This window comes from Rhodococcus baikonurensis, assembly GCF_040489275.1.
In the GTDB taxonomy this organism is placed as follows: Bacteria; Actinomycetota; Actinomycetes; order Mycobacteriales; family Mycobacteriaceae; genus Rhodococcus_F; species Rhodococcus_F baikonurensis.
In genome coordinates this window covers 57,672-114,251 of record NZ_JBEUOQ010000016.1, presented here as the reverse complement: position 1 = coordinate 114,251, position 56,580 = coordinate 57,672, and the positions used below count along the sequence as shown (strand labels likewise).

Genomic DNA, 56,580 nt, shown 5'->3' with positions numbered 1-56,580 from the left:
TACGAACCTACCCGATTTGGTAGCGGATTGTTAACTGGACGAACGATCAAGACCGTCCGTTAGGCCACGGCGCTGTACTCCGTTCGGGCCCTACGCCGCTGCGAAGTCCACTTCGCAATGACCCCCTGCGACGGGCTGAACAGGTACACCAGGGCGAACACGATGCCCTGCGTCATCACGACCATGCCCCCGGAAGCTGTGTCGAGGTAGTAGCTGACGTAGATACCGGTAATCGCGCAGATTGCGGAGATGACGGGAGCTGTCACCAGCATCCGTGAGAACTTGTCGGTGAGAAGGTAGGCCGTCGCCCCGGGGATGATCAGCATCGCCACCACCAGCACAACTCCGACAGCTTGCAGCGCCACTACCGAGGTGAGTGCGAGAACCCCGAGGAGTAAGGCACCGAGACGTTTGGGCGAGAGACCGATCGCGTTGGCATGGACCGGGTCGAAAGCGAACAACGTCAGATCACGACGCTTGATCAACAGAATGCTCAACGCCAACGCGCCGAGTATCGCGACCTGCAGAAGATCGGACGAACTCACCCCCAGCAGGTTGCCGAAAATGATGTGGTTGAGATCGGTCTGGCTTGGGGTCACCGAGATGAGAACCAAACCGAACGCGAAAAGAGTCGTGAAGACGATACCGATCGCGGCGTCTTCCTTGACGCGGCTGGTGTTACGGATCAGCCCGATCAGTGCGACGGCGATCAACCCGAAGATCAAGGCCCCTATGGCAAATGGAGCGCCGACGACGTAGGCGAGGACAACACCGGGCAGGACGGCGTGCGAGACGGCATCGCCCATCAGTGACCACCCGATGAGCACCAACCAACAACTGAGCACCGCGCAGACAACCGCCGCCACAACGGCAACGGCCAACGCGCGCACCATGAATCCGTACTGGAGAGGGTCGAGGAGCAGTTCTACGATGTTCATCGATCAGGTCCTGTCCATCACGTCGAGGCCGAAAGCCAGGGCGAGGTTTTCCGGTTGAAGCACGGTGTCCGGGTCGGAATGCACCAGAACCTTGCGCATGAGCAGTACCGCCTCGTCGCAGAGTTTCGGCACCGCGTGAAGATCGTGGGTCGAGACCAAGATCGATCGGCCGTCGGCGGCCAACTCTCGTAGCAGCGTCGAAATCGTTGCCTCGGAACGCTTGTCAACGCCCGCGAACGGTTCGTCCAGCAACAGTATCGACGCGTCCTGCGCGATACCGCGTGCCACGAAGGCGCGCTTCTTCTGACCACCCGAGAGCTGTCCGATCTGGCGATCCGCGAACTCCGTGAGCTCCACCCGCTCCAGTGCCGCGGCCACCGCCTCGCGATCTGCACGTCGTGGACGCCGCAAGAACCCGAGATGGCCGTACCTGCCCATCATCACGACGTCACGGACGCTGATCGGGAAGGTCCAGTCGACGTCTTCACTCTGCGGCACGTATCCGACGCGGCCACCCTTGCCCGCAGCGGCTGCGTCGAGACCCGCGATTCTCACAGAGCCGTTGTCCGGCTTGATCATTCCCATGATCACCTTGAACAGGGTCGACTTGCCTGAACCGTTCATTCCGATCAGTCCGCAGACGCTTCCGGAATTCAATGTCAGATCGACATGGTCCAGGGCATGGACCTCGCCGTAGTGAACGCTGACGTTTTCGACGCGAATGGCTTCGTTCATGATTTGCCGCCAGTGAGGCCGCCGAGAATGACGTCGGTGTCGTGGCGAATCATGTCCAGGTAGGTGGGCACGGGACCGTCGGCTTCGGACAGCGAGTCGACGTACAACGTTCCACCGAATTTCGCTCCGGTCGCCCCGACGACCTGCTGCATGGGAGCATCCGAGACCGTCGACTCGCAGAAGACTGCGGGAACGGAATTGGCCCGGACGAAGTCGATAGCCGCGATGATCTGCTGCGGCGTCGCCTGCTGCTCGGCGTTGACCGGCCAGATGTACGCCTCGCCGAGTCCTGCGTCCCTGGCCAGATAGGAGAACGCACCCTCGCAACTGACGAGTGCACGCTGACCTGCAGGCAATACCGCCAGGCCACTGACCAGGCCGTCCTGCACTGCTTGTAGTTCCGCTTTGTACTTCGCGCCGTTCTCCGCAAATGCCGAGGCGTTGTCCGGGTCGAGGTCACTGAAAGCAGTCACCATGTTGTCGACGTAGATCTGCGTATTCAACGGAGACATCCACGCATGCGGATTCGGCTTGCCCGCATAGGCGTCGCCGGCGATCGGAATGCCTTCGACACCATCGCTGACCACGACGTGTGGCACATCCAGTCCGTCGACGAACTTGGCGAACCATGCTTCGAGGTTCATGCCGTTGTCGAGGATCAGATCGGCTTCGTTGGCCCGGCGAATGTCGCCGGGTGTCGGCTCGTAACCGTGAATCTCCGCTCCCGCCTTGGTGATCGACTCGACGCGCAGATGATCGCCCGCGACGTTCTGGGCGATGTCCGAGAGCACGGTGAACGTGGTGAGCACTACCGGGCGGCCGTCGTCGGAAGCGGAATTCATTGCCGAACAGCTGGAAAGAAGCAGGGCGGCGAGGGCAGCAATTCCCAGGCGGCGGAAATTCTTCGCGTCGCGAGTCGTCATGATCGAACTCTAATATGTGGGTAAACAAATACACAAGTTCGTCAGGCCGAACATTCTTCACTCGATAGGCTCGAACCATGCGTCCTACTGCCTTGATCACCGGTTCCAGTCGCGGCCTCGGAGCTGCCATCGCACGCGAGCTGGCACCGACCCACGACCTGCTGCTCGGTGCACGATCCGCGCACGCCCTCGAGCCGATCTGCGCCGAACTGCCCGGGTCGACGCCCTTACCCCTCGACCTCACGGACTACGACGCCGTCGCGGCCGCCGCCTCGTCCATCACGACGCTCGACGTGCTGGTACACAACGCCGGCGTGGCCGACATCGGAACCATCGAGGAATCCTCGGTCGATCAGTGGCGACGCACCCTCGAGGCAAACGTCATCGCCGTCGCCGAACTCACTCGTGTCCTCCTTCCTGCCCTCAGGGCAGCCGGTGGCCACGTCGTACTGATCAATTCCGGTGCCGGACTGCGCGCCAACGCCGGCTGGGGCTCGTACGCGGCCAGCAAGTTCGCCCTGCACGCTTTCGGAGACGCACTGCGCCTGGAAGAGCCGTCCTTGCGGGTCACCTCCATTCACCCCGGTCGGATCGACACCGACATGCAGCGCGACATCGTCGCCGGTGAGGGCGACGAGTACGACCCGGAGCGCTTCCTGAAGGCCTCCACTGTGGCGCGTGCCGTACTCACTGCCGTCGAAACACCGTCCGACGCACACCCCACGGAGATCGTGCTTCGACCTACCGGCCGGTAAATCCCCAGTTCGCCGGTAACGGAATGATGACGATGGGCATCCGGATATCGCTTTTCCGGGCACTGGCCCGATACTGACATCAGTTGTCGGACAAAGAGACTGGACTTGTTCTCAGGAGTTCATCGAGAGGCGGTGTGCGATGCATGATCATACGAATACGTGGGGAATTTCCACCGAGGCTTTCCTCGGGTGCTACGTCGCCGCTGCCACCGGAGCGGTGGTGATCGCGCTTGTGATCCGCGGCGTCGCCCGGCGCAAGCCCACACCGGAATTGCGCACGCTCACACCACCGGAGATGGGTGTACCGACCAGCGACGAGGGTGCAATACGCGCTGCCGTGGCAGAACTCGAGAGTGCTGCACATTCTGCCTGCCAGGGTCGACATGGCAGCGGGTCTTCACCGTCCCGTTGCTCGACCTACGCGAGCACCGTCAGATGTGGGGGGTGAGTGCTGTGAACAACTACTACTCAGCTGACACATGGGGGATCCCCAGCCAGACCTACTTGCAGTGGTATCTGGTGGCCGCAGCCGTCGCGGTCGGACTCTCGCTCTACAGCAGGATGTCCGCGCGCCGCTCACCCGCGATCGTCGACGCGGTTCGTCGGCCGCTCACTCCGCCCGAGATCGGTGCCTTGACCAGTGATTACCAAGCGGTGCTCGCGTCGATGGCCATACTGCGCAGCGCCGAGCTGATCAGCACCGAAGGAAAGACCAAGCTGGCACTCACCGCGGAGGAAAAGAGTCGTCTCGACTGGTTCACCCGCACGGTGCACAAGCGGCTCGGCAACGGAAAGGTCCCGCTGCGACAGGTGCGCCTGATGGGACGACTGAACGTCGCACTCGCACAACTACGTACGACGCTGATCGACGAGGGCTACTTGCAACGCCCGCAGGACGGCCCGGCTGCCGCTCTTCGGACCGTTCCGATCGTGGCGGTAATCGCTCTCGGCGTGATCCGGCTTATCGCGGGGATCATCGGCGGGAAGCCGGTCGGGTTTCTTCTCCTGACCATCATCGTTCTCGCGCTGATGATTCCACTTCTTCGCATCAAGCGTCGTCGGACAGCTTTGGGCGACAGTGAGCTTCGACGTCTCAAGCACGAAAACTCGTACCTCTCACCGAAACTACGGCCCGCCTATACAAGCTACGGTCCCTCACTCGCCGGGCTCTCGGCCGCGCTCTTCGGTTCGGGCGCTCTGGTTCTGATCGATCCGGCGCTGGCAGGAGCGGTGGCTGCGGGCGCCGCGTACAGCCCGGGCGGCGGCAGTTCGAGCTACTACAGTTGTGGCTCCTCTTCCGGATCATCCGGCTCGGACGGCGGTGGCGGCAGTGGTAGCAGTTGCGGCGGCGGGGGGTGTGGGGGATGAGCACTCGTGCCGGCGACACGTGGGGGATCCCCAGCGAGGATTTCCTGTACGGCTACACAGCCGTTTCGGTCACGCTCATGGTTCTCACTCTGGTGTGGCGTCTGATGATTCGAGCACGCCGGTACAGGTACTCAACCGAGCACGGGTATTCCGCCGAGCAACTGACCCCTCCGGAAGTCGGCATGCTGACCGGCGAGTCACGCGCCATCGCAGCATCATTGGCAATCCTGCGTAGCGCTGATCTGATCACCACCGACGGCGCTGTCCTGCGCCCGTTGGGCCCTGCCGACGAGACCCTGGACTGGTACACCCTCACCGTGTACCAGCGCCTGGCCCAGCAGGCCCTGCCCCATCGTCGGCGGCAACTCGCCGAGCGTATGACGGTGGAAACAGCTCGCCTACGAAACTCTTTGGCGGACCGGGGGTACCTGACCTCCGACAGCACCAGGCGTTCGATCTTTCTCTCCACAGTTCCGCTGAAGATCCTGGTGGCCGTGGGTATCGTCCGCATTGCCTTCGGCCTGCACAACGACAAGCCCGTCGAGTTTCTGATTCTCGCCGTACTCGTCACCGGGTTCAGCATCCCGCTGCTCGGGCTCAACTTCGATCGCACTACCTCGGGCAATGCAGCACGGTCGGAACTGACCACAGCACACGCCTACCTGTCCCCGCGCAACAAGCCTGCCTTCTCCGCTTACGGACCGCGCTTGGCGGGGATGTCCGCCGCCCTGTTCGCCGGTTCGGCAATGCTGATGATCAATCCCGCCTTGGCCTCCGCCGCCGGAATCGGTGCCGACGGCAGCGGAGGTAGCGGGGGTTCGGACGGCGGTAGTTCAGACGGGGGAGGCGGCAGCTGCAGCGGGGGCGGCGGATGTGGCGGCGGCGGTGGCGGATGCGGGGGATAACCGCGCCCGGGCGAGCAGAAGCGCTGCCGCCTCGGTAGTGATGCCACGTTCCTCGCTCAAGGAATACACCTCGTCCAGAGTTCGACCGATCCCTCGGGTTCGTTCGACGACGTCGTCTTCGTTCCACCCCAGGACTTCTCGCCCGACGAGGTGAAAGGCTCCGCCTGCGTTCGCGACGAAATCAGGGGCACAGAGAACCCCGCGGCTTCGCAGAACCTCGCCCGCCGCAGGATCGGTCAAGATGTTGTTTGCTGCGCCCGCCACGGCCAGAGTCGGAATCGACGCAGCGGCACCGGAATCGATGATGCCTCCCATCGCGCAGGGAGCGAAGAGATCACACGGTGTTCGGAGTACCTCGCCGGCAGGAACGACCGTGTGCCCCGCGAGAGAAGCAGCCTCGAGGCGCTGCGGGTCCGTATCGGCAACCAGCAGGCGTGCCCCAGCCTGGGCTGCGAGACGTACAACATCCCCGCCGACGGCGCCGAGTCCCTGCACCAGTACCGTTCGGCCGTCGAGTGTTCCGAGTCCACGACGACGCGCCGTGGCCTTCATCGCTTCGAACACGCCCAGAGCCGTTGCGTGCGCGCTGGAACCGGCGCCACCGTTGTCGACCGAACGCCCGAAGACGTACTTGGTGGTTCGACTGAGCTGATCCATGTCCGAGGAGTTGGTGTTGACGTCAGGACCGGTCCAGTAGTTTCCCTCGAGCTTGTCGATGTTCTCCGCGTGAATGTCGAGGATACGAGTCCAAGTCGCCGAGTCGATCCGATTGCGCGGTGCGGGCAGTGCTATCACCGACTTCCCGCCACCCATCGGCAGGTCGGAGACCGCCATTTTCAATGTCATTGCGCCGGCGAGCTTCCCGGCGTCCGCCAGAGCGTGACCGATCGAGGGATAATGCGCGGCCCGCGTGCCACCCGACGCCGGTCCCAGTCGGGTGGAGTCGATTCGGATCACAAAGGTCGTGTCGGTCTCCCGATCATGTCGGGTGACGGTCAGTTCACCGTCCCAGCGCAGTTCGTCGTCGATGCTCATTGCAGATCCTCTCCTGGTTATGGGTCAACCGTGCGCGTGTAGTGGTGTTCCCGCGAGGGCGAGCATGGCCTCACCCAACGCTTCGCTCTGGCTGGGGTGTGCGTGGATGAAACGCCCCACTTCATCGGGAAGTGCTTCCCAGGCAACGGCCAACTGCGCTTCACCGATCAGCTCGCCAACCCGGTCGCCCACCAGGTGGACGCCGACGACGGGACCTCTGGTTCCGCTGCGAATCACTTTGATTCCCCCGGTGGTTCGCAGGATCTGACTCTTGCCGTTACCCGCCAGGTCGTAGACGACGGTGGAGATGTCGCCGTACTGCGTGCGCGCCGCCTCTTCGCCGAGTCCGACTGATGCAACTTCGGGATGTGAGTACGTCACGCGAGGAATCAAGTGTTCGGCGACCGGTAGCGGATCCTTCCCGGCGATCTGTTCTGCCACAAAGATTCCTTGTTGGAAACCTCGGTGCGCCAACGCAAGACCGGGCACGATGTCGCCGACCGCGTGCACACCGTCCATGGATGTACGGAGGCGTTCGTCGGTGACGACAAAACCCTTGTCGAGGCTGATTCCATTCTCTTCGAAGCCGCAACCTTCCGTGCGGGGTCCGCGGCCGACGGCGACCAACAGTAGGTCGGTATCGAATATCGTTCCGTCACCTAGTTCGATGCGGACCGAATCGGCTGCTTCTTTCGCGGAAACGATCTTTGTGTCTGTCTTACAGACGATTCCGCGTTTCCGGTAGGCCCGCTCCAGCTGCTTCGACGACCACGGATCCTCGGCGGCGAGGAGTCGGGGGAGGGCCTCGACGATCGTGACTTCGGCGCCGAAGGAGCGCCACAGGCTCGCGAACTCGACACCGATGACACCGCCACCGAGCACTGTTGCGCTGCTGGGCACCCGGTCGAGTTCGAGCGCCTGGTCGCTGGTGAGGATCCGGCGGCCGAGCTCTATGCCGGGCAGTTCCCGCGGATACGAACCGGTCGCCAGAACGAGTGATGTTCCGGTATAGCGGGTTCCGTCGACGTCGATGCTTCGCCCACCGACGTACGTTCCGTATCCGTTGACAATAGTGATCTTGTGTTGCGCCAACAAACCTTGCAGACCGCTGTACAGCCGCTCGACTGTCCCGTTCTTGTAGTCGTGCACCTGCGCGATGTCGATGCCGTCCAATGTTGCCCGGACTCCGAATTGCTCACTGGTGCGTGCCGAGTCGGCCACCTCGGCGGAATGCAGCAGCGCCTTGGTCGGGATGCATCCGCGGTGCAGGCACGTTCCGCCGACCTTGTCCGCCTCGATCAGCGTGACCGACAATCCGAGTTGGGCGGCGCGGATGGCGCAGGCATAGCCGCCCGATCCGCCACCGAGGATCACGACATCACTGTGCCGTTTGCCAGCCGTCATCGAAGCCTTGGTCATCGGAGCCGTGGTCATCAGAGCCTTCCCAGGATGCGGATCGGGTTCTCGATGTAGTCACCGAACAGCCGTAGGAATCCGCCGGCTTCGCCGCCGTCACAGACGCGGTGGTCGAAGCTCAACGAGATCTGAGTGACCTTACGGACGGTCAACTCGCCGTTCACCACCCACGGCTTGTCGATGATGCGCCCGATCCCCAGAATTGCCGCCTCGGGGTGATTGATGATCGGAGTCGATCCGTCGACCCCGAATACCCCGTAGTTGTTGAGTGTGAAGGTGCCGCCGGTCAAGCGGGCGGGTTCGAGTTTGCCGTCGCGGGCAAGGTCGGTGATCACCCGAAGTGCTTGTGCGAGTTCGAGAGTGTTCAGTGAATCGGCATTGCGAATGACCGGCACCATCAATCCCTTCGGTGTCTGAGCGGCGATTCCGAGGTGGATGCGGGCGTGTCGAACTATCTCGCCTCGAGCCGTGTCGACCGACGAGTTCAGTTCGGGGTACTGCGCCAATGCGGCGGTGGTCAGCCGAGCCAGGAGCGCCATCAGGCTGATCTTGTCGGAATCGGGCAGTGACTTGTTGATCTCGCCTCGCGCCGCCAACAGTTCGGTGGCGTCGACGTCGACCCAGGTTGTCGCGTCGGGAATCTCGCGGCGGCTGGTGGACAGCTTGTCGGCCACCACCTTGCGTAGCCCCTTGATCGGGATGCGTTGGTCGCTCACGTGCGACGTTTCCGTCTCCGTGCCGGTGTTCGAACCTGCCTCGACATCAGCGCGGGTGATGACCCCGCCTGCACCGGATCCGGAGAGGATAGACAGGTCGATATCGTTGTCGGCAGCCAGTTTACGGACGATCGGCGAGATCACGCGTACCGACGAAGAAGTCCGACGTCGGCGTCTCGGTGCATCCTCACTGGTGCCGTAGCCGATCAGGACGTTACCCGAACCGGCACGTTCTTCTTCGCGGTATCGCTCGTGGTTAGCCGAGACGACCGCGTCGACACTGTCGCCCCCACTCACAGTGATCAGCGGCGTACCCACCTTCACGGTGTCACCGTCTTTGCCGTGGAGTTCGATCACGGTCCCGGCGAACGGGATAGGCACATCCACAGCAGCTTTCGCGGTCTCGACCTCGACGACAATCTGATCGATGGTGACCACGTCGCCTACCTTGACGTGCCACTCCGCAATGTCGGCCTCGGCCAATCCTTCACCCAGGTCCGGAAGCATGAATACCTGATTGCTCATGCCGTCACCGCCCAACGGGTGTCGGGAGTGTCGTTCCACTGCAGACGATCGACGGCATCGAGGACACGGTCGACGCTGGGCAGGTGGTGACGCTCGAGCTTCGGCGCGGGGTAGGGGATGTCGAATCCGCTGACCCGGAGCACCGGGGCGTGGAGATGGTGGAAGCACCGCTCCTGCACGCGGGCAGCAATTTCCGCACCCACGCCGGCAAAACCTTGCGCCTCCTGGATGACGATGCAGCGTCCGGTCTTTCGCACCGATGCAGTGACCGTCTCGTCGTCGAACGGCACTATCGAGCGGATGTCGATCACCTCGATGTCGCGGCCGTCGGCTGCAGCGGCCTCGGCCGACTTCAGTGCAACCTCCACGGACGGGCCGTAGGCAATGAGCGTCGCGTCACGACCGGGGCGCCGGACGACCGCGCGACCGATCGGCTCACGTGCGGTCAGTTCGACATCGGCACGGGAGAAATACAGCTTCTTGGGTTCGAGGAAGATCACCGGGTCGGGGTCCTCGATCGCCGAACGTAGCAGCGAGTACGCATCTTCCACCGTGGACGGCGCCACGACCTTCAGGCCGGGCGTGTGTGCGTAGTAGCCCTCGCTGGAATCACAGTGATGCTCCACCCCGCCGATACCGCCGGCAAAAGGAACACGGATGACTATCGGAATCGACAGTGCGCCCTTCGTGCGGTTGCGGATCTTTGCGACGTGGGAGGCGATCTGCTCGAATGCCGGATAGGCAAACGCGTCGAACTGCATTTCCACGACCGGACGAAAACCGGCCATGGCCATGCCGATTGCGAATCCGATAATGCCGGACTCGGCGAGGGGAGTGTCGAAGCACCGGTCGTCGCCGAAGTCGCGGGTGAGGCCGTCGGTGACGCGGAAAACCCCGCCCAGGGTACCGACGTCCTCACCGAAGACGACAACGTTGTCGTCCGCAGCCAGAGAGTCACGTAGCGCGGTGTTGAGGGCTTGAGCCATCGTGAGCATGGGCATGGTCAGTGTCCCCCTGTGTCAGCGGCTTCGGCGGCAAGTTCGGTTTCGAGTTGGGCTTGTTGCTCACGCAATTGCGGTGTCTGCTCGGCGAAGACGTACCGGAACAGATCGAGCGGATCGTGCGGGCGGTCGACGTTCATGCCGGCGCGCAGTGTGGCGGCCTCGGCTTCTGCCTCTGCGGTCAGTGATTCCACGAACGCGTCGTCGATCAGATCGTGTGCGCGCAGATACTTTTCGAGACGCGGCAACGGGTCTCGCCCGAGCCAGCTTTCCACCTCGGCGCTGTCGCGGTAGCGGGTGGCGTCGTCGGCGTTGGTGTGGGCGTCGATGCGATAGGTGTGTGCTTCGACGATCACCGGTCCGTTTCCGCTGCGGACGAAGCGCGCCGCCTCGTCCATGACGGCCATCATCGCAACAGGATCGTTGCCGTCTACCTGCTCGCTGCCGATCCCGTAGCCGACGCCCTTGTGCGCCAACGTCGGTGCTGCACTTTGACGAGACAGTGGCACGCTGATTGCAAATCCGTTGTTCTGCACCAGAAAGATCACCGGCGCCTTGAAGACGGCGGCGAAGTTCAGCGCTTCGTGGAAGTCACCCTCACTGGTGGCCCCGTCACCGCAGAGCGCGAGCGCGACGGTGTTCAGGCCCCGTCGGGACTCCCCGTACGCCACTCCCGCTGCGTGCAGCAACTGCGTCGCCAGTGGGGTGCACTGCGGCGCGCTGCGCAGTGCGACCGGGTCGTACCCGCAATGCCAGTCGCCGGCAAGCATGCTCAGAATCTGCACCGGATCGACGCCTCTGGCGGCCAACGCCATCGAATCCCGGTAGGTGGGGAAGAGCCAGTCACTCGGCTCCAAACTCATCGCTGCCGCGATCTGACATGCCTCCTGCCCCCGCGAGGACGGATACACAGCCAGGCGCCCCTGTTTGGTGAGCGCCGTCGCCTGCTGGTCGAAGCGTCTGCCCAGGAACATCTTTCGATACATGTCGATCAGTCGATCGTCGCTCGGTTTCGCGTAGCGGGCCTCACTGCGCGTCAGTTCTCCCGCGGGGTCGAGGTACTGCACCGCGGAATCGGCCGGCAGGAACTTTTGATACCGCAGTTCCCCCAAGGGCTCGACAAGAGTCACTTCTACCTCCAGAAGACGTTGTGTCCATCAGTATTCGCACTTCGACGACGTAATGGCAGAAGGCGTCGAAGATTCAAGACAAACGGCCTATCATGAGGATTCGGGCAGCAATATGTCCATCAACCGACTCGACTACCGAAGCAGGAATGGACAGATGGCCACCGAACCGCACGCTCTCGATGCGATCGACCGCCGCATCATCGCCGAACTGGTCGCAGACAGTCGCATCTCCATGCGTGCACTGGCCGAGAAGGCGCACATATCTCGCGCTCACGCCTACGTCCGCATCGAAAGGCTCGAGGACGCCGGAATCATCACCGGATTCACGACGCGGATCGCCCATGAGAAGGCCGGACTCGGCTCCTCGGCGTACGTGGCGCTCTCGATCAGGCAGCACTCGTGGCGAGGGCTGGCGGCGTCGTTGAAGGCACTGCCGTTTGTCGAGCATTTCTCCCTCCTCGGCGGCGACTTCGACGTTCTGGTGTTGGTTCGAGCCCCGGACAACCAGGAACTACGCCACACCGTTCTCGAAGAACTCCAGGGACTCGACGGGGTTCTCTCGACCAAAACGTGGCTGATCTTCGAAGAAGGCAACGGTCCGGGACCCAACTGGTTGCCCGGCTGATCCGTCTATAGTCGCCGTTAGCAGTTGCACACGGGAGGTGACTCGAATGACCCTGTACGGCCTGGGAATCGGTTGGCGTCCCGAGGTATCCGGAATCATCGCGCAGCTGGACGGCCTGGCATTCTGCGAAGTCATTGCGGAATCCATCGGAAACGAGGTACAGCCGCACCTCGGTTCGCTGGGAGTTCCGGTGATCCCGCACGGAATCTCGCTCTCCCTTGGCGGGGCCGAGGCGGTAGATCAGGCACGGATCGATCACCTTGCGCATGCAGCCCAGCTACTGGACGCCCCCTTGGCGAGTGAGCACATCGCCTTCGTGCGGGCGGGCGGCATCGAGGCCGGGCACCTGCTCCCACTGCCACGCACCTACGAAGCGATCGATGTCTTGGCACGCAACATCACCCGCACTCAGGACGGTCTACCGGTGCCGTTTGCCGTCGAAAACGTTGCCGCCCTTTTCGACTGGCCCGACGACGAGTTGACCGAAGGGGAGTTTCTCTCGGAGATCGTCGAGCGCACTGGAGCCCTGCTGGTTCTCGACATCGCGAACGTCTACGCCAATGCTCTCAATCGAGGGCGTGATCCGTGGACCGAGCTGAGCCGGTTACCACTCGAGCGAATCGCATACTGCCACATCGCCGGTGGCAGTCTCAGCGACGGTAAATACCACGACACGCACACCGACCCGGTGCCCGAAGCCGTGCTGGAACTCCTTGCGCAGTTCACCGCCGCCGGTCACCATCCCGCGATCATGCTCGAGCGCGACGGAAACTATCCGCCGGCACTGGAATTGCTCGACGAGCTCGATGCCATCGCCGATGCAGCGGGTCTGGATCGCATCACCGCGGGCACCGACTGGTCACGCACATGAGCACGCTCGGTGAGCGTCAAGAGGCGCTGATTCGCGCACTTGTGGCGGGTGGCGAACTACCCGAGGGCTTCGACAAAGACGATGCCGCCGTTGTCTCGGCGGCACTGCTCCGAAAGCGCGCAGGAGAAGTGGCGCACCACCTTCCGGTCGTGCGCCACACTCTCGGCGATCGGTATCTTCAGTTGTTCACAGCGTGGGCGCAGGGACGTCCGAAGACGACTTCACACGCGGACGCCCAGGCTTTTGTCGCCCACCTCCAGGACATCGGCGAACTGCCTCGCCCGCCCTGGTATCAGAGGTTTCGAAAGGTCTTACGCAAATGAGACAACGGCTTCGCTGGTGTACATGAGGAACGTCATCGATTCCTGGAAGTACAGCTCGACGGAGTTCGCATCGTGCGAGAGATAGCCGATGGACAGGTCCTGGCCCAGATGCAGTTCGTAGTCGCCGCCACGGGTCGAGAGCAGGAAAGCGCCGTCGATGGCCGGGGCCCAGATGATCTCGCCGTCGAGGACGCGTCGCAGGTGCTCGCGGATCGGGTAGCCGTGATCGGAGGTCTCGTTGATCGCGGTGAACGCGTCGGCGTTCAGGAGCAGTGAGTACGGTCCGTTGACACCGGCCAGTCGCAGCGACGTGATCGCCTGGCTGATGGCTTCCGGGTAGTCCTTGGCGTCGACGGGGAGCTTCAGTTCCGGGTTGGAACCGCTGGCCCGCACGCCGGTGATGCTGGCTGCGGGGTATCCCTCGAAGATGGCGCGGTCCTCGGCGAACGCGATTTGCTTGGCCGCGTCCTTGACGGGCTGCCAGTCGGAGTCCTTCGCGCCGCGTTCGACGTCGTCGATGGCCTGACGGCTGACGGTGAAGGGGACCCGCAGTTCGATGATCGGCTGCGACTGACGAGCGTGTGCGATGACGCCGTCGGCCAAGGGATTGATCGGCACCTGATGCCCGAGCGGGATGGCCGCGAGATCGTCACCCGACGGTCCCTCCACATCCACGACACGACGACCGGCGACGTGACGCTTGAAGGTGCGGCTGGCCTCTTCTTCGATCTCGGCCCAGGCTGCTGCCGAAATGGGTGCTAGGTCGCGGTGCAGGTTTGTCATTGCTGGGCACTCCTTTTGAGGCTGCCGATTCCGAGAGAACCGTCAGAGATGGGCGCTGTGAACGTCGCTTCGGGAACGAGCCTGGTCGGCAGGTCCGGGGGATCGTCGAGAAAGTCCGCCGTCGGAACGAAGAAATTGATTCCGGTGACGGCCGTCGAGAAATCGAGAATGCGGTCGTAGTTGCCGACGGGATTCCCGATGAACATGTTGGTGAGCATCTGCTCAGTCACCGTCGGCGACGCCGAGTAACCGATGAAGTAGGTTCCCATTTCAGCGGAGCCGACGTGGCCGAACGGCATGTTGTCGCGCAGGATCTGGATCTGCTCACCGGATTCGTCCTCGATGACGGTGAGTGCGGTGTGCGAGTTGGCCGGTTTGGTGTCGTCGTCCATCTCGAGGTCTTCGAGCTTGGAGCGCCCGATCACGTTCTCCTGCTCCTCGACGGGCAGGGAATTCCACTCCGACATGTCGTGGAGGTACTTCTGGACGATGACGTAACTGCTGCCCGCGAAGTCCGGATCCTCGTCACCGACGGTGACCGCGACGTATGCGGCCTGCCCGGAAGGGTTCTCGGTGCCGTCGACAAAACCCATGAGGTCGCGTTGCTCGAAGTACTTGAACCCGTGGACCTCGTCGATCACCGACGCGGCGCCGGCCAACCTGTTGGTCACGACCGTGGCGAACTCGAAGCACAGGTCCATCTGACGTGCCCGGATGTGGAACAACAGATCGCCCGGTGTGCTGGGAGCGTGGTGTTTGTCACCGGTCAACTCGATGAATGGGTGCAATTCCGCCGGGCGCGGTCCGTCGAAAAGCCGGTCCCATGCGTCCGAACCGATGCCGACGACGCCAGCCAAGCCACCTGCGGGAACCCGGAATCCGATCGAGCGCTGCAGCCCGGAAATATCCGCCAGAACGTCGTGAACTGCCTGCTCACCACCCTCGTCGATGGTGAAAACCAGGAAGATCGCAGCTTCCGTGAGCGGGGTCAGCAACGGCTGCGGTATCGCGGGAAGGGCCACCTCGGCCTCGTCGATCTCACTCGTTTCCGCCATGCAGACCAGTATGGACGATTCCGGCAGTCCCGGCATCAGTAGTGGGTAAGTCGCGTCAGGGTGTCGCGTTACGGGGTTGCCGCCTGGGCGCCCGCGTCGAAGCCGGCCGGAATCTCGAAGATCTTTCCGTCGAACCCAGCGCGGTAGAGATGCCCGGCCGCGAAACCGGAATTGCCACGCCCGTAGGTCAACACGCTCGACGCTTGCAGTCCGCTGGTGAGCGAGCAGTACTGGCCGGGTCCGTCGATCCGCCACACCTCACCACTGATGTCCGTGGGGACAATCGCGCGATCGCGCGAGTCAAGGGTCAAACCATCTGGGGCAGAGAAGGTTTCGAAACCGCCGAGATCGACCAACGATTCCGAATATCCCGGATTGTCCACGGAGATTCGGCTGACGCCCGGGTTTGCGAACGTGCGCGACACGTAGAGCCAGCGATTATCGCCACTCAGGGCGGCGCCGTTTGCACTCGGGAAGGTTGCCCACGCCGGGTCGACGGCACCGCCTGGGCTGACCTTTCCGATCAGCGAACCGAAATCGTTGGTGGCATAAATCGTTCCGTCGTGCGCGACGGCGAGGCCGTTTGCAGCGCTCAGACCACCGGCTATGGGCGTCACGGCACCGGAGTTCACGTCCACCCGAGCGACCGACGCAGCCCGCGTCAGATCGCCGATCAGCACGCCGGCGTTTGCTCCGGTTCCCACCAGGAGTGAACCGTCCGGGCTCCACGCCAGCGCGCCCGCACCGCCGGGAACCGTCGCGATCGGAACTGCAGCCTGACCAGGCGCGTCGACGCGGAAGATTCGCCCACTCACCAGGTCTGTCGTGTACAGGCGCCCCTGCCCGTCCACCGTGACACCCTCGAGAGCTGCGCCCGGAATCTGAGCGCTGAGGACGGCGGGGGACGATCCGGGGCAGGGCGCCGCGGCGGCGGCACCGGACACACCCAGAGCCAGAAGCGAACCGGCAACAAGAGCACCGGTGACACCTACCCGAATACTGCGATCGAAGATCCTGGTGCGCATCTGCGCAACGCTAGACCTTCGGCCCGATTTCGCCTAGAGCGACCGAAGGAAAGAGATCAAAAGTTCATTGACCTCGGCAGCACGTTCCTGTTGGACGAAGTGCCCCGCGCCGCTGAGGAGGTGCACACCCCGCAGGTCGGGGACGGTGTCCTTCATGCGGTCCAATGCCTTGGGGCCGCTCATCGCTATGACCGGATCTTCGGCTCCCGCGACGAAGAGCGTCGGGACATCGATGTGCGCGCCGTCCAGATCCGCACTGCGTTCCCAGTTGGCGTCGTACGCCCGGTACCAGTTCAAGCCACCTGTGAAACCTGTTGCCGTAAAGGCCTTTACATAGACGTCCAGATTATCCTCGGTGAGCCACGACCACGGCAATGCAGGCGCCTCGGGAAGTACGTCGAGGTAGCCGTTTCCTTCGGACGGATTCTTCCAGACGTCGAGGTACCGGTAAGCCCCGGACAAGGCATGGAAGAGCCGTTGAAGGAATTCACGTGGACGGGCGTCGAGTTCGCGCTCCGCGACACCCGGTTCCTGGAAATAGTGAATGTGCAGAAAGTGCTTGCGCGCCATGCCGGCGTAGATCGTCGACGGCTTGGCCGGGAACCTGTCGGGCGCATAGGGGACCGCCAACGAGACCAGTCCCGCAACACGATCGGGGTGGCGCAGAGCGGTGGTCCACGCGACCGGCGCGCCGAAATCGTGACCGACGAATACCGCCTTGTCGATTCCGAGAGCGTCGAGTAAATCGATCAACCGGTTCGCGACGGCGTCGTTGGTGTAGTCGTCGACGGTATCCGGGCACGTGGTGCCGCCGTACCCGGGCATGTCGAGCGCAATCGCTCGAAAGCCGGCTTCCGCCAACGCTGCCGACTGATGGCGATAGCTGTATCCGAGGCCGGGAAAGCCGTGGCACATAACCACGGCTGTCCCAGAACCGGAATCGTCGATCTGCCAACGGAATCCGTCGACATCGATCGTCTTCACCGTCATATCAGGCGGTGATCATGTCTTCCTGGTTCCAGAATGCGCGCATCGACAGGATCTTGCCGTCGTCGTCGAAAGTCATGACGTCGATGGGTGCGATGGTCAGCGTCTGCTCGCCGAGCTTGGTGATCAGCGAGAAGTGGAATGCCGCTTCGTTTCCGGCGATGCGGAGGGTGTGAAGGTGAGCTTCCTGGTCGAAGTTCTCGATCACGGAGTAGAACTCGAGAATGGACTCGCGAGTGGTGCGCACGTCGGTGCCAACCGGGTCTTCGACCGTTGCACCCTCGGCGTACAGGGCCACAACCTGGGCGGCAGTGCCCGTGGCAACTGTCTCGATGTAGGCGTCGACGGTCTTGCGGATTACCTCTGCGGACGGTGCCATGGTCTACCCCTCGTAGTTAGAACAGGTTCTAATTCTGAGGATAACCTACGTCTCTGATCCACGGGTCAGGTTTCGAGCACCTTGCGCAGGCGGGCCTTCTTCCCGTTCTCCCGCACGATCCAGACGACATCGGCGTCGTCCGACGCCTCCAGGGAGACGAATGCCGACAGTGCATTCTTCGGGTCCGCTGCGACCGCGACGCTCCAGCAGTATCCGAGCGCCTGCCGGAGAGTGCGTGTGTCGGCTTCACGACGGGCATCAGCCGGTTGCGAGGCAATCCATTCGGTAGCGTCTCGGCACACCTGAACCGCCAGCGCAGCGTTGGTCTTGTCCTTCAGCAACCGCGGCTCGCAGATCCCGGCGGCTGCTGCGCGCAGCGTCAATGGATGGGCGGACCGTGCCCACTGCTCGATGATCGCCCGCAACAATTCCGGATCCGTGTCACCTATCGCCTGAACAGCCATCGCGGCAGCTTCACGTGCACGCCACGACGCACTGGTGGTCGCCGCCGTCAGACTGACCAGAACGGCCTCGTCGCGCGAACGAACAAGAATGAATCCGAGCCCGACGATCCCACAACAGCGGATGTATTCGTCTTCGGACTCCACCGCCCGCAGGATGTCGTCACTGTCGGCGCCGCGCGCGAACTCGAGCATGAGCGCGAGGTTCGCGCGCGGGCCGGGCAATCCTGAACGCTCCTGCAGATAACTCCACAGTTCATCGCCGTCCAGATCCGCGAACGTCATGGGGAGTCCTACTTTCTCGAGTGCGGGCGCACCCATCATTTCACCGAAGCCCACTCACGACGGGAGTTCGAAGCTCACTTGCTTCCGTCGACGCGCATAGAGGAACCCGCCGACAAACGCGAGCATCAGCACCCCGGTCATCACTACTGCCAGTACGTTGCCACCCAGAAGAAGCGGGAGGTTTCCGGCAATGGCGATCGCAAATCCAATGAGTCCGACGAGCCCCAGGCTCGGGGCAAGTTTGGTGTGCCAGAAGCGCTGATCGACCTTCGTACGATGAAAGAAGACGAGAACTGCAAGGCACGTGAGCAACATGAGAGCCACGATCCCCACCGTTGCGACACCGGCGAACCACGCGAAGATCTGTGTCACCGGATCCAGACCGATGGCGATGCAAGCGCCGAGAAGCACCAGAGCACAGCAGGACTGCACCACAGACGCGATGTGCGGCGAACCATGCACGCGGTGCGTACGCCCACCTGCACCTGGCAGAACGCCGGTGTTCGACAGAACAAAGATGTACCTGGCCAAGACATTGTGGAGAGACAAAACTGCGGCAAAGAGACTGGACACCAACAGAATTTGAATCAGATGGGCCGTCACCGATCCGGCAAAGTCGGTGGCAGTGGTGATCAACATGCCGTCGGGGTCGGTGCCCGCAATGTCCACGGCACCCGTATCACCCCAAGCCGTCACGACCGCCCAACTGGAGAGAGCATAGAAGCCTCCGATGAGGATCAAGGCAGCGTACGTCGCTCGTGGGATCGTCCGCGCCGGATCCTTCGCCTCGTCGCGGAAGATCGCCGTCGACTCGAAGCCGATGTAACCGGCAAGCGCGAATACCAATGCGACGCCGGGGGATCCGGAGAAGATTTCCGACGGAGAGAACATTGCCGTCGACGGGCCTTCGGGACCACCGTCGGCGATGATGAAAGCGTCGAGGACGACGACGATCCCAACCTCTGCGATCAACAGGATGCCGAGCACCTTGCCCGACAATTCGATATGACGAAATCCGAGGACTGCGACCAGAGCCAACGAGGCGAGCGAGAAGATCCACCACGGCACCTCCGGACCACCGTACGAGGTGATCAACGAACTCATTGCCGGGCCGAGGTAGCCGTAAACGGCCAATTGCACTGTGCTGTAACTGACAAGCGCCAACATCGCACTGCCAACGCCGGCACCACGGCCGAGACCATGTCCGATGTAGAGATAGAACGCGCCGGTTCCCGGGATGTAACGCGACATCGCGGTGAATCCGACTGCGAAGAGCAGAAGCACACCGGTTGTCACGGCGAAGGTCATCGGGAAGCCTGCACCGTTACCTCCGGAAATGCCCAGCGGCACAAGCCCACTGATCACAGTCAGGGGAGCGGCCGCGGCAACGACCATAAGGACTATCGAACCGGTACCCAGCGAGCCTCGAAGAGTTCGGTCATCGCCGGATGCATCGCGTGAAGCATTGACGGAAGTATGGGTCATACCGGCGATGTTAGAACCATTGAAGTCGATTCGGGACCCAATTCACAAAACTTTTACTTGCGAAAAACGGGACGAACCGTCCGTTCGTCGCGCCCCCGTCAGCCTTCTTCCTGCAGCGCCAAGCGTTTGAGCTCGTCTTTTGCGTGCAGAATGTGACGTTCCATCGCTTCCGCCGCGCGAGCGCTGTCGCCCCGCTTGATCGCCTCGAAGATCTCCTTGTGCTCCACCCTCGAAGCCTCGACCTGGTCTTCGAACACGAGATGATCGACGGGGACGAACATTTCGCCGCGAGCCTCGACCACAGCAGCCTCCAACCTGCTGTTTCCCGCCGCTCTGGCGATACCGCCGTGGAACCTGGCGTCACAAGCCCGGAACGATCCCCGACTTCCGGAAACCCCCAATTGCTCAATGGATTCGAGCAACTCGAGAAGATGACGATCGGTTCGCCGGACCGCCGCGAGGCTAGCCGTGCGCATTTCCAACCCGATACGGAGGTCGACGATCTCGTCGATATCTGCTTCTCGCGCTTTCAACTGGCCAACCCAGTCTTCATAAGGCCTGGTCAACTCCGAAACGAACGATCCGCCGGTGGCTCCTCGCCGAACCTCGATGTATCCCATCGCCTGAAGGATTCGGATCGCTTCTCGCACACTGACTCGACCGACTTCGAGTTGCTGAGACAGTTCACGCTCGGACGGCAGGCGATCACCGGGGCTGAGCGCGCCGCTGTGAATGAGCAGTCGCAAGCGTCGAGCGATATCCTCCCCCAACGTCGGTGCACTGACCATGAATTCAATGGCCGGCAGCTTGTCGATCTGCACGTCTCGTACCCCCTACTCGGTGCCTGGACCGACTCTTACGCTTCGTCTTGACCTACGAAATCGAACGCTCCCATTCGCAGCTGTCCTTGAATAGATACAGCAGCGCGCGGCACTTCGAACCCGTTACCCCAACTTTACAAGCCAAACTCTAGCGAAAAGCCATTCAATAGTTCTATGCTCGCTCCTATGACCCAATTCACGATGACGGCGGAGGCACTCCCCGCCATGCCCCTGATCGGAGTCACCGGCCGCGTCGACCGCGGCGGGCCGTCACTACCCAACGTCGTCGGCGACGCGTTGATGGAAATGTTCTTCACCGATTTTCCCTCGAAAATCCGCGCGGCCGGTGGTCAACCGATCCTGCTGAGTATCCACAGTGATCCGCGCCGAATCGTCGAGCATCTCGACGCCCTCGTACTCAGCGGTGGTTCCGACGTGGACCCCAGGCGTTACGGCCGCACCCCCGGACCAAACTCCTCGATGATCGACCCCGCTCGGGACGAATTCGAGTTCTCCCTGGTCGATGCGGCCTGGGAAATCGGACTGCCGATCCTGGGTGTGTGTCGAGGACACCAGGTCGTCAACGTCGCGCGCGGGGGCACACTGATTGCCGACCTTCCGACCGACGCCGGTGAGGCACACAGTTTCTTCGGTTACCCGCGTTCGTACCGACCGCAACAAGTCGCTCTGGAATCCGGTTCCGTCCCACACAGTCTGTTCGGCAACAGCATTCACGTGAACAGCCTTCACCACCAAGCCGTGGACGCCCCGGGGAACGGCCTTCGGATCGTCGGACGCGCGCTCGACGGCGTCGCCGAAGCCATCCAGGCCGACGATCGCCCCGTGGTGGGCGTGCAGTGGCACCCCGAATTCTTCGTCGACATCGACCCGCTCTTCTCGTGGCTCGTCGACGCTGCAACCTCTCACCAGACCGATCCTTCACGCCAGACCGATCCTTACAGAATGGAAGACGACAATGTCACGTACGCATGAGAACAAGGTCGCCCTCATCACCGGTGCAGGTTCCGGAATCGGCCGCGGTATCGCACTGCGCCTCGCCTCCGATGGTGCCCGCGTCGCGGTCGTTGACCTTCACATCGAAAGTGCAAAAGAGACCGTCGCACTGATCGAATCGCAGTACGGCACACCCGCGCTCGCTCTCGAGGCCGACGTGCGCGACCGCGCCGCCGTGAGCGCCGCTTTCGAGGCCACCGTCGCCGAATGGGGACGCTTCGACTACCTCGTCAACAACGCCGGTCTGATCACGATGAGTTCTCTGGAGAACCTCACCGACGAAGAGTGGGATCTCGTCCTCGACGTCAATCTCAAGGGCATGTTCATCGTCACGCAGATCGCCACCCCGTACTTCCGCGACGGCAACAGCGGCGCTGTGGTGAACTTGTCGACGGTGGAGGCGGACGTCGTCGTGTCCTCTCAGGGCTTCGCCCAGGTCCACTACAACGCGTCGAAGGGTGGAGTGAAGATGTTGACGAAGGCTCTGGCCGTCGAACTCTCGCGGTACAACGTACGGGTCAACGCAATCGCCCCGGGCCCGGTCCCCACCGCCTTCCTACCTGGCATCGACGTCTCCTCCGGCGAAGTTCTCGACTTCATGAAGTCCAGGCTCCTGGTGCCGCGCGTCGGACGCCCCGAGGACATGGGTGCTGCAGTCTCCTTCCTCCTATCCGACGACGCCTCCTACATCAGTGGAGTCCAGTTGCCCGTCGACGGCGGATGGCTCGCCCGATGAAAGGCCGGCTCACCACAGCCGAGCTGGCCGAGTCCGACATCGACACCGTCCTCATCGCCGGTATCGACCTCTACGGACGATTGATCGGCAAGCGGGTCCCGACGCGAATTTTCCTCGGGAACATCGACGAGGGCCTGCATGTGTGCACCTGCGTATATGCCTGGGATGCCAACCAGCGCATGGACAAACTGGTTGTCGACTACGCCGGCGGGCACACCGGCTGGCACGACTTCCGCTTGCGCCCTGATCTGGGAACACTACGACGCGCGTCGTGGCTGGAATCCACTGCCATCGTCATCGCCGACTCGGTAGACGAACACACCGGCGAGCTGGTCCCGATCGCACCGCGCACGATCCTGCGCAAACAGATCGACAAGCTCGAATCCGACGGTCACACCGTCTATGCGGCAACGGAACTCGAGTTCCACCTCTATCGGGGTACCCCCGACGCGTTGAGGCGAAGCGGCTATCGGGATCTCGAACCCACCACCCTGGTGCCCTCGGACTACACCATCACCGCCGGCAATGCGATGGAACCCTTCTTCCGCAAGGTACGAACCGCCCTGGAGGAGAGCGCAATTCCCGTCGAGGTCTCTCAGGTCGAGTACGGGCTGGGCCAGTGGGAGATCAACCTCGAATACGGAACGGCTCTCGAGATGGCCGACCGCCATGTGCTCTTCAAGCAGGTGGTCCACGATGTCGCGGCGGCGGAAGGGCTCACTGCGACCTTCATGGCACGCCCGAGCACCGACGGCATGGGCTCGTCGTGTCATATTCACGCGTCCATGCGTAGCGACGACACCTTCCCGTTCCACGACGAAAACGCAGAAAACACGGCGAGTACCGAACTGCTGCACGCGGTCGGCGGCGTTCTCGAACATTGCCCGGAACTCATGCTGTTCTACACGCCGACCATCAACTCGATGCGCCGGACCAGAGCCAGCCACGACTTCTCAGGGAACGGCTTGACCTGGGGTTTCGACAACAGGACGACTACCTGCCGACTCATTACCGGGGCGCCGTCCGCCAACCGTCTCGAAATGAGGCTGCCAGGGGCGGACGCAAATCCGTATCTCGCACTCGCCGCCGTTCTGGCGTCGATGAACGACGGCCTGAGCCGAAAGCTCGATCCCGGCGCACCGGTACGACGCGACGGGTACAGCGACACGGACACACTCGAGAAGGTGAAGCAGCAACCGCTGCCCGGCACACTCGACGAGGCGGCGCGTGCGCTCGAAGCCAGTGAGTTCGCACTCGCGGCGTTCGGCGCCGAGGTCGTGTCGCACTACGCGGCTGTCGCCAAGGACGAATGGGATTCCTTCATGTCCGCGGTCACCGACTGGGAACGCGAACGCTACCTCGACAACATCTGACCTACACACGATTTCGCCACGAAGGACAGTCATGACCACTTCATGCTCACTCGTGCCCCAGAACAACACGATCGACGGAAACGTCGAACCACCAGCTGTCGAACTCGGCGAATTTCTCACCGATCCCGACACCGGAGAGAAACTGCAAGCCCAACTCTCGTCTTCCGCCGATCAGGTGGAGAGGGCAATCACCGCCGCGACAGAACTCCATCGATCGGGTGTCTGGACCCGTCGATCGGTAGCCGACCGAGTGCTCTTACTCGAGAGAACTGCCGAACTTGTCGAGGAACGAACAACGGCGATCGCTCGTGAGGACTCAAAGAACAACGGTCTCCCCCTATCGATCAGCACGCTGTTCGCGGGCGGACTTCCCGATCTGTTCCGTAGTGCTGCAAAGCATCTGGAAGACTCCTCGGGGTTCGAGCAGTTGGCGTCGGGCGCACAATTACATCGTCTGGCTTGGGGCCCGACCGCTGTGATCGCACCGTGGAATGCACCGAGCTTCATCACCGCGAAGAAGACCGCATTCGCATTGGCCGCGGGCGCTCCTGTCATCGCCAAGCCCTCCAACTGGGCTCCGTCAGGCCCCAATGTGCTCGCCGAGGCGATCTCGCGTGCCATTGCCGAACTCGACGCACCGAAAGCTCTGTTTCAACTCGTTCACGGCGGCGGGGACGTCGGGCATCTACTGGCCGCCGATCGACGAATCCGAGCACTGGCGTTCACCGGCGGCCGAGCATCCGGCAGTTCCATCGCCGCTGCGGCCTCGGCCGACTTCAAGGCGCTTCAACTCGAACTCGGCAGCAACAATCCCGTGATCGTCCGCGCCGACGCCGACATCGATCTGACTGCGACCGCACTCGTCGGCGGGTTCAACAAACTCAACGGGCAATGGTGTGAGAGTCCGGGAAGCGTCTTCGTGCCACCGCACCTTCACGACCGTCTTGTCGACGCAATACTCGACCGCACGGCCGAAATCGTGCTCGGGCGAACCGGTGACGACAACACTACGATGGGGCCGCAGGCGAACGAGCCTCAACTGCAACGAATGCGCGCGACTGTCGACTTCCTCCACGGCGTGGGCGGCACAGCTGTCTCGAGCACTCCTGTGCCGGACCTTTCCGGATGGTTCTTCCCTCCGACAGTGGTGCACGGGATCTCGTCGGAGCACACCAAATCGGAGACCTTCGGACCGATCCTGACCGTGCACCGCGCGTCAACCGACGAGCAGGCACTGCTCGAGGCGAACGCTCTCGATACCGGCCTGGCCGGTTACGTGTTCGGTGCGGACGTCGACGCCGCTCGTGAACTTGCGACCCGGATCGAGTGCGGCGAGAACAAGATCAACAGCACCAGTCTCCTGGACCTCGACGACCACTCGACCCAGAGTTTCTGGGGCGGAAGCGGTATCGGCGCACACGGCGACAAAGAGCTTCTCGACTTTTTCCGGGGATCGCGAATCGTCGGTGTCGATGCGCCCGGACTGCCTCTCTGAGCCGAAAGAGGTCGTGGGAATGGGTGAACCGACACGGGTTGGCACCATGGTCGTCGAATGCGATGACACCGCAGCAGTTCTCGCCCGTATTTCTTCGCTGGGGTGGAAGCTCGGCGTCGAGGTCGTCAGTCTGTCGACGTGGGTGTCCGTGACATCGCCGGGAGTCAGCGGGATGTCGATCGCATACAGTTGCCCGGCAACGATTTCCGACGCCATGTTGATCAAGCGTCTCAACAAGATCGTCGGGATAGTTCGAATCAAGACGGACCACGGTCCGTTCGTTCCGGTGACGCCACAGGTCGGCCTACACGTCACCGCGACTTTCCAACGCGTCGATCCAGTCGCGCTCGTGGCGTACCGGCACGGCGCAACCGTGTGCAGTCAGGCGAACAACGTTCTGTCGGTTCAACTCACCACTACCCGATCGATCGCGGACACATTCGTCTCTGATCTGGCACAAGTTGCAGAGCGTCCGCTGCGGGGTGAGATCTCGCTGCAGAAGATTCATCTTGCATGACGTCGAGGTGCGACCATGGAGACGTGCGGCTACGGGCGTTGGCTCGTAGCCGCAGGTCATCGCATGATCAGTGAGCCGGAAGGAGGGACGTCTCCTGCGCCGCGCCGTCCTCCGCGCCGATCTGGACGATGTTTCGCGGCAGGAACACAGCTGCGATCGCGCCGAGAACCGCTGCAGCAGCACCGATCAGGAACGCGATACGCATGCCCTCGTCGGTGTAGAACACAGCGCCCTCCATCGCCATCGCGATGTGCGAGTTCAAGACCGTGAAAGCGATGACAGGAAGCACCGCGGGGAAGATGCTCTGGAAGACCGCAACCATGCTCGCCGTGGTTGCCTGCAACTGCGGCGGCACCGCCTCGATGAGCAGGTTCGGGATGGAGGCGTAGCCCATACCCATACCGACGCCGAAGATTCCGGCAAAGATGATGAGCAGCGGCTTGTTGTCGTGAATGGTGGCCGTCAAGGTGAACCCTACTGCCATGAGGATCATTCCGATGATCATCAGCAGGCGGGGTCGAATGTTGCGGCCCACGAGGAAGCCCACGATCAAACCACCGACCACCACCATGCCACCCAGCGGCGCCTGGAAGATCGCGAATCCTTCTGCCGTGACACCGAATCCGTATCCCAGGCCGAGAACTGCGGGGGTCATCACCATCATCGGCAGCAGAATCGTGAAGACTCCCGACGCGCCGTAGCAGAACCCGGCTCCGACGGCGGTGAGCATCACCGAACGCTTGCCGAAGTAGCGCAGGTCGATCAAGGGTTCACGGATGGCCCGGGCAGAGGCAACCCACGCCACCAGCAGTGCAACGCCGCCGATCAGATAGGCCAGTGTCGAGCCGTTCTTCCAGCCCCAGGTCGGTCCGAAGCTGACGCCGATGAGAATTCCGGCGATGCCTGATCCGAGCAGTACCGCACCGATCAGATCCAGCGAAGAGCGCAGTCGCACAGCTGATTCCGCCGTCGAAGCGAAAATCATTCCACCGAGCAGAACCAAACCGATGACGAAGAACCAGAAGATGCTCCGGAACCCGTGGTTGTCGATCAACCAACCGGTGAGGAACGGCGCCGGAATAGCGATCAGGCCCATGCCGGAGGTCGCGATACTGACCGCCAGAGCAACGGTTTTCGGCGGAAACACGTCGCGGATGAGGGAGTAGCTCAAGAACAGGCAGGGGACGAGTAGGCCCGTCAGCGACCGGCCCAGAATCAGGACGGCATAACTGGGCGCAACCGCCGAAATGAAGGATCCGACCGCCGCGCCGGCGACCGCCAGGAGCAGGACTTTTCGTTTGCCGTACATATCGGCGAGCTTGCCGAGCAGTGGAGACGCTACCGCGCCGAGCAGCAGGAACGACGTGAGCAGCCAGGCTCCCTGCGTCGTTTGATAATGCACCGAGATGGCGGGCAGCGCAGTGGAAATCATCATGTAGCTCACCGCGAGCATTTCGAGAAGTAGAACGATCGACGCCAGCGAGAACACCAGTCGCGGAGTCCACCGCTCCGGCATCGACGTCGATTCGGGCAGACTGGGAGACGAACCGTCGCTGTGGACATGAGACGCCATGGCTGGAGAATCCTTTCGGGACACCTGCGAATTCGATTGACCCCCTGCCGAATACCGTCGGCCGGGGCCTTGCGGGGAAGTGCAGTGGAACGACAGCTACCGTTCTCGGCAACGTGTTACCTGCATCACAGCCCTCGCGTCGAACACGCGCTACAGAATGTTCCGCGGAGCGGGACAATCAGGACAAGGTCTGATTGGCGCCCCAGATGCAGCCCCAGATACGACTGTGCGCCGTTTCGGTAGCGGTAACTACCAAAACGGCGCACAGAGGCCGAAGGCCTTAGAGAACTATGTTCACCATCTTGCCCGGCACAACGATCACCTTGCGCGGTGCGTTGCCCTCGAGCAGCGCGACGATCTTCTCGTCGGCCAGGGCGATCTCCTCGACAGCCTTGCGATCGGCATCCGCCGGGACGCTGATGCGGCTACGGACCTTGCCGTTGACCTGGATCGGGTACTCGACGGTGTCCTCGACGAGCCACTTCTCCTCGACAGCGGGGAAGGGGCCGTGCGCAAGAGATTCCGTGTGTCCCAGACGCGACCACAGCTCTTCCGCGAGGTGCGGCGCCAGGGGAGCGAGCATCAGCACCAACGGCTCGACGGCAGCACGGGGCGCGCCACCCGGGAACGCCTTGGTGAGGTGGTTGTTGTACTCGATCAGCTTCGCAGCGGCCGTGTTGTCGCGCAGCGCCGTGTAATCCTCGATGACACCGGAAATCGCCTTGTTGAGCGCACGCAGCGTCTCCTCACCGGGTGCTTCGTCGGTGACACGGGGCTTGCCGGTCTCCTCGTCGATGACGACGCGCCACACTCGCTGCAGGAATCGAGCAGCACCGACGACATCCTTGGTCGCCCACGGACGCGAGGTGTCCAGCGGACCCATCGACATCTCGTACACACGCAGGGTGTCTGCACCGAACTCGGCGCAGATCTCGTCCGGCGCAACGGCATTCTTCAGGCTCTTGCCCATCTTGCCGTACTCGCGGTTGACCTCGGCGCCCTCGTAGAAGAACTTGCCGTCACGCTCGACGACGTCTTCTGCGGGCACGTAGACGCCGCGGGCATCGGTGTACGCGAATGCCTGGATGTAGCCCTGGTTGTAGAGGCGGCGGTACGGCTCGCTCGAGGACACGTAGCCCAGGTCGAACAGGACCTTGTGCCAGAAGCGCGAGTACAGCAGGTGCAGCACCGCATGCTCGACGCCGCCGACGTACAGGTCGACTCCACCGGGATCGTTGGGGCCGTGCAGTTCCGGACGGGGACCCGTCCAGTACGCCTCGTTCTGCGGGTCGCAGAAGGCGTCCTGGTTGGTGGGGTCGATGTAACGCAGCTGGTACCACGAGCTGCCCGCCCACTGCGGCATGACATTGGTGTCGCGGTGGTAGGTCTGCAGTCCGTCGCCGAGATCGAGCTCGACGTTGACCCAGTCGGTCGCCTTGTTCAGCGGGGGAGAGGGCTCGGAGTTGGCGTCATCCGGATCGAAGGACACGGGTGCGTAGTCCTCGACCTCCGGAAGCACCACGGGCAGAGCCGAATCCGGCAGGGCGTGCGCGTTGCCGTCCGCGTCGTAGACGATCGGGAAAGGCTCACCCCAGTAACGCTGACGCGCGAAGAGCCAGTCGCGCAGCTTGTACTGGATGGTGCCCTTGCCCTGGCCACTCTCCTCGAGGCGGCTGATGACGGTCGCCTTGGCCTCGGCCACGTCCAGACCGTCGAGGTAGTCGGAGTTCACCAGCGCGCCGTCGCCCGAATACGGCGCCTCCGAAACATCGCCACCGGCAATAACTTCGAGAATCTCCAGACCGAACGCGTTCGCGAACTCCCAGTCACGGTGATCGTGTCCCGGAACTGCCATGATCGCGCCGGTGCCGTAGCCGGTCAGCACGTAGTCGGCGATGAAGATCGGGACCTTGTGGCCGTTGACCGGATTGACGGCGTAGGAACCGAGGAAGACGCCCGTCTTCTCCTTGTTTTCCTGACGCTCCAGGTCGGTCTTGGCGGCAATCGACTTACGGTATGCAGCAACAGCTTCCGCCGGCGTCGTAGCGCCGCCGGTCCAGCGTGCGTCGACACCTTCGGGCCACTCGTCCGCAACGAGCTTGTCGACCAGAGCATGCTCGGGAGCCAACGTCACGTAGGTGGCACCGAACAGCGTGTCGGGGCGCGTCGTAAATACATCGATGCCGTATTCGCCTGCGGCGAAAGTAACCTCGGCGCCGTAGGAGCGTCCGATCCAGTTGCGCTGCATGGCCTTGACCTTGTCCGGCCAATCCAGGTACTCGAGGTCGTCGACCAGGCGGTCGGAGTACGCGGTGATGCGCATCATCCACTGCTGGAGGTGCTTACGGAAGACCGGGAAGTTTCCGCGGTCACTACGACCGTCGGCGGTAACTTCCTCGTTGGCCAGCACGGTACCCAAACCGGGGCACCAGTTGACCATCGAATCCGACTGGTAGACAAGGCGGTACGAATCCAGAACCTTGGCCTTTTCGGCCACTGTCAGCGACGTCCACTCGCGTCCGTCTTCCAGAGCGCGCTCACCGGAATCGAATTCGGCTTCCAGCTCGGAGATACGACGCGCCTTACCGGCAGCCTTGTCGTACCAGGCGCCGTGGATCTGCAGGAAGATCCACTGCGTCCAGTGGTAGAAGTCGACGTCGGTCGTCGCGAGGCTACGACGCTCGTCGTGTCCCAGACCCAGGCGTCGCAGCTGGCGCTTCATGTTGGCGATGTTGGACTCGGTGGTGGTCCGCGGGTGGGTACCCGTCTGCACGGCGTACTGCTCGGCCGGGAGCCCGAAGGCGTCGTAGCCGAGGGTGTGCAGGACATTGCGGCCCTGCATGCGATGGAAGCGCGCGAAGACGTCCGTGGCGATGTATCCGAGTGGGTGACCGACGTGCAGGCCCGAACCCGAGGGGTACGGGAACATGTCCTGAACGAAGAGCTTGTCGGCAGGAACACCGTCGGGCGAGGAGAGCGGACCGACCGGATTGGGCGCGTTGAACGTGCCTTCCTCACTCCAGCGGTCCTGCCAGTGCTGCTCGATCTGGCCGGCGAGCTCCGCGGTGTAGCGGTGCTGCGGAGTTGCGTCGGCTGGTGAATCGGGGGACTGCGGAGACTCGGTCACTGTGGTCGCTATCTACTTGGCTGACGGAAATACCGATAACCAGGGTAGAGCCTGCGCGACCCGGGCATACCATCAACTCCACTCGCGCCTATCCTGTATGGGTGATCGTTGTCGCTGTGGTGCTATTCGTGCTCGCTGTCGCCGTCGGTGGAGTTGCTGTCGCCGGACTGATCGGCAAACTCCCGCGCAACCGCTGGGCCGGTGTCCGCACCGACGATTCCCTGCGGAGCGAGGAGTCGTTCGCCCTCGCCAACAAGGTGGCCGGTCCGACCATGCTCGCGGCCGCCGGAATGTTGGTCATCGGCGGAGTCGCAGCATTGACCATCGGCGGAGTCTTCGGCGTCGCGGTCGCGATCATCGCCGTCGTCGTCGCCGTCCTCACTGCCGGTCTCGGTGGAGGCATCGGTGCCCGCGCTGCCGCCGCACTCCCGCAGCAGAGCGGATGCGGTAACGACTGCAACTGCGGCGGACACTCCGAGCCTGCCGCAGACGAGCCGGTGGCGGAGACCCCCGAGGCCAAGGCGAACGCTGCCGCTTGCGGCACCGCTTCCTGCGGTGCCTGCGCGCTCAAGGATGCTTGCCAGCCGGCTCATTGATTCACGTGAAACATCGCGTGGTCGACCCGGCCGGGGTCGTATTCGGGCTAGTCGTTCCGCTGTTGTGTGCGGTCTTCGGCTTCGTCCTGACAAAAATGTGGGAGCCTCGCCTCCCGGAGCAGATCGCGACTCACTGGACCACTACCTCGCCGGACGGCTTCTCCACCCCGTCTTCCAACGCGTGGACCATCGCACTTCTGACGCTGCTCTTCGGTGGCGGTCTCAGCGCAATTGCCGCTCTTGCTCCCGCGATGTTGATGATGCGTCGATTCATGTTGGTTGTCGGACTGAGCGTGGTCGGGCTCATCACGACAGTGAACTTCGCTCTGCTCTACACCCAACTCGATGTCACCGATCCGACTACGACGTCACTCCCGCTGTGGTCTCTCGGTGTCGGCTTTGTCGTCGGCGCGGTGCTGGGTTGGATCGGTGCCTCATTCCTGCGCGACTACCGCGGCCGCACGCTTGCCGCGACCAAACCATCGGCCGGGTTGCCTCGAAGCAGCTGCCCTCTGCCCATCTCCGACGACGTCGGATTCAGCACCAAAGGCTCGGCGATCCTCACTGCGATCACTCTGGCACCCGGAGTCGTCATGGCGTTGTCGATGCGGTCACTCTGGCCGCTGTTCATCTTCGGTGCACTCGGACTGCTCGTCGTCAGCCTGGTTCGCTTCCGGGTGATCGTCGACGAACGGGAAATTCGGGTGATCAACATGGGGATGGCTGCGATGACCTACGGCATCGACGAAGTTGTCGAAGCCGACGTCGCGGAGATCAAACCGTTCGCGGACTTCGGCGGCTGGGGACTCAAGACCAAGGGTCGTCGCAACTACGGCGTGGTCACCCGCACCGGGCCGGCGGTGGTCGTCACCTTCGCCGGTGGCGACCGGCTCACGATCACGACACCGAAGGCCGAAGACATCGCCGGGTCCCTCAACCGAGTGGCCGACGCCCGGACTCGGTAACCGCCGAGCCTGAACCGATCGCTTCCTGAGTCTTTTCCAGGTACCCACACGCCGCCGCCCTGGCTTTGCTGACATCTCGTTCGGCAATTGCTTCGGCGACTCCCCGGTGATGCGAGGACGTCAGCGACGGCGGATGCACCCCTTCGGTCACCTCGTAGGTGGCGCGAACGGTTTCGAGGATCCCGGCAAACAGATCTTTCAGAACCGGATTGTGAGCGGCATCGACGACGGCAATGTGAAATGCGAGATCCACGTCGACGAAGTTCTCCGCTGGGACATCACGCTTGGCGGCCAGCTCACGAATTGTCCGAACATCGTCGGCGCTGCGACGCTCACACGCCAAGCGGACTGCTTCCATCTCGAGCGCACGACGCACTTCGAAGACGTATTTCATCTCGTCGACGGACGCGTGTTTGCCGAGCAGGCCGCCGATGTCGGTCCGAGCACGCACGAAGGTCCCTGATCCGCGACGGATCTCGAGGACTCCCGTCGACGTCAGTGTCTTGATCGCTTCGCGCACGGTGTTCCGGCCGACGCCGAGAACACTCATCAACTCCGGCTCGGTCGGAACCCGGTTGCCGACGGTCCAGGCGCCGTCGGAGATCTGCGCGCGCATCCAGTCGAGGGATTGCTCGTACGCGGACTCCTTGCGAACAACGGTCATCTACTCATCCTCACAGCATTCGCGGCGATCATTCCACTCACCTACGATACGTAGGACGACCCACGTATTTTCGAACTCAGTCTTCAGGAGGGCCTTCCCACGTCCGCCACCGCTGTCGCCACCGAACAACGCACACGCCGCACCAACCGACACTTCTACGGCGTGGGCTACGTCCTCACCGTGATCCTTCTGGGCGCGAACATGCCCACCTCCGTCTACGGGCTGTACCGGACCGAGTTCGGGTTCACGCCCACCGTCCAGACGCTCATCTACGGCGTCTACGTCGCCGGGCTCGTTCCGGCATTGCTCTTCTTCGGACCGCTGTCCGACGCCCTCGGTCGACGCACCGTGCTTCTGGCTGCGCTCGCACTGAGCGTCGTCGGCACGCTCGTCCTGGCATTCGCCGACGCGACGGTGTGGTTGTTCGTCGGACGCGTCGCTCAGGGCATCGCGGTTGGCGCGGCCAGTGCGGCGGGTAGCGCCGCACTGGTGGAGCAGGAACCGAAGTTCGATCACCGACGGGCAGCGCTCGTCTCGACGGTGACGGGTGCGTTGGGCGGTGCACTCGGACCACTCGTGTCCGGCGCGATCGCCCAGTACCTTCCGCAACCACTGCGGTTGCCGTATCTGATCTTCCTTGTTGCGTTCATCCCGGCACTGATCGTGTTGCTGCTACTGCCGCGGATCGGGGACGTCACACGCCCGAAGCGGTTCTTCCAGATGCCACATGTTCCCGCCACCATTCGAGAGACGTTCTGGCTCAGCTCGCTCGCCGTCGCGCTGTCGTGGGGCGCAGTCGGGCTCTTCCAGTCGGTGGTCCCGTCGTGGATGACCAGCCTGCTGAACATCGACAACCTTCTGCTCGGCGGTGGGGCAGCCGCACTGGTCATGATCTGCTCGGTGATCGCTCAACTCGGCGGAAGCCGCATGGACCCGAGGGCGTCCGTCACCGTCGGCCTGGGAATCCTCGCCCTCGGAATGATCGGGTTGCTCGTGGTCGATCTCGTACCCAGCCTCGCGCTGCTGGGCGCCATCACCGTCGTGGTCGGCGCCGGGCACGGTCTGGCGTTTGCCGGCGGCATGAAGCGCGTCAACGCCGCCGCCCGGACCCACGCACGCGAGAGCCACGGCGGAGTTCTGGCCGCGTTCTTCACCGTCAGCTACGCGGGACTGGCGATCCCGTCGATCATCGCGGGTATCGCCATCACCATCCAGGGAATGCAGACGGCCATCATCGAGCTGTCGATCGTCGGGACGCTGCTGTGCCTGGCCGTGATGGGCTTCAACCTTCGTGGGGCTCGAGAGCCCGTCGACGCACGCCGTTATCCTTAGCCAGGTGAAGTTTCTCAGTAGGTTCTACATCGACGGGTTCATCCTCGGCATCATCATCGCCGGCGTGCTCGGAAGTGTGTTCCCGGTATCGGGTACCGCGGAGAGCATTCTGAACTGGGCCACCAAGATCGCCATCGGCTTCCTGTTCCTGCTCTACGGCGCACGACTCTCGCCGCAGGAAGCCTGGAAGGGCGTCAAGCACTGGCGACTGCACACCGTCGTCCTTGCCGCGACATTTGTGCTCTTCCCGTTGATCGGCCTAGCTCTGCGATTCCTGTCGCCGACCCTGATCAGCGACGACCTCTACACCGGCCTCCTCTACATGTGCCTCGTTCCGTCGACGGTTCAGTCGTCGATCGCGTTCACTTCGATCGCCAAGGGAAACGTCGCCGGCGCGATCGTCAGTGCGTCGTTCTCCAACCTGATCGGCGTCTTCGTCACGCCGCTGCTGGTGGTTCTGCTGATGAACACCACCGGCCAGGCGACCGTCGACTTCTCGTCGATCCTCGACATCGTCGTGCAGCTGCTGATCCCGTTCATCGTCGGTCAGCTGATCCGCCCGCTGGTGATCGGATGGCTGCAGAAGTACGCCGAACCCACCAAGTACGTCGATCGTGGATCGATCATCCTTGTTGTCTTCGCCGCCTTCAGTGAAAGCATGAAAGAGGGGATCTGGAGCACCGTCACGATCTGGCAGATCGTGATCCTCACAATCGTGTGCTGCCTGATCCTCGCGCTGGTTCTCGGCGTCACTGCCTTCGCGGGGCGCAAACTCGGCTTCGATCTTCCCGATCAGATCGTCATCATCTTCTGCGGGTCGAAGAAGTCCTTGGCAACGGGCCTACCGATGGCGGCCGTGCTGTTCGCGGGCCAGCCCGTCGGCCTGATCGTGTTGCCGCTGATGATCTTCCATCAGATCCAACTGATCGTCTGTGCTGCCATGGCGCAACGCTTCGCGAATCGGGATCCGGTGAGCGTCAGCTAGCGAGCAACGCGTCCCGGGTCGCGTCGACGCAGCCACAACCGCCCTGCAGTTCAGCACAATCGATGGACAACGCATGGCGACTCGATGCCAGGTCGACACAGTTCACCCCGGTGCATTCGAGCGATCCGTCGACATGTCGCAGCAGAGAATCGTGGCAGTGATCGACATCCGAAACACAATCCGCGCACTGGATCTGACGCTCAGCGATCATTACTGCCACCTCTCTCGAAAACGATGACACAGGAATATCATCGACCTCCGACAGATCAGTTCCGTTCGACCTCGATGGGGTGACTGGCCAGCATCGCTACGGGCAGCGGCTGGCGTCGTAGCACCCGTGCCCAGACATCGACTCGGGGCGGCGTCAGCACATCCGACGGCAGTGAGCTGATCACCATCCAGTCTTCACGCTCGAGCTCCGAATCCAGCTGCCCCAGAGTCCAACCCGAGTACCCGGCAAAAATGCGGATCCCTTCGACCAGAGGAGCGATCACCTCCGGGTCCGAGTCCAGATCCACCATGACTACCTTGCCGTCCACCCGCCGCAGGCCGGCGACGCCGTCGATCCGTGCACCGTTTCGAGCGATTCCCAGGCAAAGCGCCGAGTCACGCTTGACTGGTCCACCGATGTACAGCGCCGAAGGATGCGCGGTCAACGGCGCCCACTGCGGCAACACGTTCTGCACGGCCGTCTCACTCGGCCGATTGACGACGACGCCCAAGCTCCCGGCGTCGTTGTGCTCGATCATGTAGATGACGGTGCGGCGAAATGCAGGTTCCGTGAGATCGGTCGACGACACCAACAAACTGCCCGGACGAACCTCCGGTTCTATCCAGGCCATTCGATCCTCGGGTTCTTCTGCGTGCGCCACAAAGACATCATCTCACCGACAACTGCGTGCGGAGGAACGAGACACAGGCGTGTTCAGGTCAGACCCGCCACATCGGCAAGTAGTGCCAGATGCCGCTCGAAAATCTCGCTCGCGTCGCTGAACGTATCGCTTCCGTACTGCCCGAACACCTCGAAGTTCACCGAGCCGAACAGCGATACCCAGACGAGAGTTGCGCGCACTGCGGCATCCGGCGGCAGGTCGGTGCCCAGTTCTTTCCGCACTCCCTCGAGGTCCATTGCCAGCGTGTCACTCAGGTCCGGACCCTCTCGCACCGTGAGTGCGCCCGCTCGATGTGCGGCGTCGATGATCCCGATCAGCCGGGTCACGACGAGAGTGCCAGGACCGGTGGTCTGCTCGCCCGGAGCGTCGTAACCGGGGACGGGGCTGCCGAACAGCAGACCGTAGCGGGCCGGTTCCCGGATCGCCCAACTCCGGACGGCACGTCCGAGAGCAACGAACTGCCCGCGAAAATCTTCTGCTGCAACGGCATTCACGGCAGCGTCCACTTCCGAGCCCAGTTCCGTGTACCCGTCCACCACCAGCAAGGTCAGCAGTTCGTCGCGACTGGCGACGTAGCGGTACACCGCTGAGGACACGACTCCCAGGTCACGTGCGACGGCCCGCAGAGACAAAGCTGCGGCGCCGACGGCAGCAAGATGCTCGCGTCCGATCCGGGTGATGTCCTGCAGCGTCTGTTCGCGCGCCCGCTCACGGGGAGTCCCAACCATGAGTCCATCTTGCCCCATGATCGAGAGCAGTATCAACAAAAGAGAGCACTGCTCTTGACAGCGCTGAGGCGCGGGTGCATTCTTGAAAACGAGAGCAGTGCTCTCAGTTCACCCGAAACGAGAAGGAGCACACCATGTCGAACCTCGAAATCGTCACCGGAGCAGGACCCGTCGGATCCGCCGTCGCGCTACAGCTCGCCGAGCAGGGCATCAATGTCCGCCTCCTGACCAGGTCCGGCAGCGGGCCGGAGCACCCGTTGATCGACCGTCGACGCGTCGACGTCTCGGATTCCGAGGCCCTGCGCTCGGTCAGCGAAGGCGCCACGGCCATCTACCACTGCATCCACGCCGCCTACAACGCAGCCGATTGGGAGCGGGAACTCCCGGCGGCCGAGAAGGTCGTGCTCGACGCGGCCGCATCCATCGGCGCCGTCGTGGTCTTCCCCGAAAGCCTCTACGCCTACAACTCCGACACCTTGATGACCGAATCCGATCCACGCAACGCCACCGGCGGCAAGCGTGGCGTGCGAACCGCGCTGCTGCGTGCTCGCGAGGCTTCGGCAACACCTACCGTCAGCGTCGTCGCCTCGGACTTCTTCGGCCCCCGCGTCCGCACCGCCCACGCCGGCGAGCGCATGGTTCCGAAGGTCATGGCAGGTAAGAAGATTCGTGTCATCGGTTCCGCAGACCAGCCGCACTCCTTCACCTACATTCCCGATCTCGCCGCAGCGATGATCGCCGCAGCACACAACCCCGAACTCTGGAACTCCGTCATCCACGCACCCACCGGCCCCGCGCTCACTCAGCGCAAGATCGCCGAAGCCTTCGCCCGAGCCGCCGGGACATCCCCCGCCAAGGTGGGCGTCCTGCCCGCCTGGGTGCTCGACGCAGTCGGCAAGGTCAACACCGACACCCGCGAGCTCGCGGAGATGAACTACCAGTTCACCAAGCCGTTTGTCATGGACTCGAGTGCCAGCGAAGTGCTGCTCGGCCTCTCACCGACACCGCTCGATCAGGCCGCCGAGGAGACCGTCGCGTGGTGGCGCGCGGAACAGGCTCGCACCGCTGCTGCCTGAACCTGCAGGCAGGGGCTCTTGACGCAAGAACGGAACGGGTGTTCACTTCTTCACATGGCCTATCGCCGCACTCCGGCAGTACAGGAACGATTGGACGCCCAACGCGCCCGACTGCTCGAGGCCGCCACGACGGCAGTGGCAACCCACGGCTATGCGGGGTGTTCCATCGCCGCGGTGGCCAAGAACGCCGGCGTCGGCACCGGGACGCTGTATCGACATTTCGACGGCAAGGGCGAACTGTTCGCCGAAGTATTCCAATCAGTCTGCAGCCGTGAGGTATCCGCGGTTCGGGACGCCGGAGACAGCGCCCGAATCCTGGAAGGCAACCATCGCTCCGCCGTATCAGCGTCGGTTCGCACGTTCGCCGAACGCGCCATGCGTGCACCGGTTCTCGCCTATGCACTGCTGGTGGAACCGGTGGATCCACTCGTCGACGAACAGCGACTCATGTTTCGCGAATCGTTCCGCGATTGCCTGGCCACCGCAATCCGCTCGGCCGTAGACACCGGTGAGATACCTCCGCAGGACGCCACTCTGACGGCAGCGTGCATCGTCGGGGCAATCGGTGAGGCCCTGATCCTTCCGTTGCGCGGCGGCACCACGGATCCCGCTGCGATCGATGCCATCCTCGCCTTCACCCTTCGATCGTTAGGGAGTTTCGATGACACCCACGCATGAAGTCACCAATCAGGTGCCGCCCCTGATCGATTACGACGCAGCCGAATACGCGCCGATCCTCGAGGCACTGCACCGTGAGGGAGCATCGGACGCGCTCGAAGAGGTTCATCGCGTCGGGGTCCGCGCCGGAAGCGCGCAAGCCCAGGAGTGGGGCGATCTGGCCGAGGAGCACCCGCCCGTCCTGCGAACCCACGACCGCTACGGCAACCGTATCGACGAGGTCCGCTACGACCCCGCCTATCACCAACTCATGAGCACCGCAGTCGAATTGGGACTGCACGGTGCTCCGTGGGCTGACCCGGACCCACACGCACACCTCGTCCGAGCCGCGAAGATGGCCGTGTGGGGTCAAACCGACGCCGGCCACGGCTGCCCCATCTCGATGACGTACGCGGTGGTGCCCGCGCTGCGGCACAACACCGAGCTGGCAGAGCAGTACGAACCACTCCTGACCGCCCGGCACTACGATCCAGAGCTGAAAGCTCCCCTCACCAAGCCCGGATTGATCGCCGGTATGTCGATGACGGAAAAGCAGGGCGGTTCGGACGTTCGTGCCGGAACCACAAGAGCGGTACCACAATCCGACGGCAGCTACCTGCTGACGGGTCACAAGTGGTTCACCTCCGCGCCGATGTCGGACGTGTTCCTCGTCCTCGCCCAGGCACCGGGTGGCCTGTCGTGCTTCTTCCTTCCGCGGATCCTGCCGGACGGCTCGCTCAACAACATGTACCTACAGCGCCTGAAGGACAAGTTGGGGAATCATTCCAACGCGAGCAGCGAGGTCGAGTACCGCGACACTCTCGCGTGGATGGTCGGCGAGGAAGGCCGGGGCGTGCGCACCATCATCGAGATGGTCAACATGACCAGGCTGGACTGCACGATCGGCACGGCCACCGGCATGCGCGTCGGCACTCTGCAGGCAGTTCACCATGCGAATCACCGAAGTGCGTTCGGCGCCAACCTGATCGACCAACCTTTGATGCGCAATGTTCTGGCTGATCTGGCGGTGGAATCGGAGGCGTCGACTACCGTCGCGATGTGGCTGGCCGCTCTGACCGATCGCGCAACCGCAGGCGATCCCCACGCCACCGCACTACGACGCATTTCGTTGGCCGTGAGCAAGTACTTCGTCTGCAAGCGCGGACCGATCCACGCTGCCGAGGCACTCGAATGTCTGGGCGGAAACGGATACGTGGAGGAATCCCGGATGCCGCGCCTCTATCGCGAGGCTCCGCTGCTCTCGGTGTGGGAGGGGTCGGGCAACGTCGCGGCGCTCGACACACTCCGGGCGATGGCGAAGCAACCCGAAACGCTGCAGGTGTTCTTCGAGGAACTGAAAGAAGCGAGTGGCGTGGATGCCCACTTCGATCAGGCCGTGCGGGATCTCGAGGCGACATTCGGCGATTTCGGGGACATCGAATACCGGGCGCGAAAGATCGTCGGTGACATGGCACTCGCACTGCAAGCCTCGCTGCTGCTCCGCTACGGGCACCCCGCGGTGGCCGACGCGTTCTGTGCGAGTCGACTCGGAAGCGACTGGGGGAGCGTGTTCGGAACGCTGCCGAGGGGAATCGACATCGCGCCGATCCTCGAGCGGGCGACCGTCAAGATCGGCGCCTGACCCACCCACTACAGTTTCCGCTTATGAACCGAGCCTCGAACCGCCGCGAGGCCTGGCAGCGCGTACTGCACACCCTGCGTGAATCACCCGGCCTCGGAAGGCTGGCGCTCGTCCGCTTTTCCAGCCAGTTCGGCGACGGAATGTTCCAGGCCGCGCTCGGCGGCGCAATCCTCTTCAATCCGGAACGCGAAACCGATCCGGTGGCGATAGCGGCCGGCTTTGCCGTACTGCTCCTTCCCTATTCGGTGATCGGCCCCTTTGCCGGGGCTCTGCTGGATCGTTGGGACCGCCGCCTGGTGCTCCTGTGGGCGAGCGTGCTCCGCGGGCTCTTCATTCTGACCACCGCGGTGTTGTTGGTGGCCGGCGGCGGTGACACTCTGCTGTTGACGTGTGCGCTTGCTGCCATCGGAGTCAGCCGCTTCGTCGGGGCAGGAGTATCCGCAGCCCTGCCGAAGGTCGTCCGACAATCGTGGCTGGTGGCAACCAATTCCGTTCTCACAACGGCTGGTTCGGTGGTCGCTGCTCTGGGCGCTTCGGCTGCGGTGGCGATCATCGGTGTGATCGGCGCCGGGGATCGAGCGTCGGGCGCAGCCGTGGCGATCGCAGCGCTGGGGTCGGTGATTGCTGCCCTCGCCGCGGCCAGGTTCACGGCCCGCTCGCTTGGTCCGGTGGCCGACGAGGTGGTCCGCGCCAGCGCCGTCCGTTCGGTAACAGCCGGACTGCGCACCGGTGCAACCGCTGCCTGGGAGGCGCCCGGCGTCACCACGGCAATGATCGGAATCGGCGCACACCGCATCTGCTTCGGCATCAACACCCTCATCATGGTGCTGGTCCTACGCGACACTTCGAACGGCTCCCAATTACCTGGAGGGATGGCCGGATTCGGCGTCGCCGTCGGTGCAACGGCCATCGGAATGCTGATCGCGGCCTTGATCACACCGTTCCTCATTCCTCGGATCGGTCGCTCACGGACGATCACGTACGCCCTGGTGTGCGCGGTTCTCGTCCAGCTCGTCTTCGTGACCACCCTGACGCAAGGCTCGCTGCTGATCGCCGCATTCCTGCTCGGCATCGCCGGTCAGTCCGTGAAACTCAGCGGCGACGCGGCCATGCAGATCGACATCGACGACGACCGTCGTGGCCAGGTATTCGCCTTGCAGGACACCGTGTTCAACGTCGCGTTCATCGGTGCGATCGCGGCGGCGTCGACGGTGATCGCGCCCGACGGCAAGAGCGTCGGCCTTGCCCTTGCCGGCGCGGGCGTCTACGCCGCGGGATTGTCGGCAGTACTGATCAACCGCAAGAAACGAGAAACCAGCCCTACTGGGTAGCCCACCACTTCAGAAGTTCGGCTTCGGCCTCGTCACGTTCGAGCGGCCCGCGATCCAGACGTAGTTCCTTGAGGAACGTCCATGCCTTGCCCACCTGCGGGCCGGCCGGGATGCCGAGCAGTTCCATGATGGCGTTGCCATCGAGATCCGGACGCACCCGAGCGAGGTCTTCCTGCTCCGCAATGCGCGCGATCCGCTCTTCGATGTCGTCGTACGTGGCCTGCAGCTGCGCGGCGCGACGCTTGTTGCGCGTGGTGCAGTCGGCCCGCACGAGCTTGTGCAAGCGGGGGAGCAGCTCGCCCGCGTCGGTGACGTACCGCCGCACCGCCGAATCGGTCCACTGTCCCTTGCCGTAGCCGTGAAAACGCAAGTGCAGGAACACGAGCTGCGAAACGTCGTCGACCATCTGCTTCGAGAACTTCAGTGCCCGCATGCGCTTGCGCACCAGCTTGGCACCGACCACCTCGTGGTGGTGGAAGCTGACGCCGCCGCCCGGCTCGTTGCGCTTGGTGTCCGGCTTTCCGATGTCGTGGAGCAGTGCAGCCCAACGCAATACGAGGTCGGGATCGCCTTCTTCGAGGTCGATCGCCTGCTGGAGCACGGTGAGAGAGTGCTGGTAGACGTCCTTGTGCTGGTGATGCTCGTCGATCTCGAGCTTCATCTGCGGAACCTCGGGCAGCACGTACGCGGCCAGCCCCGAGTCGACCATCATGTTGATGCCGTCCACCGGGTACATGCCCAGCATCAGTTTGTTCAGCTCCACCTGCACACGCTCGGCGGTGATCCGCTCGATCTGCGACGCCATCTCCTTGATGGCCTCGAAAACACGATTGTTCAACGTGAAACCAAGCTGCGAGACGAACCGGGCTGCGCGCAGCATCCGCAACGGATCGTCGTTGAACGAGTTCTCCGGCGCCGACGGCGTATCGAGCTCTCCGGCCAGCAGGGCGTCCATGCCGTTCAGCGGATCGACAAAAGTGTAGGAACCGTCCGCGCCGATCTTCATCGCCATCGCATTGACGGTGAAATCGCGGCGCACCAGATCGTCGGCCAACGTCGTTCCGTACTCGACTATCGGATTGCGGGAGACGCGGTCGTAAGCGTCCGCCCGGAAGGTCGTGATCTCGATCTCCTGGCCGTGCTTGATGGCGCTGATGGTCCCGAACTCGATGCCGGTGTCCCACTGCTTGTCCACCCAGCCCTTGAGCAGAGCCTGAACCTTCTCCGGCCTGGCGTCCGTCGTGAAGTCCAAATCGCCACTGAAGCGGCCGAGGATCGCGTCGCGAACACTGCCACCCACCAGGAACAGCTCGTGACCGGCCGCAGCAAAACGCTCACCGAGCGGGTTCAACACGTCGGACAACGTGCCGAGCGTTGCAGTGGCGTCGGCAAGCAGTCGTAGGCGGCGATCAGCGTCGGAGGTAGGGACAGTCACGTGAAAGGAGCTTACTTAAGGTGCGCAAATAGCAGAACGCGCATACGAACGCGATAGACCGCTTTGCGCGGGTTACCGGGCAACGCAGCAAGGCCAACTAGTATCGATGAGGTGTCTGGTGCCGAACGAACAAACAGGAGTCGCCGCAACCCGCGGCGTCGACCTGCCGTCGGCAACCCCGATAAACCTTTGATGCGAACCGTCCGTGAAACTTCTGCGGGCGGCTTGGTCGTCGATGGCTGGGGAGGACCCCCGGAACGCCTCTGCGCTGCACTGATCGGCCGTACCGACCGCCGTGGACGCCTACTCTGGTCGCTACCCAAGGGGCATATCGAGCAGGGTGAGACCGCCGAACAGACCGCGATGCGTGAGGTCGAAGAAGAAACCGGCATTCAGGGAACTGTCCTGGCACCGCTGGGCAGCATCGACTACTGGTTCGTGACCGAAGGTCGACGCGTCCACAAGACCGTGCACCACTATCTCCTCCGCTTTCTCGGCGGTGAACTCTCCGACGAGGACATCGAGGTCACCGAAGTCGCCTGGGTGCCGCTGACGGAACTGCACTCGCGGCTTGCATACGCCGACGAGCGCAAGCTGGCCGAACTCGCATCGCAGATGATCGCCGAAATGCCGCGAACGGAAATACGACAAGAACAGCACCCGAAGGAACCGGACGCCGGATGAGAATGGCTCTGCGGCGGGCCGGTGTGGCCGCTCTGGTGATGGCCGCTGTCGGTTTCGGGCCTGCAACGACTGCCGTCTCCTGGGCCGCTCCGTCCAGCCAGCCCAGTGAGCGCGCCCCGGCGCGAAACACCAACGATGCCAAATTTCTGCAGCTGACCATCGACTCCACCGCACCGACCACGGTGACGACCACCAGTGACCGCAACGTCGTGGTCAAAGGCACGGTGAAGAATGTCGGTGACCGTCCCGTCGAGGACGTCGGAGTGAGGCTGCAACGCGCTCCCGCAATCGACTCCAGTTCGGACGTGCGCGCAGCACTCGATTTCGATCAGGCTGTTTTCGACACGGTCGGCGAATTCGACACCGTTGCCACCACCCTCGACACCGGCCAGTCCAAACAGTTCACTCTTACCCTGCCGCTCCGAAGCACCACCGGTCTGTCTCTCGACATCACCGAACCCGGCGTGTACCCGATGCTCGTCAACGTGAACGGCACCCCCGAGTACGGCGGTGCCGCCCGGCTCGACGACGCACGCTTCCTGCTCCCCGTCCTCGGTGTGCCGGCCGCAGCCGAATCGAACGCCACATCCGGAACACCCAGTTCGTCGGCGACGGCCGTCGTTCCCCCCGACACGTCCGCCCCGATCGGCGTCACGCTCATGTGGCCGCTGGCCGACTCTCCCCGACTCGTCGGCGGAATCCCCGGCTCGGTCAACGAGCCCGTCCGCCTGATCGACGACGAACTTGCCACCGAACTTTCCGACGGCGGCCGCCTGGACGCGTTGGTCGACGCGGTGGAGAGCGCCACCAAGCCGGAGAGCGATACCGATCGCCGCGTCACCGACGCGCTCTGCCTGGCAATCGACCCGGATCTTCTGATCACCGTCGAGAACATGACTCGCGGATACCTCGTGGCCGACAACTCGTCCGATCCCACCGGGCCGTCGCACGAAGGCCGTGGCAGCGACGCCGCCAACCAATGGCTCGGCCGAGTGAAGACTCTCGCGTCCTCGATGTGCACGACGGCGGTTCCGTTCGCGCAGGCCGATCTCGCCGCGGTCACCTCGGTGGCCAATCCGGAACTGACGGCTACCGCGCTCGCACGGCCGGCAGACATCGTCGACAACATCCTCGGCGTGACTTCACTGCGAGATTTCGTCTGGCCCGATTCGGGTGTCCTCGACTCGGCCACCGCAGAGGTGCTGAGCGTGAATCCCACCACAGCGATGGTGGCTGACACCTCCGTCGACTCGGCGGCCCCGCAACTGTCGTCGCGGATAACCGGCTCACTCGACGCGCTTGCCTTCGACACCTCGGCAGCCGCAGCATTGGCCGCCACCGGCTCGGAACCGCAGGTCCCGTCGTACATCCCCGACGACACCGCGCCGACCATCGACATCGAATCGCGCAGCGCCCGGCGTCAGGACGCGTTGGGGGCGATGGCCTGGGCGGCGCTGACGCCGACGTCATTGCCGCGCAATCAGATTTTCGCGCCGCCGCAACTGTGGACCGCAGACAGCAACGACGCCACCGCGGTGCTCTCGATGCTCGCGACCCTCATCCGCTCCGGTCTCGCCTCACCTCAGGCCCTGCCCGCACTACTCGGCAGACAACCGGGCGCCACGGACGCCGCCACGCTCGACTACCCGGACCGAGCTACCCAGGACGGCCCGCAGACGTCCGTCGTCGAGACCGCAACCACCCAACTTCCGCGTATCGACGGGCTCGAAGCTTCGCTCGTGGACGATCCGGCGGTGTTGCTCACCCCCCGGGGATTCACGGCGCCGCTCCGCGAAGATCTACTCCGCTCGATGACTTTGGCCGATCGCCGCAACGTCGACTCCGCCTCGGTCAATCGGGCGGAGCGCGCCGCGACCATCCGCGCCGACAACGTCACCGAAGCCGTAGACGGGATGTACCGGGCCGTCAGTGTCGTGTCGCCGGGCGGCGTCTACACCCTCGCGTCGGGGCAGAGTCCGCTCTTGCTGGTGGCGCGCAACGAGCTGCCCATCGCCATCAACGTCGACCTGCGTGTGGAAGCCCCACCCGAGATGCAGATCAGTGACATCGGTCCCAAACAGCTGCCGCCGCGAGGTAGCCGACAGTTGACTGTGCCCGCGGAAATGAACGATTCTCGCAAGCTGGAAGTCAACTTCTCGCTGACCACGACAGATGGCCGCCAATTGGGTACGCCGACCAGCGTGACCGTACGGTCGAATGCGTACGGTCGTCCCCTGGCCGCCGTGACGGCGACAGCGGGAGGGTTGCTGCTGTTCCTGGCAGGGCGACGGCTGTGGCATCGATTCAAGGGTCAGCCGGACCCAGCAGATGAAGGGTACGAACGCTCATGACCGGGAATCCACCCGAGGAGGGTCGCCGCTCGGCGATCACCCGCAAGAGTGCCACGACCCGCTCGCATCCTCGGATGCCACCGTGGGAGCGCGGTTACCCGATTCAGCCGGTCAACCCGGACGCACGTTTCGACGACGCACCCACCATGACCATCCCGGTGATCCGCGACTACCCCAGGTACCGCGAAGCCGAGATGGAGTTCGCGGACCGGCAGACGACCAAGTCGGACGAGTTCGACACCGACGCCCATGTCCAGGTCGGGGAACGCAAGGAGACGAACTCTCGACTCCTCGCGGCAACGGGTTCCATCGCGATCGCGACGCTGACGAGTCGCATCACTGGATTCGCCAAGCAGTTGATGATTCTGATGGTCCTCGGTCCGGCCATCGCCAGCTCGTTCACCGTCGCCAGCCAGATCCCGAACATGATCGCGGAACTGGTTCTGGGCGCCGTGCTCACCGCCATCGTCGTCCCCGTGTTGGTTCGCGCCGAGCGGGAGGACGCCGATCACGGCGAAGCGTTCGTCCGACGCCTCTTCACGGCGTCGCTGGTTCTACTCGGCATGGCCGCGCTGCTCGCGACCCTGGCAGCACCCGTACTCACCAAATACGTCTTCCTGTCCGAAGACGGCAAGGTCAGCACCGACCTGACCACCGCGCTGTCGTATCTGCTTCTGCCGGCGATCCTGTTCTACGGGCTGTCGGCGCTGTTCACAGCGTTTCTGAACACCAGACAGATCTTCAAGCCCGGAGCCTGGGCTCCCGTACTCAACAATGTCGTCGTCCTCGTGGTGCTCGTGGTCTACCGCCTGACTCCGGGAGAGATCTCGCTTGATCCGGTCTCGATGGGCGATGCAAAGCTGCTCACCCTCGGCATCGGCATCACCATCGGCGTCATCGTGCAGGCAGCCAGCCTGATCCCCGCGCTTCGCCGCGAGAAGATCTCGCTCAAGCCGCTGTGGGGTCTCGACGATCGCCTGCGCCAGTTCGGCGGCATGGCCGTCGCCATCGTCTTGTACGTCCTGATCAGCCAGATGGGCATGATCTTCGCGACCAAGATCTCCTCCCACGCCGACGAAGCCGGCCCTGCCATCTACAGCCAGGCCTGGCTACTCCTGCAGCTCCCGTACGGCGTGCTCGGAGTGACGGTTCTGACGGCAATCATGCCGCGCCTGAGCCGCAACGCAGCTGCCGACGACACCCCGGCTGTCGTGGACGATCTGTCAGTCGCTACGCGTCTGACCATGATCACGCTGGTTCCGATCATCATGTTCCTGACCTTCATGGGTCCGCAGGTCGGAGAAGCGCTCTACGGTTACGGACGCTTCGGGCCCGAACAGGCCGAACGACTCGGCACCGCCGTGAGCTGGTCGGCATTCACGTTGATTCCGTACGCGCTGGTCCTGATCCAACTTCGAGTGTTCTACGCCCGCGAACAGGCCTGGACGCCGACGTGGATCGTTCTCGGCATCACTGCAGTGAAGATCGCTTTCTCGGCGCTGGCTCCGGTCTTCGCCTCCAACAGCGATCAGGTGGTGATCCTGCTCGGTGCGGCCAACGGTCTCGGCTACATCACCGGCGCCGTCATCGGCGGATACCTCCTGCACCGCAGCCTCGGAAACCTGCAGATGGCCAACGTGGGCAAGACGGTCTGGTCCGTCGTACTCGCCTCGCTGGCCGGTTCGCTGACCATGCTCGCGGTCGACCGAGTCCTCGGATTCGATCAACTCACCGAGCGTTTCGGCGGACCTGGCTCGATGGTTCGCGTCGCCGTCGGCGGCATCCTGATGCTCGCGATCACCTTCACGATTCTCTACTTCAAGAAGGTTCCGGAAGTTCTGTCGGTAACGGTTGCGGTCTCCCGCAAGATTCGTTCACTGACAGGTCGCGCCGAACCGGACACACGTAACAACACCGACGACGACGTCACCGAGCTGATTCCTGCAATCAGAACGGAATCAAACGAGCAAGAACGACCGGGTGCGCTCCCGTACCCTGGTCATGGGCGTACAGGATCGCAACCCGCGCGTATTCGGGGACGGGCTATCGATGGAGAAGGAGCGAGGGTGAGCGACGACAACGTTTCCGGCAACAAGAGTGCCGGGACTTCTGCCGTGAAAGCGTCCGAACAGAAGTCAACGGCATCGTCGGGCACACCTGCATCCACGAGTTCCTCCGCCTCTGCCGGCCAGAAACCACAGCAGGGTCAGAAGCCTGCACAGCGACCGCAGCAGGGCCAAAGCCCGCAGGGTCAGAAGCCGCAGCAGGGCCAAAGCCCGCAGGGTCAGAAGCCGCAGCAGCCGGTGCAGAAGGCCGCTCCGCCGGTGCCTCCGGTCAGTGTGTCGAAGACACCTTCAGCTCCCGTGTCGAAGACACCCGTGTCGAAGACACCTGCTCCGGACAAGAAGGCACCCGAACCTCAGAAGACGGCTGCCGCTCAGACACCGCCGCCAGCTGCGCCTCGCACACCTGCCGCCGGATCCGCATCACGACCGGCCCAGCGACCGATGCCCCGTGGACCCAAGCTCATCCCGGGCGCCTCAGTCGCCGGCGGACGCTACCGTCTGCTCGCGCCGCACGGCGGAACCCGCGGATTGCAGTTCTGGGAAGCTCTCGACGTCAAGCTCGACCGTGAAGTAGCCCTGACGTTCGTCGACGCCGATCAGCGCGGCGACGACGACAGCCAGTCCGGACCACAGGCGGTTCTCTCGCGCACGCTGCGCCTGGGACGGATCAACTCGCCCGGTCTGGCTCGCGTCCTCGACGTCGTCCGCGGAAGCTCGGGCGGCATCGTCGTCGCCGAATGGACTCCCGGTCGCTCGCTGCGGGAGATGGCCGAGACCACGCCGTCACCGATCGGTGCTGCCCGCGCCATTCGCGCCCTCGCGGCCGCTGCCGAAGCCGCTCACCGCACCGGCGGCGCGCTGTCCATCGATCACCCGGACCGCGTTCGCATCAGCATCAACGGTGACGCCGTACTGGCGTTCCCGGCGACGCTTGCCGACGCCGATTCCACCAGCGACGTTCGCGGTCTCGGCGCCATGCTGTACTCGCTCATCACGGCGCGCTGGCCGCTGGCCGAACCGTCCGCCGGTCCCGTCGGTGGTTTGCTTCCCGCCGGACGCGGCGCCGACGGCAACATCGTCGAGCCTCGAGTCGTCCGTCCGGAGGTTCCGTTCGACATCTCGGCCGTGGCAGTTCGAGCGTTGCAGTCGGAGAGCGGAATCCGCACTGCTGCCACCGTGCAGCACATCCTCGATCAGGCATCCGTCGTCAACGACAAGACAGAAATGATTCCGGCACTTCGTCTCGGCCACCGCGAACAGGGAGCGTCCGGTCATGCACTGAACGACCCCGAAGCCATCGAGGCCGAGAAGAAGAAGTCGACGCGGATGCTCGCGGCACTGACGGCGCTCGGTGTCTTCACCGTGATCGTCCTGATTCTCCTTGTGGTGTGGGTGGCGAGCTTCCTCTCGGGTGGTAGTAACGACACCCCTCTCAGCGAGCAGAGTTTCGGATTGACCACCGAAGCCACTGCGCCCGAGAACAATTCACCCGCGCCCGCACCGGCGGCGGCAACCGTGCCGGTAGCTGCCTCGGCCGTAACGGTGTTCTCACCCCAGGGCACGCCGGATCAACCGGCAACGGCCAAGAACGCCATCGACGGCAATCCGGCCACTGCGTGGTCGTCGGACTCGTACTTCCAGCCGTTCCCGTCACTGAAGAACGGTGTCGGCCTGATGGTGAGTCTTGCCGATGCAGCCAACCTGAAGAACGTTGCGATCACGTCTGATTCGCCGGGAACCGTCGTTGAAATCCGTTCTGCCCCTTCTGCGAATACTTCACTGGATCAGACCAAGGAAATCGGATCGGGTGTCCTGAAGAACGGTGTGACCGACATTCCAGTCACTTCGGATGGCTCGGGTCAGTATGTCCTGGTTTGGATTACGCAGCTCAGCACCGAATCCGGACAAAACCAGACATCCATCTCGGAGATTGCTTTCACTGCTGCAAAGTGATCGCCCTTGGCCCTTCCGAAACCTACCGACTGGGCTAATATCCGCCCGTGCACAGTTATCGGGGGGGCACCGGGGGCGGAGCCGGAAATTTCGAATCCAGAAGTCTCGAGAACAAAAATCTCGAGGCGACGGATTTCGAATTGTTGACCGCTCATGTCGCGGGCGATCGACACGCGTTCCGTGAACTACTGCTCCGGCATCAGGATCATCTGTGGCACGTTGCCCGGCGAACGAGCTACTCGGACGAGGACGCGGCAGACGCTCTCCAGGAGGGTCTGCTGTCCGCGCACCGCAAGGCGGCGAAGTTTCGCGGTGACGCGGCGGTGCGTAGCTGGCTCCACACCATCGTGGTCAATGCCTGCCTCGACCGGATCCGACGCAACAAATCGCGGGCCGCATTCTCTCTGTCTTCCGAGAATGCGGAGGAACCCCGCGATCACCGCGATTACGCGGCAGGAGTGGACATGAGCCTGACCGTCGAACAGGCACTGGCATCGCTGCCCCCTGAGCAGCGTGCTGCCGTCGTCGCCGTCGATGTCGAGGGGTATCCGGTGGCCGAGGCCGCCGAGAGGTTGGGAGTACCCGTAGGGACCGTGAAGAGTCGCTGCGCCCGCGCGCGTAAGCGCCTCGCCACCCAGTTGGAAGACTTTCGCGAAGGCGGGAACCATTCGTGAACCGGACGCGTCCTATCTTGTAAGCGTCCACACCGACTGCCGAGGGAGGGTTCATGACAGATCCGTCTGTTCGTGTTCCGTCGCCTCCGTATTCGGAAGACCTACTAGCGGATCTTCACGCCGGGGTTCTCGATCCCGAAACCAGTGCAGCCCTGTGGCCGCTGGTGCACGCAGACCCCGACGCCCATGCATTTGTCACTACTCTCGACAGCGTCACAGCATCACTCGCGACACTGAACTCGCGCGAGGCCACTCACGAACGGATTCCGAATTCGCTTGCCGAGCGAATCAATTCGGCACTGGATAAACAGTCCAGCCAGGTCGAGCCGCCAGCAGAGACAACCGTCGTGCCGTTCCGGCGACGCCCACAAGCTTGGGTGCTCGGTGCCGCAGCAGCCGTGTTGGTGGCCTTCGTGATCGTTGTGGTCGGAACCCCAGATTCCGAGCCTGCCGAAAGCGTTGTCGCTCAACCAAGCACACCGGCGACGTCTGCTGTCGACGATCCGGATTCGGCGTCCCTTCTCTCACTCATCGGCTCGGAAAACCTTGGACCACTGGAAGATCCGTCCAAGCTTGCCGACTGCCTCAGCGCCAATGGCATCGACGAGGGCAAGCCTGTCCTCGGCTCCGGTGAGGTTCGCATCGACGGTGCACCTGCGATAGTCATCCTCTTCGCGGGATCGCAGCCGCGTCAGATCACCGCACTGACTGTTGGCATCAACTGCAGCGACGGGAATCCGAATACGTTGTCGGTCAAGAACATCGGTTGACGGTGTCAGCGCGGCGTTGCCGCGGGAAGCAGGAGCTCGAGGATTCTCCCGCGCAATGCATCCGTATCGTCCTCGACCGCTATCAGACTCGAAAACATCGCTGCTCCGGCCGCCAACACAAGCACAGCCTTGGCATCGAGCAGTGCCGATTCGGGATCTTCGGCATTCTGAAGGAACAGTTGCGTGCTCGGCCCACTGAAACCGCGCCACAATTCGTTGCGTAAGTCGTCATGGTCGCGCAGCGCAGCCAGCAGCCCCGGCGACGCGGCGCGAACCTCGGGCCGCGAGAACAGCTGAGCACTTCCCTCCACCACCCAACGGATCCAGCCGTCGCGATCGGTGCCCTCGAACGGTGTCAGGTCTGGTGTCGCGCCCAGAATGGACCCGAGAACAAGATGCGCCTTCGACGGCCATCGCCGTGACATCGAAGCTCGGCTGACCCCTGCCCGTGCCGCGATCGCCCGGAGACTGAGTTGCTCCCATCCGACCTCGAGGAGCATCGCTCGGGTGACCTCGAGGACTGTGTCATCGATGCGTGGGTCTCGTGGGCGACCTGATCCTGTGGCGTTCATCGTGTCGAATTGTCGGACAGATTGGGAGTAGGCGCTATATCGTCGTAGTTACGAGTCCACTGGCATCGTAAAGATCAGGCCGCCGCAGGAAGTTGAAAATGACCACAGCGCCCACACCGTCGATATTCGAACCCGCACGTCTCGGCCCTCTGACCTTGCGCAACCGCATCGTCAAGGCTGCGACGTTCGAGGGCGTCATGCCCAGGGGAGCGGTCTCGGACGATCTGATCAACTTTCACGCCGAAGTGGCTCGGGGCGGGGCCGCGATGACCACTGTCGCCTACTGCGCCGTCTCACCAGGTGGACGCGTCCACCGCGACACCGTTGTCATGGACGAGCGCGCGCTGCCGGGACTGCGCAGGCTGACCGACGCCGTCCACGCCGAAGGCGCACTTGCCGCGGCGCAGATCGGCCACGCGGGACTGGTCGCCAACACTCTTTCCAACAAGACGAAGACTCTGGCGCCGTCGACCCGGCTGAGTCCGCCCGCGATGGGCCTCGTCAAAGGCGCGACACTTGCCGAACTCGACGGTGTCGTCTCCGACTTCGAACGGACCGCCCGCGTCGCAGTGGACGCAGGATTCGACGCCATCGAAGTCCATCTCGGTCACAACTATCTACTCAGTTCTTTCATGAGCCCCAATCTGAACAAGCGCCACGATCGATACGGTGGCAGCGTCGCCAAGCGCGCCGAGTATCCGCGTCGAGTCATCGAAGCGGTGCGACGGGCCGCTGGATCCAGCGTGGCGGTCACCGCGAAATTCAACATGTCCGACGGGGTGCCGAAAGGTCTGTGGCTCGACCAGAGTCTGCCGATCGCACAGATCCTCGAAGGCGACGGCCACCTGGACGCGATGCAATTGACCGGTGGCAGTTCACTTCTCAACGGAATGTACTTCTTCCGTGGCGAGGTCCCACTGGCTGAATTCGTCGCCTCCCAACCGAAACTCGTCGGGTACGGGTTGAAGTTCTACGGTCCCAAACTCTTTCCGACGTACCCGTTCGAGGAGGGCTTCTTCCTGCCCTTCGCCCGTCAGTTCCGGCAGGCACTGAGGATGCCGCTGATCCTGCTCGGCGGCATCAACCGCGTCGACACCGTCAACCACGCACTGGATGAAGGATTCGAATTCGTCGCCATGGCGCGTGCGCTCCTCAGGGACCCGCAACTGGTCAACAAATTCCAGGCCGAGAGCGCCGACGAGGGACTGTGCATCCACTGCAACAAGTGCATGCCCACCATCTACACCGGCACGCGCTGTGTGGTTCGGGACGCGCTGGTGGTTCGGGAGGCCCTGCGCCCCGCCCAGTGAGCCCCGCGCTGTGAGCTGCCGGCTGTGAGCCACTTTCCAGCCGAGTGCGGGAACAACACCCCTTATCCTGGTGTTGATCGGTACGGCTCTCCAAGAAGCGGAGGGTCTGCACTCACTATTGGAAGGCTCGCATGACCACCCAGCTGGAAAACACGCCCGCGGTCCATGACGTCATCATTGTCGGTTCCGGACCGGCCGGCTACACCGCTGGTGTCTACACCGCGCGCGCTGAGCTCCAGCCCCTGCTCTTCGAGGGAACCCAGTTCGGTGGCGCCCTGATGACCACCACCGAGGTCGAGAACTTCCCCGGATTCCGCGAAGGAATCATGGGCCCCGACCTGATGGAACAGATGCGTGAGCAGGCACTTCGCTTCGACACCGACATCCGCACCGAGGACGTCGAGGAGATCGATCTCAGCGGCCCGATCAAGACTGTTGTCGCGAACGGCGAAACATACGCCGCGCACGCGATCATCCTCGCCATGGGTGCGGCTGCCCGTTACCTCGGCATTCCCGGTGAAGAACGCCTCCTCGGCCGCGGCGTCAGCGCCTGCGCCACCTGCGACGGCTTCTTCTTCCGTGACCAGGACATCGTCGTGGTCGGCGGCGGCGACTCCGCGATGGAAGAAGCAACCTTCCTCACCCGCTTCGCTCGCTCGGTCACCCTGGTGCACCGCCGCGAGGAGTTCCGCGCCTCACGGATCATGCTCGAGCGCGCCAAGTCCAACGAGAAGATCCGCTTCCTGACCAACGCAGAGCCCGTCGAGGTGCTTGGTGAGAACAGCGTCACCGGCCTCGTCGTGCGCGACACCGTCACCGGCGAGACCTCCACACTCGAGATCACCGGCATGTTCGTCGCCATCGGCCACGACCCGCGCAGTGAGCTCGTCAAGGGCCAGGTAGACCTCGACGACGCCGGATACGTCCGCGTCGCCCCCGGTTCCACCGCGACCTCCGTCGACGGCGTCTTCGCTGCCGGTGACCTGGTCGATCACACGTACCGTCAGGCGATCACCGCTGCCGGCACCGGATGCTCCGCAGCTATCGACGCCGAACGCTGGCTGGCCGACCGCGGCGACATCACCGCCAACACGCTCGACGCAGCCGGCCACACGGTCGACGTCGTCGGCGCTCCCTGATTCACCAAGCTGTCGTACCCAACCCTCGAGGAGTAACAGTGTCGAATACCGTCACCATCACCGACGATTCCTTCAAGCAGGACGTCCTGGGCAGCGACAAGCCCGTTCTGGTCGATTTCTGGGCAACCTGGTGCGGCCCGTGCAAGATGGTCGCCCCGGTCCTCGAGGAGATCGCCGGCGAGAACAGCGAGAAGCTGACCGTCGCGAAGCTCGACATCGATGCCAACCCGGCGGCCGCGCGCGATTTCCAGGTCATGTCGATCCCGACGATGATCCTGTTCAAGGACGGCAAGCCGATCAAGACGATCGTCGGCGCCAAGGGCAAGGCCGCGCTGCTCAAGGACCTCGCAGACGTTCTCTGACGGGCGAGTGAGCATAGTGGATTCTCGCAATCCACAGAATTTCTGAGATAATCGATCGATGTGCCTGATCGGGTCTACGACCAGGCACATCGATCGAATTCGTTAACCGATCCGAGAGGCTTTCACGCATGCACAGACTCCGACACGGCGATCACGGCCCGGCCGTCGCCGAGATTCGGGGCACATTGACGAAGCTGGGATACCTCCATCACGGAACTTCCGGCATTCGACGTGAAAGCGCCGACGGTGCCCACTGGGTTGCACCCGACGCCATCTTCGATCATCAACTCGACAGTGCCGTTCGTGCCTTCCAGCAGCAGCGTGGGCTCCTTGTCGACGGCATTGTGGGTCCGGCAACCTATCGGTCACTTCGTGAGGCCTCGTACCGCCTGGGTGCCCGCACGTTGATTTACCAGTTGTCAGCGCCGCTCTACGGCGACGACGTCGCAGCTCTGCAGGCCAAACTGCAGGACCTCGGCTTCTACGCAGGCCGGGTCGACGGTTTCTTCGGCCCGCAGACCCACGAATCTCTCTCGTCTTTCCAGCGTGAAATCGGGATCGCGGCCGACGGTATCTGCGGACCGCAGACACTGCGCTCACTGGAACTTCTGGGAACTCGCGTCACCGGTGGTTCCCCACATGCGATCAGCGAAGAGGAATTGGTCAGGCGCAAGGGCCCCCAGCTGGGCGGCAAGCGCATCGTCATCGACCCCGGCCTCGGTGGGCCGTCCACCGGCACCATCGTCAACGGCATCTCCGAAGCCGACATCCTCTGGGATCTGGCCATGCGCCTCGAGGGGAGGATGGCTGCAACCGGGATGGAAACCTTCCTCTCCCGACCGCACAACGCCGATCCGACCGAGGCCGAACGTGCACTGACGTCCAACGCATTCGACGCCGATCTGATGATCTCGCTGCGCTGCGACAGCAACTCGAGCCCATCGGCGAACGGCGTCGCGAGCTTCCACTTCGGCAATTCGCACGGTTCGGTCTCGATGATCGGGCAGGTGTTGACCGGTTTCGTTCAGCGCGAGATTGTTGCGCGAACCCCGTTGCGGGACTGCAGAACTCACGGTCGGACGTGGGAGTTGTTGCGCCTCACCAACATGCCGACGGTGCAGATCGATCTCGGCTACCTGTCAAACGCGTCCGACGTTGCGGTACTGACGAATCCGCGGATGCGTGACACCATCGCCGAAGCCATCTTGATCTCGGTCAAGCGGCTGTATCTGCTGGGTCAAGACGATCAGCCGACCGGCACCTTCACCTTCGCCGAGCTTCTCGCAGAAGAACTTTCGGTAGCCGACCGCATTTCGTAGGTCTTGCGGTCGGCACCTGTTCACACTCTGGCGAGTTCGCTGATCTCCACCATCTCGAGAGCTGCGGCCTTCAGTAGACGGTCGAGGGCTTCTTCGACGTCGACTTTCCATTCGTGGTCTCGATTGAGCTCGAGGCGAAGGCGCGGGTAACGATGGTGCGGTGCCACAACCTCGAAACCGTAATCCTCGAGGAACTCGGCACTGATCATGCATTCTGCGGGTGAACATTCCAGAGCTGCCGTTGCACTGGCCACGTCGGAAGCAGGTCCCAGGTCGTCGCTACGGATACCGAATGCCTCGAGCGCACGAACTCCGCGTCGAACCAGATCTGTCACGACAGCGGCCAGCAGGCTTGGTCCTAGCTCTTCCTCAATGCCCGAGGGCTCGAGGCGAAGGCTTGTGAGAAGCACTGCGTCCGAGCTGACCGGGCTGGTGGGAAACAGTTGCGCGCGTGGGATCATGCGGGGAGGGGCGTACAGCGCGCTGCCGAGCGGCTTTCCGTCGCGGACGGCGACCTGTCCGCACGAACCCCACTCGAGCATGACCATCGACAGCCAGGCTTCCTTCTCGAATTCCTGATCGCAGAATCCTCGGGCGTCGTGAAGCGCGCCCGGGTCCATCTCCCAGAACACGCATCGACGCGCATGGGCGGAAAGCTGATCGAGGCTGTCGAGCGTGAGAGAGGTGATGACGT

54 protein-coding genes (1 of these 54 cut by a window edge) are annotated in these 56,580 nt (G+C 63.3%); 30 read left to right on the top strand and 24 right to left on the bottom strand.

Features of this window, described 5'->3' with window-relative positions; translation table 11 throughout:
* Positions 1-59 precede the first annotated feature (59 nt).
* From ABWI03_RS27945 to ABWI03_RS27935, 3 genes are read right to left on the bottom strand one after another with little or no spacing between them, the layout of a single operon-like run.
* Entirely contained in the window at positions 60-938 is an 879-nt protein-coding gene (locus tag ABWI03_RS27945; RefSeq protein ID WP_235170844.1) for a metal ABC transporter permease, read from the bottom strand.
* A gap of 3 nt (positions 939-941) precedes the next feature.
* Entirely contained in the window at positions 942-1,673 is a 732-nt protein-coding gene (locus ABWI03_RS27940) for a metal ABC transporter ATP-binding protein (RefSeq protein ID WP_298774889.1), read from the bottom strand.
* Positions 1,670-2,596, bottom strand: coding sequence for a metal ABC transporter substrate-binding protein (locus ABWI03_RS27935; RefSeq protein WP_200317116.1), 927 nt, complete (start codon positions 2,594-2,596; stop codon positions 1,670-1,672). The genes ABWI03_RS27940 and ABWI03_RS27935 overlap by 4 nt, the downstream gene beginning before the upstream one ends.
* Before the next feature lie 77 nt (positions 2,597-2,673).
* On the opposite strand from ABWI03_RS27935, the gene ABWI03_RS27930 reads away from it, so the two are divergent.
* The 4 genes from ABWI03_RS27930 to ABWI03_RS27915 all read left to right on the top strand — a co-directional run bounded on the left by ABWI03_RS27930 (position 2,674) and on the right by ABWI03_RS27915 (position 5,624).
* Positions 2,674-3,351 (top strand): SDR family oxidoreductase, encoded by a 678-nt coding sequence (locus ABWI03_RS27930; protein WP_298774887.1) that lies wholly within the window; start codon positions 2,674-2,676, stop codon positions 3,349-3,351.
* 139 nt (positions 3,352-3,490) lie between these two features.
* Complete coding sequence (locus ABWI03_RS27925) at positions 3,491-3,799, top strand: hypothetical protein (RefSeq protein ID WP_298774885.1); 309 nt, start codon at positions 3,491-3,493, stop codon at positions 3,797-3,799.
* Positions 3,796-4,719, top strand: a complete 924-nt coding sequence (locus ABWI03_RS27920) for a TIGR04222 domain-containing membrane protein (protein ID WP_298774883.1) — start codon at positions 3,796-3,798, stop codon at positions 4,717-4,719. The genes ABWI03_RS27925 and ABWI03_RS27920 overlap by 4 nt, the downstream gene beginning before the upstream one ends.
* Positions 4,716-5,624 (top strand): TIGR04222 domain-containing membrane protein, encoded by a 909-nt coding sequence (locus tag ABWI03_RS27915; protein ID WP_235170848.1) that lies wholly within the window; start codon positions 4,716-4,718, stop codon positions 5,622-5,624. Before ABWI03_RS27920 ends, ABWI03_RS27915 begins: the two co-directional genes overlap by 4 nt.
* Here the strand turns inward: ABWI03_RS27915 and ABWI03_RS27910 are convergent.
* From ABWI03_RS27910 to pdhA, 5 genes are read right to left on the bottom strand one after another with little or no spacing between them, the layout of a single operon-like run.
* A complete protein-coding gene (locus ABWI03_RS27910) occupies positions 5,553-6,659 on the bottom strand; it encodes a Glu/Leu/Phe/Val dehydrogenase family protein (RefSeq protein WP_298774878.1) in 1,107 nt (368 codons plus the stop codon). The two genes, ABWI03_RS27915 and ABWI03_RS27910, sit on opposite strands and share 72 nt — an antisense overlap.
* A 24-nt stretch (positions 6,660-6,683) precedes the next feature.
* Positions 6,684-8,093 (bottom strand): dihydrolipoyl dehydrogenase, encoded by a 1,410-nt coding sequence (gene lpdA, locus ABWI03_RS27905; RefSeq protein WP_298774876.1) that lies wholly within the window; start codon positions 8,091-8,093, stop codon positions 6,684-6,686.
* Entirely contained in the window at positions 8,093-9,316 is a 1,224-nt protein-coding gene (locus tag ABWI03_RS27900; protein WP_298774873.1) for a dihydrolipoamide acetyltransferase family protein, read from the bottom strand. Before ABWI03_RS27900 ends, lpdA begins: the two co-directional genes overlap by 1 nt.
* Positions 9,313-10,317, bottom strand: coding sequence for an alpha-ketoacid dehydrogenase subunit beta (locus ABWI03_RS27895; RefSeq protein WP_298774870.1), 1,005 nt, complete (start codon positions 10,315-10,317; stop codon positions 9,313-9,315). Before ABWI03_RS27895 ends, ABWI03_RS27900 begins: the two co-directional genes overlap by 4 nt.
* Before the next feature lie 2 nt (positions 10,318-10,319).
* Positions 10,320-11,447 carry a pyruvate dehydrogenase (acetyl-transferring) E1 component subunit alpha gene (pdhA, locus tag ABWI03_RS27890; RefSeq protein WP_298774867.1) on the bottom strand — a complete coding sequence of 376 codons (1,128 nt, stop codon included), beginning with the start codon at positions 11,445-11,447 and terminating at the stop codon, positions 10,320-10,322.
* Between the two features lie 154 nt (positions 11,448-11,601).
* Between pdhA and ABWI03_RS27885 the strand changes: the two genes are divergently transcribed.
* From ABWI03_RS27885 to ABWI03_RS27875, 3 genes are read left to right on the top strand one after another with little or no spacing between them, the layout of a single operon-like run.
* On the top strand, positions 11,602-12,072 hold the full coding sequence (locus tag ABWI03_RS27885) for an Lrp/AsnC family transcriptional regulator (RefSeq protein ID WP_020971454.1): 471 nt from the start codon (positions 11,602-11,604) through the stop codon (positions 12,070-12,072).
* A gap of 46 nt (positions 12,073-12,118) precedes the next feature.
* Complete coding sequence (locus ABWI03_RS27880; RefSeq protein ID WP_298774864.1) at positions 12,119-12,943, top strand: MbnB/TglH/ChrH family RiPP precursor modification enzyme; 825 nt, start codon at positions 12,119-12,121, stop codon at positions 12,941-12,943.
* Positions 12,940-13,266: an SCO6045 C-terminal-like domain-containing protein gene (locus ABWI03_RS27875; RefSeq protein ID WP_298774862.1), complete on the top strand. Its 327-nt coding sequence runs from the start codon at positions 12,940-12,942 to the stop codon at positions 13,264-13,266. The genes ABWI03_RS27880 and ABWI03_RS27875 overlap by 4 nt, the downstream gene beginning before the upstream one ends.
* Here ABWI03_RS27875 and ABWI03_RS27870 read toward each other — a convergent pair.
* From ABWI03_RS27870 to ABWI03_RS27835, 8 genes are all read right to left on the bottom strand, one after another.
* Positions 13,255-14,049: a family 1 encapsulin nanocompartment shell protein gene (locus tag ABWI03_RS27870; protein ID WP_166810427.1), complete on the bottom strand. Its 795-nt coding sequence runs from the start codon at positions 14,047-14,049 to the stop codon at positions 13,255-13,257. The two genes, ABWI03_RS27875 and ABWI03_RS27870, sit on opposite strands and share 12 nt — an antisense overlap.
* Positions 14,046-15,104 (bottom strand): Dyp-type peroxidase, encoded by a 1,059-nt coding sequence (locus tag ABWI03_RS27865; protein ID WP_298774858.1) that lies wholly within the window; start codon positions 15,102-15,104, stop codon positions 14,046-14,048. Before ABWI03_RS27865 ends, ABWI03_RS27870 begins: the two co-directional genes overlap by 4 nt.
* A 68-nt stretch (positions 15,105-15,172) precedes the next feature.
* Positions 15,173-16,129, bottom strand: coding sequence for an SMP-30/gluconolactonase/LRE family protein (locus tag ABWI03_RS27860; RefSeq protein ID WP_298774854.1), 957 nt, complete (start codon positions 16,127-16,129; stop codon positions 15,173-15,175).
* 33 nt (positions 16,130-16,162) lie between these two features.
* Entirely contained in the window at positions 16,163-17,119 is a 957-nt protein-coding gene (locus ABWI03_RS27855; protein ID WP_298774852.1) for an alpha/beta fold hydrolase, read from the bottom strand.
* A gap of 1 nt (position 17,120) precedes the next feature.
* A complete protein-coding gene (locus ABWI03_RS27850; protein WP_095973457.1) occupies positions 17,121-17,495 on the bottom strand; it encodes a nuclear transport factor 2 family protein in 375 nt (124 codons plus the stop codon).
* Between the two features lie 65 nt (positions 17,496-17,560).
* A complete protein-coding gene (locus tag ABWI03_RS27845) occupies positions 17,561-18,241 on the bottom strand; it encodes a hypothetical protein (RefSeq protein WP_298774848.1) in 681 nt (226 codons plus the stop codon).
* A gap of 54 nt (positions 18,242-18,295) precedes the next feature.
* Positions 18,296-19,726 carry an APC family permease gene (locus tag ABWI03_RS27840; RefSeq protein ID WP_234036904.1) on the bottom strand — a complete coding sequence of 477 codons (1,431 nt, stop codon included), beginning with the start codon at positions 19,724-19,726 and terminating at the stop codon, positions 18,296-18,298.
* Between the two features lie 98 nt (positions 19,727-19,824).
* Positions 19,825-20,547 carry a FadR/GntR family transcriptional regulator gene (locus tag ABWI03_RS27835; RefSeq protein ID WP_007729085.1) on the bottom strand — a complete coding sequence of 241 codons (723 nt, stop codon included), beginning with the start codon at positions 20,545-20,547 and terminating at the stop codon, positions 19,825-19,827.
* Positions 20,548-20,733: 186 nt separating this feature from the next.
* On the opposite strand from ABWI03_RS27835, the gene ABWI03_RS27830 reads away from it, so the two are divergent.
* From ABWI03_RS27830 to ABWI03_RS27810, 5 genes are read left to right on the top strand one after another with little or no spacing between them, the layout of a single operon-like run.
* A complete protein-coding gene (locus ABWI03_RS27830; RefSeq protein WP_298774839.1) occupies positions 20,734-21,540 on the top strand; it encodes a gamma-glutamyl-gamma-aminobutyrate hydrolase family protein in 807 nt (268 codons plus the stop codon).
* Positions 21,524-22,297 (top strand): SDR family NAD(P)-dependent oxidoreductase, encoded by a 774-nt coding sequence (locus ABWI03_RS27825; RefSeq protein ID WP_021332597.1) that lies wholly within the window; start codon positions 21,524-21,526, stop codon positions 22,295-22,297. The genes ABWI03_RS27830 and ABWI03_RS27825 overlap by 17 nt, the downstream gene beginning before the upstream one ends.
* Complete coding sequence (locus ABWI03_RS27820) at positions 22,294-23,670, top strand: glutamine synthetase family protein (protein ID WP_298774832.1); 1,377 nt, start codon at positions 22,294-22,296, stop codon at positions 23,668-23,670. The genes ABWI03_RS27825 and ABWI03_RS27820 overlap by 4 nt, the downstream gene beginning before the upstream one ends.
* Before the next feature lie 31 nt (positions 23,671-23,701).
* Positions 23,702-25,165: an aldehyde dehydrogenase family protein gene (locus ABWI03_RS27815; protein WP_298774829.1), complete on the top strand. Its 1,464-nt coding sequence runs from the start codon at positions 23,702-23,704 to the stop codon at positions 25,163-25,165.
* Positions 25,166-25,184: 19 nt separating this feature from the next.
* Positions 25,185-25,682: a hypothetical protein gene (locus ABWI03_RS27810; protein WP_298774827.1), complete on the top strand. Its 498-nt coding sequence runs from the start codon at positions 25,185-25,187 to the stop codon at positions 25,680-25,682.
* A gap of 67 nt (positions 25,683-25,749) precedes the next feature.
* On the opposite strand, the gene ABWI03_RS27805 is transcribed toward ABWI03_RS27810, so the two are convergent.
* Positions 25,750-27,198: an MFS transporter gene (locus ABWI03_RS27805; protein ID WP_200317816.1), complete on the bottom strand. Its 1,449-nt coding sequence runs from the start codon at positions 27,196-27,198 to the stop codon at positions 25,750-25,752.
* 337 nt (positions 27,199-27,535) lie between these two features.
* Positions 27,536-30,382: a leucine--tRNA ligase gene (gene leuS, locus ABWI03_RS27800; protein ID WP_298774824.1), complete on the bottom strand. Its 2,847-nt coding sequence runs from the start codon at positions 30,380-30,382 to the stop codon at positions 27,536-27,538.
* Positions 30,383-30,483: 101 nt separating this feature from the next.
* On the opposite strand from leuS, the gene ABWI03_RS27795 reads away from it, so the two are divergent.
* Both ABWI03_RS27795 and ABWI03_RS27790 read left to right on the top strand, forming a co-directional pair.
* Positions 30,484-30,978 carry an SdpI family protein gene (locus ABWI03_RS27795; RefSeq protein ID WP_298774821.1) on the top strand — a complete coding sequence of 165 codons (495 nt, stop codon included), beginning with the start codon at positions 30,484-30,486 and terminating at the stop codon, positions 30,976-30,978.
* Between the two features lie 5 nt (positions 30,979-30,983).
* The gene (locus ABWI03_RS27790) at positions 30,984-31,943 is read left to right on the top strand and encodes a DUF1648 domain-containing protein (RefSeq protein WP_296553872.1); all 960 of its coding nucleotides are present in this window, start codon (positions 30,984-30,986) and stop codon (positions 31,941-31,943) included.
* Here the strand turns inward: ABWI03_RS27790 and ABWI03_RS27785 are convergent.
* Positions 31,912-32,607 (bottom strand): FadR/GntR family transcriptional regulator, encoded by a 696-nt coding sequence (locus ABWI03_RS27785; RefSeq protein ID WP_298774817.1) that lies wholly within the window; start codon positions 32,605-32,607, stop codon positions 31,912-31,914. The genes ABWI03_RS27790 and ABWI03_RS27785 overlap by 32 nt on opposite strands.
* 162 nt (positions 32,608-32,769) lie before the next feature.
* On the opposite strand from ABWI03_RS27785, the gene ABWI03_RS27780 reads away from it, so the two are divergent.
* The 3 genes from ABWI03_RS27780 to ABWI03_RS27770 all read left to right on the top strand — a co-directional run bounded on the left by ABWI03_RS27780 (position 32,770) and on the right by ABWI03_RS27770 (position 35,162).
* Complete coding sequence (locus tag ABWI03_RS27780) at positions 32,770-33,939, top strand: MFS transporter (RefSeq protein WP_298774815.1); 1,170 nt, start codon at positions 32,770-32,772, stop codon at positions 33,937-33,939.
* Between the two features lie 4 nt (positions 33,940-33,943).
* Positions 33,944-34,924 (top strand): bile acid:sodium symporter family protein, encoded by a 981-nt coding sequence (locus tag ABWI03_RS27775; protein WP_095973468.1) that lies wholly within the window; start codon positions 33,944-33,946, stop codon positions 34,922-34,924.
* Positions 34,925-34,997: 73 nt separating this feature from the next.
* Positions 34,998-35,162: a hypothetical protein gene (locus ABWI03_RS27770; protein WP_172436805.1), complete on the top strand. Its 165-nt coding sequence runs from the start codon at positions 34,998-35,000 to the stop codon at positions 35,160-35,162.
* A 28-nt stretch (positions 35,163-35,190) separates the two neighbouring features.
* Here the strand turns inward: ABWI03_RS27770 and ABWI03_RS27765 are convergent, their stop codons facing one another.
* Positions 35,191-35,796, bottom strand: coding sequence for a YqgE/AlgH family protein (locus ABWI03_RS27765; protein WP_124566997.1), 606 nt, complete (start codon positions 35,794-35,796; stop codon positions 35,191-35,193).
* A 53-nt stretch (positions 35,797-35,849) separates the two neighbouring features.
* The gene (locus tag ABWI03_RS27760; protein WP_095973471.1) at positions 35,850-36,545 is read right to left on the bottom strand and encodes a TetR/AcrR family transcriptional regulator; all 696 of its coding nucleotides are present in this window, start codon (positions 36,543-36,545) and stop codon (positions 35,850-35,852) included.
* Positions 36,546-36,679: 134 nt separating this feature from the next.
* Between ABWI03_RS27760 and ABWI03_RS27755 the strand changes: the two genes are divergently transcribed.
* Genes ABWI03_RS27755 through ABWI03_RS27740 form a run of 4 tightly spaced genes read left to right on the top strand, consistent with a single transcriptional unit; the run spans position 36,680 to position 41,251 of the window.
* On the top strand, positions 36,680-37,621 hold the full coding sequence (locus ABWI03_RS27755; protein WP_298774810.1) for an NAD-dependent epimerase/dehydratase family protein: 942 nt from the start codon (positions 36,680-36,682) through the stop codon (positions 37,619-37,621).
* Positions 37,622-37,675: 54 nt separating this feature from the next.
* On the top strand, positions 37,676-38,299 hold the full coding sequence (locus tag ABWI03_RS27750; RefSeq protein ID WP_298774807.1) for a TetR/AcrR family transcriptional regulator: 624 nt from the start codon (positions 37,676-37,678) through the stop codon (positions 38,297-38,299).
* A complete protein-coding gene (locus tag ABWI03_RS27745) occupies positions 38,283-39,920 on the top strand; it encodes an acyl-CoA dehydrogenase family protein (RefSeq protein ID WP_298774805.1) in 1,638 nt (545 codons plus the stop codon). Before ABWI03_RS27750 ends, ABWI03_RS27745 begins: the two co-directional genes overlap by 17 nt.
* A gap of 23 nt (positions 39,921-39,943) precedes the next feature.
* The gene (locus ABWI03_RS27740) at positions 39,944-41,251 is read left to right on the top strand and encodes an MFS transporter (protein WP_298774803.1); all 1,308 of its coding nucleotides are present in this window, start codon (positions 39,944-39,946) and stop codon (positions 41,249-41,251) included.
* Here the strand turns inward: ABWI03_RS27740 and ABWI03_RS27735 are convergent.
* Positions 41,241-42,686, bottom strand: a complete 1,446-nt coding sequence (locus ABWI03_RS27735; RefSeq protein ID WP_095973478.1) for a CCA tRNA nucleotidyltransferase — start codon at positions 42,684-42,686, stop codon at positions 41,241-41,243. The genes ABWI03_RS27740 and ABWI03_RS27735 overlap by 11 nt on opposite strands.
* 111 nt (positions 42,687-42,797) lie before the next feature.
* Between ABWI03_RS27735 and ABWI03_RS27730 the strand changes: the two genes are divergently transcribed.
* From ABWI03_RS27730 to ABWI03_RS27710, 5 genes are read left to right on the top strand one after another with little or no spacing between them, the layout of a single operon-like run.
* Positions 42,798-43,370 carry an NUDIX hydrolase gene (locus tag ABWI03_RS27730; protein ID WP_166810406.1) on the top strand — a complete coding sequence of 191 codons (573 nt, stop codon included), beginning with the start codon at positions 42,798-42,800 and terminating at the stop codon, positions 43,368-43,370.
* Positions 43,367-45,721, top strand: a complete 2,355-nt coding sequence (locus ABWI03_RS27725; protein WP_095973480.1) for a DUF6049 family protein — start codon at positions 43,367-43,369, stop codon at positions 45,719-45,721. Before ABWI03_RS27730 ends, ABWI03_RS27725 begins: the two co-directional genes overlap by 4 nt.
* Positions 45,718-49,740, top strand: coding sequence for a lipid II flippase MurJ (locus ABWI03_RS27720; RefSeq protein ID WP_298774800.1), 4,023 nt, complete (start codon positions 45,718-45,720; stop codon positions 49,738-49,740). The genes ABWI03_RS27725 and ABWI03_RS27720 overlap by 4 nt, the downstream gene beginning before the upstream one ends.
* A 47-nt stretch (positions 49,741-49,787) precedes the next feature.
* Positions 49,788-50,414 (top strand): RNA polymerase sigma factor SigM, encoded by a 627-nt coding sequence (gene sigM / locus ABWI03_RS27715; RefSeq protein WP_166810403.1) that lies wholly within the window; start codon positions 49,788-49,790, stop codon positions 50,412-50,414.
* Between the two features lie 53 nt (positions 50,415-50,467).
* On the top strand, positions 50,468-51,184 hold the full coding sequence (locus tag ABWI03_RS27710) for an RsmA family anti-sigma factor (RefSeq protein ID WP_298774797.1): 717 nt from the start codon (positions 50,468-50,470) through the stop codon (positions 51,182-51,184).
* Positions 51,185-51,189: 5 nt separating this feature from the next.
* On the opposite strand, the gene ABWI03_RS27705 is transcribed toward ABWI03_RS27710, so the two are convergent.
* Positions 51,190-51,756, bottom strand: coding sequence for a helix-turn-helix domain-containing protein (locus tag ABWI03_RS27705; protein WP_020909857.1), 567 nt, complete (start codon positions 51,754-51,756; stop codon positions 51,190-51,192).
* A 98-nt stretch (positions 51,757-51,854) separates the two neighbouring features.
* On the opposite strand from ABWI03_RS27705, the gene nox reads away from it, so the two are divergent.
* The 4 genes from nox (at position 51,855) to ABWI03_RS27685 (ending at position 55,886) form a co-directional block, all read left to right on the top strand.
* Positions 51,855-53,066 (top strand): 4,4'-dithiodibutanoate disulfide reductase, encoded by a 1,212-nt coding sequence (gene nox / locus ABWI03_RS27700; protein WP_296553883.1) that lies wholly within the window; start codon positions 51,855-51,857, stop codon positions 53,064-53,066.
* A 131-nt stretch (positions 53,067-53,197) separates the two neighbouring features.
* Positions 53,198-54,205 carry a thioredoxin-disulfide reductase gene (gene trxB / locus ABWI03_RS27695; RefSeq protein ID WP_298774795.1) on the top strand — a complete coding sequence of 336 codons (1,008 nt, stop codon included), beginning with the start codon at positions 53,198-53,200 and terminating at the stop codon, positions 54,203-54,205.
* A 38-nt stretch (positions 54,206-54,243) separates the two neighbouring features.
* Entirely contained in the window at positions 54,244-54,567 is a 324-nt protein-coding gene (gene trxA / locus ABWI03_RS27690) for a thioredoxin (RefSeq protein WP_003942530.1), read from the top strand.
* Between the two features lie 128 nt (positions 54,568-54,695).
* Positions 54,696-55,886, top strand: a complete 1,191-nt coding sequence (locus ABWI03_RS27685; protein WP_124566988.1) for an N-acetylmuramoyl-L-alanine amidase — start codon at positions 54,696-54,698, stop codon at positions 55,884-55,886.
* Positions 55,887-55,906: 20 nt separating this feature from the next.
* On the opposite strand, the gene ABWI03_RS27680 is transcribed toward ABWI03_RS27685, so the two are convergent.
* On the bottom strand, positions 55,907-56,580 hold the 3' portion of the coding sequence (locus tag ABWI03_RS27680; RefSeq protein WP_007729135.1) for a hypothetical protein. It continues 10 nt past the right edge of the window; only the last 674 of its 684 coding nucleotides appear in the window; its start codon lies off the right edge, out of view; the stop codon is at positions 55,907-55,909.

Bases quoted from the DNA above. Each gene is read 5' to 3' on its own strand.
- ABWI03_RS27930 (WP_298774887.1), top strand. From the start codon at position 2,674: ATGCGTCCTACTGCCTTGATCACCGGTTCCAGTCGCGGCCTCGGAGCT.
- ABWI03_RS27825 (WP_021332597.1), top strand. From the start codon at position 21,524: ATGTCACGTACGCATGAGAACAAGGTCGCCCTCATCACCGGTGCAGGT.
- ABWI03_RS27870 (WP_166810427.1), bottom strand. From the start codon at position 14,049: ATGACAAACCTGCACCGCGACCTAGCACCCATTTCGGCAGCAGCCTGG.
- ABWI03_RS27875 (WP_298774862.1), top strand. From the start codon at position 12,940: ATGAGCACGCTCGGTGAGCGTCAAGAGGCGCTGATTCGCGCACTTGTG.
- nox (WP_296553883.1), top strand. From the start codon at position 51,855: ATGACCACAGCGCCCACACCGTCGATATTCGAACCCGCACGTCTCGGC.
- ABWI03_RS27895 (WP_298774870.1), bottom strand. From the start codon at position 10,317: ATGCCCATGCTCACGATGGCTCAAGCCCTCAACACCGCGCTACGTGAC.
- ABWI03_RS27785 (WP_298774817.1), bottom strand. From the start codon at position 32,607: ATGACCGTTGTTCGCAAGGAGTCCGCGTACGAGCAATCCCTCGACTGG.
- ABWI03_RS27915 (WP_235170848.1), top strand. From the start codon at position 4,716: ATGAGCACTCGTGCCGGCGACACGTGGGGGATCCCCAGCGAGGATTTC.
- lpdA (WP_298774876.1), bottom strand. From the start codon at position 8,093: ATGACCACGGCTCCGATGACCAAGGCTTCGATGACGGCTGGCAAACGG.
- ABWI03_RS27845 (WP_298774848.1), bottom strand. From the start codon at position 18,241: ATGACGTTCGCGGATCTGGACGGCGATGAACTGTGGAGTTATCTGCAG.
- ABWI03_RS27820 (WP_298774832.1), top strand. From the start codon at position 22,294: ATGAAAGGCCGGCTCACCACAGCCGAGCTGGCCGAGTCCGACATCGAC.
- ABWI03_RS27860 (WP_298774854.1), bottom strand. From the start codon at position 16,129: ATGCGCACCAGGATCTTCGATCGCAGTATTCGGGTAGGTGTCACCGGT.
- ABWI03_RS27855 (WP_298774852.1), bottom strand. From the start codon at position 17,119: ATGACGGTGAAGACGATCGATGTCGACGGATTCCGTTGGCAGATCGAC.
- ABWI03_RS27755 (WP_298774810.1), top strand. From the start codon at position 36,680: ATGTCGAACCTCGAAATCGTCACCGGAGCAGGACCCGTCGGATCCGCC.
- ABWI03_RS27770 (WP_172436805.1), top strand. From the start codon at position 34,998: ATGGCGACTCGATGCCAGGTCGACACAGTTCACCCCGGTGCATTCGAG.
- ABWI03_RS27910 (WP_298774878.1), bottom strand. From the start codon at position 6,659: ATGAGCATCGACGACGAACTGCGCTGGGACGGTGAACTGACCGTCACC.
- trxB (WP_298774795.1), top strand. From the start codon at position 53,198: ATGACCACCCAGCTGGAAAACACGCCCGCGGTCCATGACGTCATCATT.
- ABWI03_RS27685 (WP_124566988.1), top strand. From the start codon at position 54,696: ATGCACAGACTCCGACACGGCGATCACGGCCCGGCCGTCGCCGAGATT.
- ABWI03_RS27900 (WP_298774873.1), bottom strand. From the start codon at position 9,316: ATGAGCAATCAGGTATTCATGCTTCCGGACCTGGGTGAAGGATTGGCC.
- ABWI03_RS27805 (WP_200317816.1), bottom strand. From the start codon at position 27,198: ATGCCGGAGCGGTGGACTCCGCGACTGGTGTTCTCGCTGGCGTCGATC.
- ABWI03_RS27740 (WP_298774803.1), top strand. From the start codon at position 39,944: ATGAACCGAGCCTCGAACCGCCGCGAGGCCTGGCAGCGCGTACTGCAC.
- ABWI03_RS27840 (WP_234036904.1), bottom strand. From the start codon at position 19,726: ATGACCCATACTTCCGTCAATGCTTCACGCGATGCATCCGGCGATGAC.
- ABWI03_RS27750 (WP_298774807.1), top strand. From the start codon at position 37,676: ATGGCCTATCGCCGCACTCCGGCAGTACAGGAACGATTGGACGCCCAA.
- ABWI03_RS27865 (WP_298774858.1), bottom strand. From the start codon at position 15,104: ATGGCGGAAACGAGTGAGATCGACGAGGCCGAGGTGGCCCTTCCCGCG.
- ABWI03_RS27725 (WP_095973480.1), top strand. From the start codon at position 43,367: ATGAGAATGGCTCTGCGGCGGGCCGGTGTGGCCGCTCTGGTGATGGCC.
- ABWI03_RS27850 (WP_095973457.1), bottom strand. From the start codon at position 17,495: ATGGCACCGTCCGCAGAGGTAATCCGCAAGACCGTCGACGCCTACATC.
- ABWI03_RS27880 (WP_298774864.1), top strand. From the start codon at position 12,119: ATGACCCTGTACGGCCTGGGAATCGGTTGGCGTCCCGAGGTATCCGGA.
- ABWI03_RS27945 (WP_235170844.1), bottom strand. From the start codon at position 938: ATGAACATCGTAGAACTGCTCCTCGACCCTCTCCAGTACGGATTCATG.
- ABWI03_RS27940 (WP_298774889.1), bottom strand. From the start codon at position 1,673: ATGAACGAAGCCATTCGCGTCGAAAACGTCAGCGTTCACTACGGCGAG.
- ABWI03_RS27830 (WP_298774839.1), top strand. From the start codon at position 20,734: ATGACCCAATTCACGATGACGGCGGAGGCACTCCCCGCCATGCCCCTG.
- ABWI03_RS27815 (WP_298774829.1), top strand. From the start codon at position 23,702: ATGACCACTTCATGCTCACTCGTGCCCCAGAACAACACGATCGACGGA.
- ABWI03_RS27885 (WP_020971454.1), top strand. From the start codon at position 11,602: ATGGCCACCGAACCGCACGCTCTCGATGCGATCGACCGCCGCATCATC.
- ABWI03_RS27720 (WP_298774800.1), top strand. From the start codon at position 45,718: ATGACCGGGAATCCACCCGAGGAGGGTCGCCGCTCGGCGATCACCCGC.
- ABWI03_RS27925 (WP_298774885.1), top strand. From the start codon at position 3,491: ATGCATGATCATACGAATACGTGGGGAATTTCCACCGAGGCTTTCCTC.
- ABWI03_RS27705 (WP_020909857.1), bottom strand. From the start codon at position 51,756: ATGAACGCCACAGGATCAGGTCGCCCACGAGACCCACGCATCGATGAC.
- ABWI03_RS27810 (WP_298774827.1), top strand. From the start codon at position 25,185: ATGGGTGAACCGACACGGGTTGGCACCATGGTCGTCGAATGCGATGAC.
- ABWI03_RS27745 (WP_298774805.1), top strand. From the start codon at position 38,283: ATGACACCCACGCATGAAGTCACCAATCAGGTGCCGCCCCTGATCGAT.
- ABWI03_RS27760 (WP_095973471.1), bottom strand. From the start codon at position 36,545: ATGGTTGGGACTCCCCGTGAGCGGGCGCGCGAACAGACGCTGCAGGAC.
- ABWI03_RS27935 (WP_200317116.1), bottom strand. From the start codon at position 2,596: ATGACGACTCGCGACGCGAAGAATTTCCGCCGCCTGGGAATTGCTGCC.
- ABWI03_RS27710 (WP_298774797.1), top strand. From the start codon at position 50,468: ATGACAGATCCGTCTGTTCGTGTTCCGTCGCCTCCGTATTCGGAAGAC.